The organism is Fulvivirga sp., from assembly GCF_040218215.1.
Taxonomy (GTDB): domain Bacteria; phylum Bacteroidota; class Bacteroidia; order Cytophagales; family Cyclobacteriaceae; genus Fulvivirga.
Window position 1 is genome coordinate 115,343 of sequence record NZ_JAVJQL010000017.1, and the last position, 57,671, is coordinate 173,013.

Genomic DNA, 57,671 nt, shown 5'->3' on the forward strand with positions numbered 1-57,671 from the left:
ACAAGAATTAGGAGGAATGCGCTCACTGACTCAATTGTACTTGAATAATAATTTGTTTAACTCTATCCAAGATTTTAGCTCATCGACCACTGTTACGATATGGAATGTCAAGGTAGAGTACAATTATATTCCGCAAGATCAAATAGGCATCAATCAAAATATTTTCACCTCCTATACCCATAGCCCCCAGCTAGTGATTAACGGAAATGCAATTGATGTTATCGAAATTGCAGCCCTCAAAGACCTCCATGAAAGTACAAACGGAGCTAATTGGACTAATAATACTAATTGGCCTTCTACAACAGCAGAATGGGATGCCATTACATCAATCGATCAGGTAGATAGTTGGCATGGTGTTACCATTTCAGATGGGGACGTTCAGGAAATTAAAATGATTAATAATGGACTTGTGGGTCAGATTCCAGCGAGTATTGGTAATTTCAGTGGATTAAAGTTTTTACGATTACAATCCAATCAGTTGAGTGGCGAGATTCCTGTTACTATAGGTAACTTAGAATCTTTAGAATGGCTTTATCTATCCAACAACAATTTGAATGGGGCCATACCCCAAACGATTGGTAATTTGACTTCATTAGAAAGATTGGTACTGTTTCAGAATCAACTATCAGGGTCAATTCCATCTTCTATAGTCAATCTTACCAATTTGGTTATCTTGGAATTGTATCAAAACACGATTAGTGGAGCTATTCCTAATGAAATTGGTCAACTGACAAATTTGGTAACACTGCATTTATCCAATAATCAATTCTCAGGAAATATCCCAACAACAATTTCACAGCTAAGTAATATTCAAAATTTCTATGCTGCAAATAATTTATTAACAGGGGAAATACCTAAGGGTATAGAAAACTGGACTTATATAAAATATATTTATCTAAATAATAATCAATTGTCAGGTGAAATAGATGTTGAATTTAGCCATCTTACTAACCTTCGTACAATCTTCTTGAACAACAATGAATTAAGTGGAAGTATTCCCAATGGATTGTTGAATGCTCCTTATTTAAATTTTATTAATGCGGGTTATAACAATTTTACTACTTTGCCAGATTTAACCCTGCATTCTAATGTAAGTGGTTTGAAATTATATGTTGGAAGCAATCAACTCACCTTCGATCAAATAGAAAAGAATCTTACAGGACCTGATACTCATCCATTTGCTATTTATACCTATGGTGCTCAAAAAAGCCCGGATAATATAATTCAGCTACCCGCTGGCTATAATCAACTACTGGTAAATGACCGATTTGAAGGAGCAAACAATAGCTTTCAATGGCAGAAGTTGGTTGATGGAAGCTGGCAGGACATTCCTGAAAATGCCAATAATTTGAATTATACAGTTTCTGAGACTTTTCCAGGAGAAAAGTACAGATGCTTGATGACCAATAGTTGGGTTTCTGGGGTTGAGATTTATAGTTCCACTTATGAAATTACAGATTATGTCTCATTTGTCTACTATGCAATTGCAGATGGTAATTGGAATGATCCAGCGATATGGTCTTCAGATGAATCTGGTGAGCCTGCTAATTCGGTCCCTACAGTGCATGATGTGGTGGTTATTAACGACCATGCCATCATTGTCACAGAAAGTGTTGACTGTAAAGAAGTAAATCTAATTTCTACTGGCAAAGGCAACCTCACTGTTTCTGGAGAGGAATCTGTGCTCAGGGTTTTAGGAGAAATGCGTGTCAGAAATAATGCTTCAAACAAAGCAACATTATTCAGGGTGGTTGAAGGTGGTAAAATTGAATGTGAATAAATGAAAAATATACTAACAGTAATTGGTGGCATACTAATCATTTCTGTTTTCAGCGTGGTTTATTCTGATTACAAAAGCAAAAAGATCGGATATGTGAATAGCCAAGAACTGATATATGAATATAGTGGCACAAAGGAGGCCATGGTAAAGTTCAATAAAAAGAAGTCTGATTGGCAAAGTAATGTGGATACTTTGAAAATTGACTTTCAAAGGGCTGTAGATCAGTTTAATAGAGACTTTAAAAACTTGTCAAATGAGGAAAGAAACAAACGTGCAGAAGATTTGACAAGAAGGGAGAATCAGCTGAAATCATATAGCGTGGCCATAAGTGAGAAAATTGAAGTAGAAGATCAAAAATTGATGCAGGAAGTATTGGATCAGGTCAACGTTTTGATAGAAGAGTATGCCAGGAAGAATAATTATGATTTGATATTAGGGACTACCGATGCCGGAAGCATTTTATATGGGGATGATCAATTAGACATAACATCTGATATTCTGGAGGAATTAAATCAAAAATATGCAGGGAATGAGTAGGGTATATATTCTTCTTTTACTGATTTCACTTGGTTGTAAACCATTAAGTGAAGTGAAGTATGATGCTGATGATTATATGCATTGGTTTGCCAATAGCTCTCTGGTAAAGCAAAAACAAACAAAGTATACTAATCTCGAGGCAAGGTTGCTGCCAGTAGAAATTCTAGCCATTCGCGAGCTTGGGTCTGATAAATTGGGTGCTGCAGGTCTTGATTCAGTAATTAAATCATATCAGGATGCCTTATATTTTGAACTCAAAATAAGTTCCACTACTAATATCAATCTTCTGAAATCTGAAACTTCAAATTATGAAGAGTATAAGGAGCGAATCCATTTTCTAAATTTCGAAGCAGGAGATGTTTTTTCACTGAAGGTGGGAGATGATAGCAAGGATAATCTACTCTATCATTTTGAGGGTTTTAGTGAATTGAGTAATACCCTGAACTTTTTAGTTGCCTTCGAGAAACCTGAAAATTTAAGTTCGAATGACAAAATAACCTTGTCATTTGAAGACCCATACTGGCATTCTGGCATCAATAATTTCTCCTTTGAAATTGATGAATATATTAACCATCCAAAATTGATTATCAACTGATGTTTAAAAGAAACAAGCTCCGTAGGAGAACGGCATTCCTATTACTTTTAGTATTGCTTTTTGATATAGTAGGCCCCTCAGTTAGTTATGCATTAACTTCTGGTCCCTCACAGCCTGAGTTCTCCAGTTTCGAGCCTGTGGCTACCACTAATATGGTAAATGAGTTTACAGGAGATTTCACCTATAACCTACCAGTTATTGAAGTGCCAGGCCCACATGGCAGTGGCTATCCACTTTCATTATCGTATCATAGTGGAGCTTCACCAGAGGAGGAAGCTAGCTGGGTGGGGTATGGATGGTCGCTTAATCCAGGGGCTATTAACAGAAGTACTCGAGGTTTTCCAGATGATTACAATGGAGCCGAGGTTAAATACCATAACAAAATGCCTAATAACTGGACTGTTTCTGTGGGTGGATCAATAAACCCTGAAGTCTGGAGTTTGGATATCCCTTTGTCAACGCAAGCATCAATAAGGTATAATAACTATCAGGGATTTGGCTACAATGCAGGAATTGGGGTGGCCTTAGGGAAAGGTATTGTCAACTTAGGTTATAACGTTTCTAATGGTCAATCGAGCTATTCCTTTAACATTAGCCCCGGTGCAATAGTTAGTAATTTGCAATCTGCAGAAAAACGAGCTTTAAAAGAGCTCAATGAAAAGTTTGACTTTTCTGGAGTACATCAAAATGTTAAAGTAAAGGCAAAACTGGAAGTTGGTAGTTATAGTGCTGGTGGAGCCTATGGCTTTGCATCTTTTTCTTCAGTTGAAAGGTCACTTAATTCTCAAAATTATATTGGAACATCAATCAATGGGTCAGTAGGTCTAAATGCAACTCCAACATTTTTAGAAGCGGGATTAACTGGAAATATATTTGGAAATATATCTGTACAGCTGTATAAGGATACGGATAATCTGAACGCATTCGGCTATTTGTATTCTAACAACGCTGGAGAAGAGGATATCATGGATTATTATTATGAGAAGGAATCATCTTATAATAAGCGGGATGTGTTTTTAGGAGTTCCATTTACCAATAAAGATTATTTTGCTGTAAATGGAGAAGGCATTGCCGGAAGTTTTCAGTTTCATGATAAGTCTATTGGTCATTTTAAACCGAATAGAACTGTCAGTGAGACTATAATTGCGAATGTAGGAGGAGAGGCAGAATTAGGGTTCAATTGGGGGGCTGGTGCAGATGTTGGATTAGGTGTCTCTGCCATAACAACCCGCGGTTGGAAAGAAGGTAGAGGAGGTTTTTCCTCTATTGACGATAATAAAAATGATATCTATTTAAAATTTTTAAACGATCCGGGAGGAGAAATAAAACACCAAAGTGAAGATCAACTGGTTATGGCATCATTATCCGGAGGAGGAGTACCTGGAGCTAAGAACTTTAACTATGCCTTGCCTGGTGGGAGTGAAAACATGGATGAAGATGTAGTGGGCAGGTCTTCTTTTATTAATTATAATACTAATGCTGAAATAGATGCATCGAGGGCTTCTGCAAATCATTACAAAAGGTATTCGTTGAGAAGTGATATTTACAATTCAAACCTAGAGTCCAGAAATGTAGATGCTAATAAAGTAGCTGACGGAATAGGAGAAATGGCCATTTTCAATGAGAATGGTCTCAGGTATGTGTATGGCATTCCTGTCTATTCCCGCAATGAAAAAAACTTACAGTATGGTCTGCAAAACATTGCCGAAGGTGCTGTAGAAAATAATTTTTATGTTTTCGATAAAGATGATAAAACTAAGCTGGGAGAAGAAAGACAGTCTTCCTATGCAACCGCTTATTTATTAACCGAAATAACTACACCAGACTATATAGATAGAACATCAAACGGCCCCTCAAAGGACGATTTAGGTGGCTATACGAAATTCAATTATACCAGGCATGCAGGAGGCAGTTCGGAAAACAATTGGTACCGATGGCGATTGCCCTATACCGGGTTGGCTTATTCCAGAAACTCTTTATCTGATCCAAAGGATGATTTGGGAGCCTACAGTGAAGGGCTTAAAGAACTTTATTACCTGCAATCAATAGAAACTCAGACGCATGCTGCCATTTTTGTTACATCAGAGCGGGAAGATGGAAAAGATGCTGCTGCCGATGCCATTCAAAATAAAACTGCAGCAGGTTCGAAATCACTAAAAAAGCTCGATCGTATCGAACTCTATAGTTTGATAGATGTTAAAAGGGTGGGCAATGAATTGCTTCCCAAAGAGAGTGCTAAGCCTATTAAAACAGTACACTTTGATTACGACTATCATTTAAGTCAGAACCTTCCCAATGGCTCCAGCGGTAAGTTGACTTTAAAAAGGTTATGGTTTGACTACGAGGGGATCGCATCAGCCAAAATCAGCCCTTATCGTTTTGATTATGATTATAGCTTTGATAACTACCCTTCAAAGTATCAGGATATTCTGGATGAAGTGTCTGGCTATACAGTTGCCCAACAAAATCCTAATTATGATAAGTTTAATCTTGATGCCTGGGGAAATTATCAGATGGATGGTGCTTCCAGGTACGATGAGATGAAAAAATGGGTCAATCAAAAGAATGAAGTTCAGTTTGACCCGGCTGCATGGCAATTAAAAAAGATTACGCTACCTACAGGAGGAGAAATTCATGTTCAATACGAACAGGATGACTATAGCTATGTGCAAGATCAGGAGGCTCATGCGATGATAAGCCTTAATGAGGGTTCAGGAGGTGTTGCAAACAGATACTACATTGATACGGGTGCTGATTTGGAATTGACCGCTGAGGAACTCTTAACAATGAAAAGGCTGATTAATGAGCGGTATGTAAGAGATGGTAATAAATTGTATTTTAAATTCCTCTACAAACTCATTAATGAAGGCATTCCATCATTGGAGAGTTGTAATGCAGAATATATTACCGGTTATGTTGATGTTACTGATGTTGGCATTGATGAAAACACTGGTCAGTTATATATGAGTCTTTCAGACGATAAATCCAAAACTCCAGAAAAGGTATGTAAGGATTTTGTTAAGACGCAAAGACTGGGAAACCTGAACCCTTCAGGCGACTGTGATGCTTCCAGCAATGGAATAGATCCAAACAGTGATGTGATTTCAACCTTGGAGAAATTAGCCAATATGGCTAAAACCATTGCTGTACCAGATGTTCTTTGTAAAGATGTTGCCTATAATCTTTCATATTTCAGACTTCCACTTCCAATAAGTAAAAAGGGTGGAGGTGTTCGTGTTAAGAGGTTGATGATGTATGATCAGGGGTTGGAGAATAATCCTGTGTTGTATGGTAATGAGTACATCTACGAAAGTTATGATCCTTTGACGCAGTCGGTACGAAGTAGTGGGGTGGCACAAAACGAACCCGTAGCTATCAGAGAAGAGAATATATTAGTGGACTACATTGCCAGAGATAAGCAGGAGTGGTATGACAGGATCATATCAGGTGATGATAAAAAGCAATCTGAAGGGCCACTGGGAGAAAGTATTTTGCCCGGAGCATCTGTAGGATATTCTCAAATTGTTGTGAATAACATTCATAGTGGAAGAACAAATACGGGTTTTAATATCAAAGAATATTATACGGCTAGAGATTACCCATTCAAAGCTGAAAAGACCAATATTGAAGGTAAGACTGATTATTTACCTGCTCCTTTTGGGCTGATTAACATATTTGTTAACAATCATTGGGCGACCCAGGGTTTTGTGTTTAAGCAAAACAGCATGCACGGACAGCCAAAACGTGATGCCAATTACTCAGGTATTTATACACCAGAACTAAATGAAGCTACCGTAGTGAGTGAGCAGGAGTTTGTATATTTTGAGCCTGGAGAAAAGGTTCCAATGATCAATGATCTTGCTGCTGGTATTACCATGGAAAACCCAGGTAAGGAAGTACAGCTGACCTTTGCTGATAAGGCGCTTATAGAAGAACAGTATGACGCCAATTTAGAGGGAGATGCAAGTATTGGAATAATTCCTTTTTTCCCATTCCCAATTTTTGTTCCACAAGCTACTATTGCCCCTAGCCTTACCCATACCAGAATGGAGATGCACACCCATGCTACTACAAAAGTGGTTAGCTATCCTGTGGTAATTAAAGAGGTAATATCACGCCAAAATGGAATAGAACACCGAGAAGTGAATTTGGCCTTTGATAAGAACACGGGTAAACCAGTTTCTGTCAGGTCTTATGATGAGTTTGTGGGCTCCTACCTGAAACAATCGATACCTGCATCATGGCATTATGATAACTTCAACCAGATGGCTACCGAAGAGGGTAAGATTATTGAAGCTGCTATGGAATACACCTCTGATAATGGGGATAGTAGAATTACATTCACCGATGCAGAGTCATGTCTGGTATTACCTCAGTTTACAAAAGGTGATCTTTTACAAATAGGGGAGGATAACTACTACCATGTTCGTGGTTTCGATTACCTGACAGATGAAGTATTACTGACGCCATCTTCTGTAAACAAAACCAATGCGCCAGCTAGCTTTAGTTCAGTAAAAGTATTGCGAAGTGGTAATAACAACCGGTTGAATGACCAGGCTGGGGAAATAACCTTCCATAGTACTAGCGATGATATTGAGCTTCCGGATGCTAATGATGATTCGAGATGGGTGAGCAATGATTTTACTAATGATTTAAATGCTGCCATAGGTGCGAACACCGAATTTACACTAGCAGGGCCATATATAGAAATGAACATGTCATCTTATATAAGTGCTGTACCCATAGGTTGTGAGTTGGATTTAAGAGATGTAACGGTGCGAAATGCTCACTTTGTTTATTTCGACAAAGAAGGAAGTCTTGATTTGTACCTTCTTGAATTTGAAATGTTGTGCGCAGATGGCACCTGGAATAAAATAGATGCCGAATCGATTTAAATTATGAAAACGATGAAATTATACATATCAACCCTGTTATTCATAATAAGTTCGATGAGCATATATGGCCAGGAAGGGAATGTGCCTGACGCTGTAGAGTATCAGGCATTGGTGGATCTATATAATGCAACTGATGGCGCCAATTGGACAGATAATAGTAATTGGCTACAAGGAACTACAAACGTTGATTTTGGAACTTGGCATGGCATCACAGTCGAGAACGGTGATGTGACTAGTATTGACTTATATTTCAATGGTTTAAATGGGGATATATCACTACTTGATTTAGGTACACTTACTGAGTTGCAATTTCTTTTATTAGAAGCAAATAACCTTTCCGGGAACCTTGCTTTTGATTTTTCTAATCTGATACAATTAAAAATTGTTAATGTTCATAATAATGATCTGTCAGGCAGCCTTCCTGAGTCATTGTTTCAATTAAGCTCGATTGAGGAAATAAGATTATCAATTAATCATTTTGAAGGTACTATACCTGATTTTTTTAATTCAACAACTTCCCTCAAAAAATTACTTTTACATTACAACTATACTATAACCGGAGAAATACCAAGTAGTTTTTATCAATGTTCAACCCTTAAGGAAGTTACACTTGGAGGCAATTCAATGTTTGGTGGAGTTTCTTCTGATATAAGTGGAATGACTTCATTATACCACTTTAACATTAATGGTAATAACTTTTCAGGTCCGCTGCCAGAAGAATTAGGGCTACTACCAAATATTGGTGTTTTTACTGCTTCCCAAAACGAATTTACTGGAAATATTCCAGCTAGCTTTGGTACATCAAAATCATTAATAAGATTATATATAGATCAGAATCAACTTAATGGATCAATTATAGATTTTAGAGAAGCTTCCAACCTTCAAATTCTGAATCTATCTGAAAATGACTTTACAGGAACTATAACTAACCAGTTTGAAGGTCTAAGTTCATTACAACGATTATATCTCAATTTCACGAACCAGTCAGGACCAGTTCCAAGTTACATTGCTAGTCTCGAGTCTCTTGAATTTTTATATTTGATAAGTAATCATTTTTCAGAGATACCATCATTTAAGGGATTATCGAATACCTCTGCTTTAAAAATTTATGTTCAAAATAATGAACTGGATTTTGGAAGCCTGGAATCAAATTTTGATGCTATTAATACAAATCCCTTTAATACATTTTACTATTCTCCCCAAGCAGAAATAGGTGAAGAACAAACCCTAAGTTTTGCCAAAGGCGAGCAATTTGAGATACCTTTTTCAACCTCAGGTTCACATAATTCATATCAGTGGCAGAAGAAAGATGTCAATGGAAATTGGCAAAATATTACTGGAGCAACTTCAACTAATTACATGAAGGCAAGTTTTGAGTCTTCTGATATTGGGGAGTATCGTATAGTTGTAAATAATGATTGGGTTACAGACTTAACATTATACAGTAAAACCATAACTATCGAAGAAACTTCTGTATGTAACGGAGGAGTTGTGGATGATGCCTTGGAATACCAGGCGTTAGTAGATTTGTATAATGCTACAAATGGTGAAGGATGGACTGATAATACAAATTGGTTACAGGGTAATTGTTCAGAAGATTTTTCGGCTTGGTATGGTGTGACAGTCGAAAATGGAGATGTGGTTGAGCTTGTTTTAGCCGGCAATAATTTAAATGGTACGTTGCCAAGTTCATTGGTCAACCTAACTCAATTGAGGGTACTTAACCTTAGCAGTTTATTCGAGAAACCAAATGTCCTCGCTGTGCCATTTCCAGTTGACTACATGAGTCTCACTAATTTGGAGTCGCTTTATTTATCTTTCATTGGATTAACCGGCTCGATCCCCTCCGAAATTGGACAACTTGTAAAACTTAAGTACTTATCGCTTAGCCAAAATGCTTTGACAGACACTGTGCCGATAGAGCTATATAATCTATTGGATTTAGAGTTGTTGGATTTAGGGCACAATGATCTAGAAGGAGAAATACATGCAAATATCTCAAATTTGAGCTCGCTTAGAATATTGCAATTACCAAGTAATAAATTCACTGGTACCATTTTAGATAAAATCACCTCTCTTACTTTATTAGAGCATCTTTTTATTCCGTCAAATCAATTCACAGGATCTTTCACAAGTGATTTTGGAAATTTAATAAATCTCGGATACTTCTGGGGGGGTAATAACACTTTTAGTGGTTCCATTCCTCCATCTTTTGGCAACTTAAGTAAACTTTATGAATTGAATCTATATAATAATAATTTCTCTGGTCCACTTCCCGAAGAGTTATCCCAGCTTACAGCAATGAAAAGGTTTTCGATTAATTACAACAACTTCTCAGGTGTTATACCACCTATTTTTGCTGGAATGACGGATTTATATAAACTAAATGTTGAATCTAACGAATTTGAAGGAGCATTTCCAGGGGGTGTCTTGAATTTGGCCAATTTAGATGGAGTATGGTTGCAAAATAACAAATTTACCTCTATTCCAAATTTTAGTGCAGCTCTTAAAGTACCTGACTATGATGTCATTATAAATTATAACCATCTTGATTTCGGCTCTATTGAACCTTTATTTACGGGCGTTGATGAGTATAATTTTGATTTGTTTAGCTATGATCGTCAGGCTGAAATCGGAACTGAACAGACCATATCGCTAGACATTGGGGACATGATGGAGCTTTTTGTACCGACTGGAGGTACTCGAAATATTTATCAATGGCAGAAGAAGTTCTTGACCAGATGGGAAAATATTCCCGGGGCTACGTCTCAAAACTACTCGAAGACTTTTCAAAATGAAGATGCCGGTGAATATCGCTTAGTTGTAAGTAATGAGTGGGCCACGCTTCTAACCCTCTACAGTAAGGTGATTAAAGTTGTGGGTCCAGATGCTTGTGATGTGCTTATCAATCAGCAAGTTATTGACAATTCTTGCGAGAATTCTGTAACAGTCAACCTTTCAAACATTAAAGGTGATTTTTTTGTCACCTTGGTTCATCGCAGCCCAAGTGGTTTTGAGACCAAAGGCTATTATTCAGAGGTTAGATCTACTGATAACCGACAGATTAAATATTTTGTTAACAAAAACTCAGGTGATGGTAATTTCGTTGTATTAGTCCAGCAGGTAGGATGTTCAGTTATTTATAGCGAACCCTTCGAAATTCATAATTTTGATAACGGACTCAAGCTTGAGAGTTTTTGGACTCATCCAGATACTGGTGGTGGTGATGGTTCTATAATTACACAAGTTTCAGGAGGTACTCCTCCTTATAGTTACGCGTGGTCCGGAGGGTTGGGTAACTTTTCTCGTCATGTCAACAATGTGACAGCAGGAAGTTATGATTTGACTGTTACTGATAGTCAGGGGTGTTCAATTCAACTTGATCAGTTTGTTGTAGGTAGCCTGGATTGTAATGATCTCAATCTAAGTACTGTAGTTACTCATAATAGTGACCCCCTTAGAATAGATGTTGAGCTGATTGTTAGTGGTGGATTTCCACCATATAACATTATGCATTTCCCGGCAGGCCTGACATCCTTTAGTCCAACGAGTTATTTTGGTCGTTATAAATTAAGTTATTCAGGTAGTGTAACTGGTATTTTCAAATATATTGTTACTGACTCTCAGGGGTGCTCTGCGATTGACGAATTTTATGAGCCAGGAGATTCTGAATGTCAGTTTAATTCGACTATTGATTATGAAAATTGTTCAGGTCAATCAATACTAACTGTGGATATTCAGTCAGGAGTTGGACCATTTACTTTGGTAGGCATACCAGTAATATCTGAGGCGCCTTTTTTGTTTCAAAGTATTCCGTTAGGTGTATCAACTATACCATTTGATGTTGCACAACATGGAGATCTATTCTTCTTTCAAATAAATGATCAGGGGTGTAACCCGTCCAAGACTCAGCTTTTTAGTGTAGAGCCTATTGACATAACATCTACACTTACACTTGAATACCAAGTTATCCCGGAAACCGGTACTATAGACCTCACTGTCACTGGTGGCACCGCACCCTACACTTATGCATGGTCCGGAGGATTACCTGCTCAGGAAGATCAAACCAATGTTCCCCCAGGTATCTATAATGTTACTGTAACGGACGCTAATGGATGTTCTCAATACCTTGATAACATAGAAATAACAGCAGGTTGCGGGCAGGAGGAATTTACCTGTACTTCAGTCATGGCTATGAGTCAAACTGGAACAGGTCGCTGGACCCAGGTTTCTGGCCCATCGCAGTCATTGATAGCCGAACTTAACAACCCAACTACCGAAGTGACCTTAGGTCGTCCCGGCAGGTACAAACTCAAATGGACATCACCTGATAGTGAATGTGATGGAAATGTGGTTACCATCAACTTTGATCCTGGGTTTGAAGTAAGCATTACACCTACCGATAGAAGAAATATCCAGACACTTTCACATGCTAAATTCTATAGCCCATCAGGCGGTACTGATTCAGGCGTTGACTATCCCAGAGAAGGGGGGGCTTCCTATGATGGCGTATTTTTTGACCAGACATCCAATCATTTATACGTCACTAACTGGTCAGGGGCTATTTGGGTGCTTGATTTAAATACTAATACAGGTAGCAATATAAATGTTAACACTGTAGTGTTGGGGGATAAATATAATTTGACCAGCACTTCTCCACGTAGCATTCATGTAGACACAGACAATCAAATACTTTATGCCGCTGGTTGGCCTGGCAGTGCCGCCAATAAAGGCGGAGCTATGTGGAGGTATGATCTGGTAACGGGAGTAGGGAAAGCATTTTACCCGGGTATGATACCAGAAGGAGGAGGAGACCCATTTCCTAAAGGTATCGGAGATTATATTTCACAATACAAAGACAATATAATTATAAGTCTTACAAGATTTAGATCGTCATTTCCAGATGGTGGAATATATATATATAATGAGACTTCTAAAACGGGTAAGTTTCTTTCTCCTGAAACAACTGCCACAGGAGGAATTTATGAGGTAAATGGCCCTCCAATTATAGAGGAGTCTACACAGACTAATCTCATGTTTGAATTTGATGGTAATGAGTATTTATATGCTGGCTTTACCTATGAGGGAATATGGGTTTATAATGTAACAACCAATACTTCTAAAATTTTGAGTGTTGAAAGTACCTCAAAGGGTGGTGAACATGAAGTTTTAGGAGACCCACTCCAAAATAATGAGAATTATGCATTAACCCGTGTAGGCACTAAGCTGTTTATGAACAGTTGGGAAGGTGGAGCCTGGGTTTATGATTTTGCTTTTAACAGAGGAACACTTCTTTCAAAATCCACTACTGCAGTAGGAGGTACTCATGAAGTTAATGGAGATCCTTTACCGAGTGACTACGGTGCTGGTCTGGCGTATGACTATACAAACAATATTCTTTATTTAGGACAAAGAACATCTTATGGCGTACCTGTAGGAACCATTGGCGGACTGTGGAGGTATGACCTCAGAAAGAATTATGCAGAAAGGTTTGGTATTGCAGATGTTGGAAATGTAATTGATAACAATGCTACCTACCCGGTAGCCTTTGACCCAAGAAGTAACAGGGCCTTTTCTACATCACATGTTCCTTTTACAGGGGGTGGTCTTCTTGTATCTACCTTCACAAAAGGGGTTAAACTATGCACAGGAGGATCTATTACCCTCAAAGCCAATACATTGGGAAGTGGTGTAAGCTACCAGTGGTATGAAGATGGGCAGGCCATTTCAGGAGCAACCTCTTCCACTTATACTACTTCTGCTGAAGGATACTTCACAGTAAAAGTTACCGGTGGAGGCTGTACGGTTGAAAGCGATGCCTTTATTGTGGCAATTGAAGACTTTGAGAACCTTCTTATTACACCTGATGCCAGTCTTTCATTGTGCCAGGGCGAAGAGGCAGTTATTTCTGTCCCATCTGGTTATGCCAGTTATCAGTGGTATAAAGATGGTACACCAATCACCAACACCAATAAAAATGTTTATGCGGTTGAAGCCAGTGGGTTTGGTAGCTATACGGTAGAGGTGATGACTGCAGAAGGTTGTCTGGCAGCGGCTCCAAATAGCGTAGTTGTGACAGGCAATAATTTGGGAGCAACTTATACCACACTTTTTAATGATGCTTTAGGTACAGGTACTATTGACGTAACCGTATCTGGAGGTGTTGAACCTTACAGTTATTCCTGGTCATCGGGTTTAGCCGGTACCCAAGATCAGGTAAACTTGCCTTTTGGAACTTATGATGTTACCATTACTGATGCAGCTGGTTGTTCCATCAGTTTGAATAATATACTAGTAGGATTTTCTGATTGTGCATGGGATGCTGCTATTGATGTAGTTCAGGATGATGGCAGTGGCAACGGTTCGGTTACAATCAATATCACAGGTGCAGGCGGAGCAATCACATACACTTGGTCTGGTGGGTTGCCACCTACAGCTTCTCAATCTGGTTTGAGTGCGGGTGTTTATAGTGTTACTATTTCTGATGCAGGGGGATGTTCAGAAATTTACCATATTAATATTGATGACAATTGCCCTGCCATTAGTGCCTATAGAGTAGCAGATATTGATGTTAGCTGTAACGGTGCCAGTGATGGAGTTATCGCTGCATTTGTTGTAAACGGTAGCGGGCCATTTGATTTTAATCTTTATGATTTTGAAACTGGTGTAGAGGTTGATGTTGAGCCTGAATACTTCCCTCTTTTGCCAGGAGTGGCATATTTCAATCAGTTGTTACCAGGAGAATACTTTATTACCATCGATCAGGCTGAATGTCAGGTGATTGATATAGTGGACTATTTAGGAGTATCAATTCAGGAGCCAGAAGAGCTATCGGCAGCCTTTACAGTTGTTGATGACAGTGGCATTGGTGATGGCAGTATTACACTTGATGTTAGTGGTGGAACAGCTCCTTATACTTTTGTATGGACAGGTGGATTGAGCCCCGTTGAAGATCAGAATAATACTGTTGCAGCCGGTTATTACAATGTTACAATAACAGATAGCCGGGGATGTGATTATTTATTAGATGACATCTGGGTGAATGGCCTGGTCGATTGTGATCCTGAACATCCTCAGAGATTCCTGATGTCACTTGTTTCTACTACAGAGTCTGTTTGTAATAATGGTTTAGATACAGGTGAAATTACTTTTGCCTTGGACTTTATCAATCAGCCTCCATTTGCAGGCGTTACCTACAATTTTAGATTGGTTAGAAAAGATGGGACTTTTAATCCTTTCACTGGTACTGGTTTTTCGGTAGTTGATGAAGTTGCAGGGGTTACAATAGATCAAAAGAACTATCAATACACTTTCACCAATGTAGCCGCATCCTCTTCCCCTTATTCCATATTTGTAATCTCAGAAGGGTTGACACCTCCTCAAGCAGAATTGTGCTCGTATACAACTTTCAATTTTATCTCAAATATCAATATTGAAAGCGTAGAGCTTCCTGACGCTACTTTCAGCATTAATGAACCGTTGGTAAAGGAGGGAGACTTAGTGATTGCGGAGCCAATAAATTTCAATGGAGCAAACCAGTACCAGTATGATTGGGGAGACGGAGCCGTTACCAATACCAAATTTGTAAAAGCAGTGCATAGATATACTGCTGGTGAGTATGATATTGCATTGACTGTTACTACACCGGAAGGGTGCACTTCGCAAAGCATAGAAACGGTACGGGTATTTAATTACGTCTGTGAATCTCCTATCCCCAATAATGGAGGAAGCTTCTATGTAGATGAAAAGACTGGTAAAATTGTGTTTAAGAGGGACAACTGTCCAGGTAATTATGTATTCTCTTGTTTATCGGCAAAAGCAGAGCCAAGCATCTTTGATAGAGCGGTTTCGGCTTCAGCAGTTACTTATTCAGATGAATGGCCCTACGAAAGGGAAGAGAAAAATGGATTAGTGCTTTCAGAAAATTTCAATCAATTTGAAACTGGTGAACAAGGAAGATGGAGAGCAAAAAATTACTATTCCTACAGTACAGATCTTTTTGAAACAGATAAAAATTACAGTAGTGGTACTTTTAAGGTTGAGGACTTCTCCTGGAAATATGAAGACGCCAATAATCCGTCTAAGTGGCTGAAATCAACTACGGTAGAACGTTATTCTCCAAATGGCGAAGCGATTCAGGAAAGAAACATTCTTAATATTCCAAGTGCTGTAAAGTTTGGCTATAATGAGTCATTGCCATACCTCACCATTCAAAATGGCGAGTATCAGGATGGTTATTTTGAAAGCTTCGAAAACAACTACAGTGGGGTTTTAGAAGAATACATTGCCATAGATGGAAATGGTATTACTCTCAGCAACTTATACAGTCATGCTGGTAAAAAATCAGCACTGCTTTCGGGCGATTTTAAACAAGGTAAGATTTTTATCAGTGAGCAACTGATTAACAATGGCCTTATGCTCCGTGCCTGGGTAAGGCCAGACCAACAAGACCAGATTGATAATATTGCATTTAAAATCTTTGACAAAGATGGAGTAACGGTGTCTACATCGGTAGCCACAAGCGTGACAAATGTAGAGGATTGGTACCTGATTGAGTCGGTAATCAATGACTTTGGATCGCTACAAACTGGCGATTTAAGAGAACACTCGGATGTGCTACAAACCGCTATTAGCTACAATGGTGAAGGATCTATAAGAATAGATGATATTAGAATACAGCCGGGTGATGCTCAAATGACTACTTATGTTTATGATTCAAGAAACCTTCGCTTACTTACCATCTTTGATGATCAACACTTCGGCCTGTATTATCAATATGACCGTGAAGGCAAGCTCATAAGAAAGGAGATAGAAACGGAAAGAGGGAAGAAGACAATTCAGGAAACACATTACAACACACCTAAAGTTGGAAGAGATGAGTAGATTGATTTTTGTCTTCCTGTTTTTTAGCACTCAAGTTGTCATGAGTCAATCCTGCAAGCAGGAGTTGCTTAAGGCATATAAGATATACGCTGTAGATAATTATGATCAAGGCTTTCTTCTTGACTATAAGATCGAGATTGACTACAGGGAGTCCATTCCAACTGCCAGTGATGTTGTGAAGACTTATGGTAATAAGCATAAAAGTGTTTTGAGGTCAAATGACTACGTTGTTTTTCAGGATGACAGTCTAGTGGTTTCAGTCATTGAAAAGTCCAAGGCTATCTATATATCAAAGCGAAATGCCCAACCTATGGAAAACACACTTGCTACAGCCATGAACTTGCAGGATTCGCTTATAAAATCTGCTCAATCAGTGACTTGTGAAAATGTGATCAAAGGTGGTAAACAATCCAAATTGTTTAAAGTGATTCCTTCAGAAGAAGTTACAAATCAAACAAAGGTTTCTGAGTTTATATTGTGTTTCGATCCTGAAACCAACGGGTTTTTGAGTTCTGAAATATTTTATAGTGAGGGTGTAATGAACAATATCAGAGTCACTATCAATGAATATCAACTTTCATATAAAGGGGAGGTTTTTAGTGGAAATGCATTGGGGCAGGTAATGAATGCCAAGGAAATAAAGAGTCAATATCGTCAATATAAACTGGTAGATACCAGAAAATATAATAACCAATGAGTTTAATGATAAGAAAAGGAATCTATCTGTTCATCTTATTTATATTAGGCAACCTCAATACGGTATATAGCCAGAGCAAGCCGTGTGAAACGCCCCCGCTTTTTCCAGTGGAAAAGGCATTCATAGCCTCAAAAGCTATTTTAATCGATGGTTCTCAAACATTTTATGTTGGAGAGACCTATCCATTTTGGTTGTTGGTACCAATTAATGACTCAGAGGTTATTGAAGTAGCACATTATCAGTGGCGTATTGACGGACTTGCGATACAGAAAAATAATGGTGAGAGAAACATACTGATAACCATTCCGCCTCTTTCTTCAGGTGAACATTTGTTGAGTGTTGTTCTTTTTAATGAATGCAAAAAAACTAACCCTAATTATGAGCCTATCGAGAGGGTAATTAATATAAGTACCATCTGTGAAGAGGAGGTGGCCCTTGCAAGAGTTGGATCAGGGACCATTTGCCCCAATGCAGGCAGTTATGATTTTGTTTTGGACAATGCCACTGAAACATATAATTGGGAAGTATCTAACGGAGCTACCTTCAATGTAAACACTAATACAATCTCAGTAACCTTTCCTGCCCCTGGGGATTATACAATTACCAGCACAAAATCAGATCATAGCGAATGTACTTATTCGTTATCGGTCAGTGTGGAAGCTCCTGTCACTGATATTGCATCGGTTTCCGGACTCACCAATACATGTGTGGGAAATGTCGAAACCTACATCATTGAAGGCTCGGAAAATGCAACGTATTTTGACTGGGGTACAGCGCCTGCAGGTTTGTCCTATGCATTTAATGATGCGGCCCAGCGTAGTGTAGACATAACTTTTAATGCAGCAGGTAGTTATCCCATTAGTATTTCACCGCAAAACGATTGTGGTAATGGTACAGCATTTTCACTTACACTGTTTGGAGAAGATAGCCAGTCCAGAGTAGATGAAATAGTTTTTGGAAATACAGAGCTTACAGCAGGGAGCCCAATGTTATTGGCCTTCAATACATGTGCTGAACGGTCTTCTGACTGCCGTTCAGAACTCGTTAGCTTTGATTTAAAAGTGGGTTTTGATTTAGGTATTGACTATGATTTCGGTCAATATGAGTTCTCAGGGACTGTTGATTTAAGTATTGAAGGTATAGGAAGTACTGACCCGGAAAATTCCCTATTTACAGAGCAACGAACCTTGAAAATCACTAAAGACAAGCCAGAAACGCTGATTGTACTTACCCCTGATATTGATTTTAGTGATATAAGAACGGTCAGCATTGAAGTCAGCAATTATAGCATTGTTGGGGGAGTAGAGAACGTTGTCCGGTTATGGGCCAAAGTAGAAGACGAACTACTTAATAGTATTGAAGAAGTAGTACTGTCTGGCCAACAGGCAACACCATTAAGTGCTGACAGCTGGGATGTTGATTTTACTTGGAGTTCAAGCTGTAATCTTGTGGATGGCTATCAACTCAGGGTACTCAAAGTTTTTGAAGGAGAGTCTGTTCCCGAAAGTGCCAGTAAGAGATGGGATAATGCTTTACTATTTAATTCTGAAAATTCTGATACAGACGTTGTACTTACCTTAGCAGAAGGCAGTGGTCAGTATGCGTGGCAGGTTAGGCCTGTAGGTAGTGCTGTTGGTGGTTTTAATAACAATAATAATTTTAATGACTGGCCACCAGCGGTGCAAACATTTAATTATGTGCAACCTGATGAGGACAAAAACTTTATTTACAGTAGAACCTTTACTGAAAAAAATAAAATTAGCGAGCAGCTAACATTTGCAGATGGTCTTCAACGGATAAAACAACAGCAGACCCGGCTGAAGTCTACTTCTACTGTAGTGGGTACCCAAACGCTCCAAGATTTTAGCGGCCGTGATGTGTTACAATCATTACCTGTACCTATAAAGGGCAAAGGCGGATTGGGCTATGAAGGTAATTTATTGACCGATGGAACGGATAGCTATAGCCCTGAAAACTTTGACGAAGACACAAACCTAGATAATCCAACTCCGGCCTATCTTGATAAAACAGGGTCAGATTCGGGTTATTATGGTAATGCTGATAATGGCATTAACCAAAATGTTGCAGATGCCAATGGCGTACCCTTTACCCGAACTATTTATACCAATGATGGAACTGGCCGGATCAAGAAACAATCGGGTGTTGGAGCTGAACATGGCATAGGGGGTGAACATACAATACGTTATTATTATGCTGGAGTGGCGCAAGATGAGCTTGACTTTATGTTCGGTAATCAGGCCCCGGTGGCGGATAATACCACCAAATCTATTATTGTAGATGCTAATAATACCGCGAGTATCAATTATCAGGCTAAGGATGGTAAAACGCTGGCTACAGCTCTTGTTATAGGCACTGGAAACGAGAACCTTGATGGTTTAGGAACCAGAGATGAGGCCACAAAAACCGTCACAGAATCAATCACTGAAAAAGCACCTTTTGGCACTAATAGCAGTTCCAGTCGCAAGGATTTTGTTTTTACAGTACCCACAGAACTGAGTGTGAATTATACGCTGAGCCCGGCTACAATAGCAGACATTTGCAGCAGCATCTGTAAAACCTGCGACTATCAAGTGACCTTCATTTTACATGATCTGGAGGATCCTTCTAAAACAAGCACACTTACTGAATATACCATAGCGCCTACCTCTGTGGACTGTGGCGCAGCAGTGCCGTACACTAAAGAATTTTTTCTGGATATTGAAGCAGGTAACTACTCTTTAGAGAAGCGGGTAAGTACTGGTAACCGATCTTCAGATACTGGTAATTTATTTATTGATGATCATCTGGCTGCAGTGGCAGATGACTATAGGGCAGAGTTAGCCGCCATTTTTGGCCCTATTGATACTTACATTCGTAACGGGCAGACAGACCTGGACGCATTGTATGCTCATTTGAGCAGTGAGGGCTACCAGTTAGATGCAAATGAAGAGAATTACTTAATACCACTGAGTTGTGATGGTGAAATTATCAAACTGCCTTACCTTGTTGATACCTGCAATGAAATTATAGACTGTACCACACCTGAAGGACAGGATTTTGTTGGATATTTTATTGACTATTGGCGTAATGACATAGTCAAAAGACCACGTCCTATCAATTCGCCACCGCTAAGATTACCTCTTGATGATATCGACCCTGATGATACCTTTGACTGGTTGGCTTATAAGTACAGTCCTGTGCACGAGCCGATAAACTTTACAGTAGGGGAGTTCAATGGTATGATGCTCAACTTGCTGCAGGAAACTGGTGGCACAGGTACAACCCTCTACGACTGCCAGATAGTATGGGACGTATGGAAGCAACAGGTTCAAAATTATGAGTACCTGAGCAACATGACCACTGACAATGGTGATGTTGAAATTCCTGAGGATTTCCCTGATCAGGCTTATGAATACAACCTGATCGATAACTTTTTTAGAACCCTTGATTTGAAACTCAAGGAAATTGACCTGCTGGCCCAAGGTGAAGATCCTGACATTACCACCGCTATTGGCTTGAGGAAAACAGGCTTTTACACCTCTATACCTACCACTGCACAACTGTCTGAGGCATACAAATTATTCTATTACAATGCCAGTGACGAGCAAATGAACAATTGCATGGAAGGCAGCCTTGACTTTTATGACAGCGAGCAGGGTAATGCAAGCATTGATGGTAATGAAGCTGCTAGGTATGCAGCACTACCACAACTGGAAAAACAGCAAATATACAGCTGTATCAAGTTTGGTGACTATAATAGCGATGGAGATGAAACGCTGGATGACGAAGTATTGCTTCCATTAGTAGGCCTGTGCGAAGAAACTTGTGAGAGTAAGCGCGATGCTTTCCGACAGGCGGTAATTAACGATATTCATGGTCAAGAACTGTACGTAGAAGGTGATGCCAGAGCATTGGAGCAAGACCCGTTTACAGGCATATACCTTTCTATAGGTGCCCCACGCGATCCTGCAGTATTTGATTTTGACCTTTGCCAAATAGAGGCCATGACTGAAGCGCTGGTAGAAAACTGTAAAGGCTACTGCCAGATAGAGTTTATTACTGATGACAATGGTAATAAAGTAGGGATTGGCACCGCAGAAAATATTGCCAATATCCAAAAGGTAATGACGTCTACTTTTGAGGTGAATGTAAAGCAAAATGGTGGTGGATCTTGCCCTGATGAAGATGGATGGGACTTTTTAGATTATACATCTTTTCCGGTTGAAGAAGGAATTGAGGTTATTCCAATGCAAAGACAAAGTGCCAGCTTCGCTTCAAATAGTTATAAAAATAATGAGTTCAATGAACTTGAATTGCAATATTTAGAACAATTAAGAATTGAAGACTCGATTAGGTATGCAGAAGAGTATAATGCATATATTAAAGAGAGAGAGAGTACATTAAAAAACAATTTTGCTCAAAGAAGTGCAACTGGAGCGCCATCTTCCTTCAATATGGTTCCTGATGATCTTGAGTATATGGCACTTCGTGCTATTTTTGAAAGTGCTGGAGGAATAAATTGGTATACTATGGAAGGGTGGGATTATCCCAATTGGAAGGACCCTACAACAGTTACATACCAAGACTTTACCGGTTGGGCTGGTGTTCGTGTTGCAAATGGTGATGTTGTAGGATTGTTCAGAAGTGCTCCTATTAGAATTTCAGGTACTGTACCTGAGGAACTCTCCTTATTATCAGAGCTAGTAGAATTGCATCTTTGGGCGGCTAATGGAGAAACAGTCTTAATTCCATCTGAAATAGCTTTTTTATCGAAGCTTGAAGAATTAAAGCTTAGTGGAATGACTGGAATACTTCCTGATTTAACCAATATGTCAAACTCTTTAGAACAATTGGAGATTTGGAATTGTGACTTGACTAATAGTACAATTCCTACATGGCTTGATGATTCATTTGTTAATTTAACAGATTTAAGTTTTATTAATTCCTTTCAGAGCTCCATTCCTAAAGAGCTAGGCGAAATCCCTAATATTTTATCAATATATATATATGAACCAGAAGTATCTGGTGCAATTCCTCCGGAGCTCTTAAATCATTTAGCTTTAGAAACTTTGATTATGAGTGGTTGTGACTTCAATTCGCCATTACCCATAATTACTATAGATAATTCTCCCTTAGAGTTCTTACAAATTGCCAATAGCAAAATCACTGGAAACATCCCTCAATCCTTTAATAAATTAACTTCATTGGAAACACTTAACCTTGCTAGTAACCTAATTGAAGGAAATATACCCGATATTTTTAGCGGTATGACAGAGCTACTAAGGCTTAATTTATCGGAGAATCGTTTGGAGGGAGATCTTCCATCCTCTTTGGGTAGTTTGACTAAACTAACAAGCCTTACGCTAAATTCCATTTATAATGGAGATTATCAATTTACATCTTTTCCTTCCTCTTTGACTAATCTAGAGAATCTAGAAACTCTGGAAATGAATTACAATAATTTCCAACAAGAATTACCGGCTAATCTAGGCGAAATGATAAGTTTGAAACACATAGCTTTTTATCAATCAGGCCTAATTGGCAACTTACCGGAATCTCTTGGGGAGTTAATTGATCTTGAATTTATTGTGTTATCAAGCGGAAATGAAGAAGTATTTAATGCAAATCATCTTAATGGAGATTTTCCTACTACTCTTTCTGGTTTAACTAAACTGAAACGTTTATTATTAAGAAATAATAATTTGACAGGATACATTCCGGAAGAAATATTCTCTTTTGAGAACTTGGATTATTTATACGTCAGTGGCAATGAGCTTTCAGGATACATTCCCAACCAGTTTTCAAACGGCATAAGTATTGATTTAAATTATAACAACTATAATTTCGGTGAATTAGAAAACTTATTTGATCAGTCAGGAACAAAACTAGTCAATGTAGCCTACGGTGCTCAAAAAACCATACTAGGTACGCCTCAAGAATTTACCTTCACACTAGGTCAATCATTCACCCTTCCTTTTACCACCCCTGGCATCAACAATCGCTATCAGTGGGAGAAATTTGATGGTGAAATCTGGAATCCCGTTGGATTAGTAAGTAGTAGTAGCGACCTAGTTCTAGCGTCAACCACAGAAGATGATGCCGGTATATATCGTTGTAAAGTAACCAATACTGTCGTAACAGGCTTAACACTCTACAGCCACGAACAAACCCTTGTTGCCGAGGTAAACAACACCTGCTTCACCGCCTCCCTCTGCTTCCGTTTTGATGAGCCAGCTCAGGAAATCGAGGTGCCTATTGGGCTGGAAGATTACGTCTACACCGGTATTCCTTACACCTGTGAAGAGTTGAGTGCCAATAGTATTATTTCTGCTATCGATTATCAGAAAGCAGAATACGTTAATAAGTACACCACAGCTTTTGAAGCTGCCTATGAAACCAATTGCTCACCTACGGCTGTCAATGACGACTTCACCCTAACCTATAACCTGGGGTACCATCACTACACGCTGTACTATTATGACAGGGCGGGCAACCTGATGCGCACCGTGCCTCCTGTTGGTTTTAACACTAGCAATGCTGATGATCACCAAATGGTGACCAAATACCACTACAACAGCCTTGGTCAGTTGGTCAGTCAGGAAAGTCCTGATGGGGGTGAAACCCAGTTTTACTACAACACCATTGGGCAGCTGCGCTATTCTCAAAATGCAAAACAAAAGGCAGACGGCACCTATAGCTATACCAAATATGATCCCCTTGGGCGTATTGTAGAAGTAGGCCAAAGCAATGAAAATACCAACACCATCGGTGTTACCAAGGTGATCAACGATCCTGCTTTACCTGAAGTAGGCGCACAGATTACCAGAACGGTATATACTACCCCTTTTGAGGGTATTATAGAAAGCGGAAGGGCACAGGAACCATACCTGCGCAACAGGGTGTCTTATTCCTATCTGGATGAAGACGGCTCGGATGCCACAACCACAGACAGGACCTATACCATTTACAATTACGACCCGCATGGCAATGTCAGCTGGTTGGTACAAGACGTGCCCGGCCTTGGTCAGAAAACCATTGAATACGCCTATGACTTGTTGAGTGGTAATGTACTGCAGGTGAGTTACAACCCTGGTGAGGTCGATGAGTATTACCATCGCTATGATTATGATGCCGATAATCGTATTGTAAAAGTAGAAACCTCTAAAGACGGCTTCCTTTGGGATACTGATGCCTCTTATGAATACTATGCCCACGGCCCTTTAAAATCCGCTGTGATTGGTGAAGACAAAGTGCAGCAACTAGACTATATCTATACCATCCATGGTTGGTTAAAGGCCATCAACAATACAGCCGATGGTGAAAACCAAAGTAATGTTGGTGCTGATGCTTTTGCCATGGCACTGAATTATTACAGTGGCGACTATAGCAGCGCTACTGGCAGCTACGGACTGCTGGCAGCGGCTCCACAGCGCGATCTTTATAATGGCAACATCAGCGCATGGGAGGTAGCCACCAAAGCGTCTGATGAAAGCTGGATGCGTACCGGCTTCCAGTACCAGTATGACGAGCTGAACCGGATAAAAGATAGCCGCTTTAATGTTTACCGAAAAGATGATGGCGGTAATGAAACTTTCTACGACCGTGGTGGTTTTGGTGCCCAATTCACATTAGATGCCAATGGCAACTTAGAAACATTGAGCCGTAATGATATCGATGCAGTCAACTTTGATGCATTGACTTATCACCTACAGTCAGGTAATAACCGTCTCGACTTTGTAGATGATGACATAACAGATGAAAGCATCCATAACAAAGACATAGAAGATCAGGATAATGCTAATTATACCTATGACGAAATAGGCAACCTTACCCGTGATGAGCAGGAGGCCATGGCCATAGACTGGACGGTATATGGCAAAGTAGACGCCATCAATAAAGACAATGGTGCAGGTACCAAATTTATCTATGATGCTGCTGGTAACAGGGTAGCCAAGAAAACGCTTGACGAGTTTGGTAACCAGTACAATACCTTTTATGTGCGCGATGCTTCGGGCAATATTATGGCCACCTACCGTGGTTCTGCTATAGAGGGTGCTGTAGAAGACCCTAAACTGATAGAAATGCCAATATACGGCAGTGACCGATTGGGTGTTTACACCCCGGAAGGAGCTACGGAAAATAACCAGGATGGTAAAGCTACAATTGATGCCGATCAGGCGGTAGATGCTTATGAGGGTGTAAACTATGAGTTGGAACAAGGGGTAGTGCTCACCTTGCAGCCCGACTTTAGCTTTGAGCAGGGGGTAGATGGTGATTTCTTTGAAATAGCTGCTGCCAGTGGACCAGAAGATGCTGCAGCAGCCAATGTGTACACCCGTGTGTTGGACAGAAAGCAATATGAGCTAAAAGACCATTTGGGCAACGTTAGGGCAGTTGTGACCGACCGTAAGTTAAGCACGATTGATGGCAGTACCCCATCAGATTTTAAACCAAATATTGTCAGTGCTTCGGCTTATTACCCTTATGGTATGGACTTGCCAACCGTGCGTTGGGAGCCCGATACCGTATTGGCCACCATGGAGCCGGGCAATATCCTTAATGAGATAGATCAATTTGACAATTATGCTGATCAGACCATAATCAATGATGTAAACTACAATCACACTGATGCTGTAGATGCAAGCTATTCATTTGTGCTTAATGGGGTTGACTATGGTGAAACGTTTGAAGACGGAGGCCTGTCAATACCAGGAAGTGGTATTATTGGCCTGGCCAAGAGTTATAAGGTACAGGCAGGGGATAAGGTGAGTGCTGAGGTTTATGGCAAATACTTTGTGCCTGAGAACAATAATGCCACAGACATAGCGGCTTCCCTTACCGATGCATTTATTGATGCCTTTACTATACCGGGTGGTACAGAAGGGCAGGCCATTACTGATTTTGTGAGTGATGTGCTGGCACAAGGACTTGTTCTTGCCAAAACAGATGACCCTAATAGTCCGGAGTTGATGGCAGGTATTAATTTTCTACATTTTGACAATAACTACAATTTTGTTGACGGTGGGTTTAAACTGCTGAGCCCGACTGCTGAAAACAACTTTGAACAGTTACAAACCGAATACATAGCTTCAGAAGACGGCTACATCTTCGTTTATACCTCCAACGAGAGCGACTTAGTAAGGGACGTGTATTTTGACGATATGATGGTGATCCACGAGAAGCTGGTACCCGATGCCCCTTACAACCCGGATTTAGTGGCTTACCGTTATGGCTTTAACGGTAAGGAGAAAGACCAGACAGGAGAATGGGGCTTAAATGCCTATGATTATGGCTTCCGTATTTACAACCCCGCGCTGGGGAGGTTCTTGAGTGTGGATCCTTTGGCAGCCTCATATCCATGGTACACTCCTTATCAATTTGCAGGGAACACACCAATACAGGCAATTGATTTAGATGGATTGGAAGAATATAAAATACATTCTAAATGGTTGAGTGATTTATTTTACTCTACTAAAAGGACAATGGATAACTATGATGTTTCATTTGAAACACAAAAATCCGTTTTAACCGCCATGTTAAAAAGGTGGGAAAATAGAAAGCCAGAAAATCCAGAAGCACTTCGACAATATGGATATGTTGATAAACTAGTGACGGTTAGTGATCCTAATGCTTTCTTTAGTGTAAAAGGACCTCTTACAGGTCAGGATAATCTACTTCTTGTTGATGAAGAACTTGTTCTTAGAGTAGCTGACATTGGGCGAAGAATTGAAGAGAGTAAAGAAAGAACAATTAGTCATTTAAAGAATATGCATAAAATATTGGTTGAGCAGGATAAGGTTGAGAGGCAAGCAAAAACTTCTATTGCCGTTGTGACGATCGTGGCTAGTGGGGGGTCTTTTGTGATAGGAGCTGCAGGAGCAAGTGCTCTTTCGTTAACTGTGTCTTTTATTGCAGATGGGTCAACAATAATTTTTTCTGCTGATGATATTGTGGCAATTAACAGCTCAGACAGTAAAGGATTTCTTGAGTCAAGATTTACTAAAGAACAGATAGAAGCGGCAAAATTTATTGGAGGTATTTTGGATTTAAGAACTAAAAAAGATATGTTAAACCCAAGATTTAAGTTTAATGACAAGATTCCTGAGATACAAAAAGCTATTGAAGCTTTGGATGCAGTATTTGATTTGCAAACAGTAAACGATACAAAAGATAGCTTACCCGAAAAGGAAAAAATGAAATAAATGAAGCCATTGTTCAAAAATCCACCCAATTATGATTTTGTTATTTTTGCAATAATCACGTACTCGCTTTTTCTATATGCTGTTATAGGGTGGTTCTTTCTAGTCCCTTTTGTTTACACTCTATTAGTAATTATTGTAGTAATTATAATTTTTTTGCAATTTTCATTATATGAAACGAGTATTTTTAAAAATGGTATAAGTCAAAGATTTTTACTACGATTTTATTCTAAGTCCATAAACATTAGTGATATTTCGATCCAAAAAATTGAATTTAGATCTACAACCGGAGGAACTGGATATTTTCATATTTATTATATGAAGCAAGGAAATGAAAGATTATATAAAAAATCTATTCTGGCTAAAAATGTTATTTCTAAGAAGAAAAGTAGGGAAATCGTAAATGTATTGCAGAAAAATGGGATTGAGATAGATGGATTAAAAGTTTAATCCCTCCGTTGCCGCCATGTTGTACATGGTGGTATGTTAAAGAAGGATAGGCCTGTCTGGGTATTTTGTTTGTAGGAGCTTTCTTTATGCTACCAATATGTTACAAAAGTGTACTATAAGTGGCAAAAATGTATTGCTTAAAAAAGTATTAATTTAGAATGAGTCCCCGTTCCCGCCATGCTTTGCATGGTGGTGAGGTAAATAAAGTATAGTGAAGTATATATGGAATAACAATGCCACCATGCACAGCATGTCGGCAACCCCACCTAGGCGTAGTTTAAAAAAGTAACACTAGGCATAGGTTTCAGCTATGCCTTTGTTATCATGTTGTTATCGTAGCAACATTGCAAATAATCTATTAGAGATAGACCTAGCTGGCCCTAACTGGCGCACGCGTTTCGCGTGTGTCCCTATCCCGTCCTATCCATCAGAAAACATAAGCGTGTCCATAAGTTACTAGAAAAACATATCTTAGATATGTGAGTCGCAAGTATAAATTTCATGACAAAGAGGGTTTATATTTTGTAAGTTTTGCAGCAGTTTACTGGCTAGATATACTGGTCAGGGAAGCGTATTTTTCCATTGTAGTTGAGAGTCTTGACTATTGTAGAAAAAACAAGGGACTGGAAATTTATTGTTGGTGTATTATGCCAAGCCATGTTCATATGATTTTTAGGGCCAAAGACGGAAATCCTGAAAATGTGCTTGGGAGGTTTAAAGAATTTACCTCGAAACAACTACAAGCAGCCATAAAAAACAATAATCAGGAAAGCAGAAAAGAATGGCTGTTATGGATGTTGAAAAAAGCAGGTGAAAAAAGCAGCAATGTAACGGGTAGTCAGCTATGGCAGCATAATAATAAACCAATAGCACTATGGAGTAGTGATGTGATAGACCAAAAGGTGAACTACATTCACAATAATCCAGTGGTATCAGGCTTTGTCATAGAACCATGGCATTGGAAATACAGTAGTGCAATTGATTATTGTGGAGGGAAAGGAATAATAGAAATTGATTATGTTAATGGTTGAGTGTAAAGGACACGCGACACGCGTGCGCCAGCCGTGGTGAGAGCATGGCTGGAACAATGGCTAGTAAATAGTAAGCACTCGTTGCAAACGAGCGCTAGTAAAAGGGAAAGGATTGATAAACATAAGCTTGATAGAATAATTTATGTTCGAGGTCCAAGTCGCAAACTTGAACCAACTCAGTAAATTTAAATACACAACAAGAAATATATTGCCGATTTTATCTCCATCAATACAAAATGCTGCTTTTTTGAATATAAATCGGTAATATATTCCCTAAATAGATTAAATATTGAATAAAAATTACTACTATTGCCAGTAATGGGTAATATATTTCCGATATGAATTTAGTTGAGCTAGGTGAGCGCATAAAACAAAGGCGTAAGTTTCTTAAAATCAGTCAGCAAGAACTGGCCGATATGGCCCGTATTTCTGACCGTACACTGCGTGCTATAGAACAAGGCAAGGCCAATCCTGAGATAGAAACCTTGTCCCAGCTTTGTGAGGTGTTGGGGTTACAGATTAGCATTGACCTTAAGCAATAACAAATGCAACGAGCAGCAGTATATATGGGGCAGCAACTGTGTGGTTATTTAACCAAAGATAATGGCAGGTATACTTTTCAATATACCGCAGAGCATTTAAATGATAATAACACCTACGCCATTAGCCTGACCTTGCCCAAGCAGGCAGAGGCTTTTAATGCAGATCATTTGTTTCCTTTTTTCTTCGGCCTGCTGGCAGAAGGGGTCAATAAAAAAACACAATGCCGAATGCTCAGGATAGATGAAAATGACCATTTTAAGCTTTTATTAAAAACAGCTGGCGCTGACACCATAGGAGCCATAACCATTAAAGAGTTGTAACCATGCCGTGCCTGTCATGTCTTAAAGAAAACATTGATGGCTACTGTTTAAAATGCAGGAAGGAGCTATTTGGAGGTATAAAAATAAGCCCACAGCTCACTTTTAACTCACCTTACTCGGTAGACAATCAGGTTTATAATACCCATACACAGCATATTTCAATTTCCGGTGTGCAAATAAAATATTCACTAAAGCTGGTTGAAGGTCAACTGCAATTAACAGACGAAGGGGGAGAGTACATACTAAAACCAATACCTACCGGTACCTTTCAGCAGCTTGATCAGGCACCCGCTAATGAGCACCTCACTATGCAGTTAGCAAGGCAAGTGTACGGCTTAAATGTTCCGCCTAACGCAATTGTATACTTTACTGATAATACGCCAGCCTACCTGGTTAAACGATTCGATCGTAAAGCAGATGGTACCAAGTGTTTGCAGGAAGACTTTGCCCAAATCGCCCAAATGACATCAGAGTCTCATGGCGAGAATTATAAATATGACTTATCATATCAGGAAATGGCAGAACTCATAAAACGGTATATTCCGGCCTATCCCATAGCCCTGGAAGCATTTTTCAGAATGATATTGTTCAATTATTTGTTTTCTAATGGTGATGCGCATGTGAAAAACTTCTCTGCCATCCGCTCAGAAATGGGCGATTATCAGCTTACCCCGGCTTATGATCTGCTCTGTACAAAGCTGCATTCACCATCAGAATCAGACCTTGCTTTAAACTTGCTTGCAGAGGGTTATCCTCAAAAGTTTTTAGAGGTGGGTTTTCATACTTATAATGATTTTATGGAGTTCGGTGTGCTGATAGGTATTTTGCCCAGGCGTATGGAGAAAATTTTAGGGGAGTATAGGTTGGAAAAGAACAAGGTGAAGAGTTTGCTTGATAACTCACTATTGTCATCAGAGGCTCAATTGACATTTTACAATTATTATAAAGATAAGCTGGGTAGGTTGAATTTGTAATTGGCCTTATTGATCAGCAAATGAGAGCTATTTAATTATAGATAAAGACGGATTTCGATATGAGGTAAGGCTACCGGTAATCAAAGCGTGTCAACTCCATTTTAATTACATAAAAACAGCATAATTTTTCTTCAAATCCTTACAACTAATATATAAAGCCGTATATTGTTTTTACCTTTACGGGCTAATTCTTTTTATGCGTCTATTCATCCTGTCTTTACTGCTTTGTTGGCTTAGTGTTCAAAATGCCTGGGCACAATTACCAGATTCAATCACCACTTCATTGGATACCTTGGTGGTAGACAAGAAGGATTCCATTCAGATTGACATTTCTAATGGCATAAACAACCCTCAAGATTCTGTAAAGGCTAACATTGCAGAGGTAAAAGATAGTTTAAATAGCATAGCTGTAGTAAAACAAAATGTGTCAGACTCAGTAAACGCTGTCAATAATAAGTTAAATGCTATAGTTAACAAACCGAATGACGTTGTTAACAAAATGAACACAAAAACGGATAGTGTAACGAATGCTCTTACTGGCAAACTTGCACTACCACAGCCTAAGCAGAATACCAAGCTGGATAGTTTAAAGCAGAATACAACTTCGAAATATGATAGTATTCAAGACAAAGTAGATGTCTCCAAAAAAATAGATGCACTCAACACCAAACTGGAGACCAAACAGCAACAGATTATAGATACATTAAAACAAAAGGTTGAAGATAAATTTGCTGTTAAACAAAAAACTGACAGCGTTAAGCAGAAAGCCAATGCCAAGATAGAAAATGTGCAGCGCAAGGTTGATGATAAGCTATCTGAGGGCCAACTACCTACTGATAAACTTCCCGGAGACTTGCCCAATGACGGCCTTCCTGATGTAGCACCTGATTTAGAAGATGCTGTTGATTTACCACAAACAGGTTTGGGCGGTGAATCTCCACTACAGGATACCGGAATACCTGATGTTACTGATGAATTTAATGTTAAAGATAATATGCCTTCAGTTGGTGATGAAGTCAGAGACCTTAAAGATGGACTCAAAGAGGATTTGTCAGTGGAGGGAGTTACTGATTTTAATCTTAAAGAGGAAATTGAAAAACCTGTTGGGGATGTGAAAAAGGAGATAGAGGCACCTGTGGCTGATATAAAGAGCGAGATTGAAAAACCAGTGGCTGATATTAAAGAAGAGATTAATGAACCCATTAATAACTTGAAAAATGCTGGTGAAGTACAAGATTTGAAAGAGCATGCAGGCAAGGTAAAAGAGGTGAGCAACGAAGTGGGAGAGTACAGTGAAGAGATCTCCAAAGTACAGTCGGGTGATACCTCAGGTCTTGAAGATAGACTGGCTTCTGAGGATTTGGCTGGTGATAATATAAAATATATAAGCGATCAGAAAGCTTTAATAGAAAGTCAGAAGGGGGTATATGAAGCGCAGCTTAAAGGAGCGAGGGAGTTGCAGGATGCTGAGATTTTCAAGGAAAAGCTGGAAGAGAAGTTAACAAATGAAGCTTTGCCGCTAATGACAGGAAATACAGAAGTAGTAGCAAGTGCTCAGAAAAACCTTTTTGCATATAAAAGAAAATACCGTGAAGTATCCAGTATTAAGAAACTAGAGGAAAAGGGAGTGAAGGCAGAGACTAAAAAGCAACACGGATTTATAGATAGGTTCTTCTTAGGGTTGGACTTTGAGATCATCAGAGGTGATGAAAATTTTGTCGATGTAATTCCATATTTAGGTTATAAACCTATGAAGCGGCTTGAGCTTAAGTTTGGATACTCTGAAAGGATTGGGATTTCTAAAGACGAACAATTTATAGATAAGGCCACGCGGGCCTATCGAGGATATGCGATGTATGAGTTCTTTAAAGGGTTCTATGCATCGGCAGGTTATGAGCATTTTTTAAGCGTCTCAGAAGAGGTGTTAGGCAGTTTGGAAGATGAAAGGGCTCAAATGTTACTGGTTGGAATAAGGAAGAAATATAAGATCTACAAAAGGTTTTATGGAGCAGGTCAGGTTTACTATAACTTTGCCTTATCAGGAGACTCGCCATATAATAACAGAATAAACCTTCGTTTCGGCTTTCTAGTTGATTTTAGAAGGAAATAGATGTCTAACCTCCAACCTTTTATTAGAATTTATAGATGATCATAGATTATGTTCGGTTTTGTTTTACCCTAAATTTTACTTTTTCTGTTTTAAATCCTACACCAGATATTCAACTTTTTATTTAGTGATAATGTCAATGGGCATGTATTGATGGTGTTGACTGTTTCATGCAGGACAAGCGTTCTTTAAAGTGACTCTATTGACCTTTGTCCTTGCACCTCTGATTTTTATTAACTGACTTATTGATAGGTCTGGCGCTTGGCTTATCGACTTTGAGGATTTTTATATTGCATCTATCATTTTATTCGTATTTGATTTCACCCAGATAAGCCAAACAGGATGCTACTGATATAAAGTGCCAAACAGTTACAAAAATGAAGGTTATTGAATGTGGGTAGTGACTATTGACCTCGTATTGGGTAGATAATTCCACACTAATTTAGAATGGGTAGCCAATTGCTATATTGAGTAATAAATTGTCCCTGCGCCAACTGCTTGACAGTGGGTCTATCTCATCAACCACCCAATTTACTCCGGTGGGTTGTGGTTTCTTTAGCGGAAACGCTAGGTCAAACCTTAGAATAAAGAAGCTGAAATTGAGCCTTAAGCCAGCGCCAGTGCCCATGGCTAGCTCATTAATAAAATCAGAACTGAACTGACCACCTGGCTTTTCATCTGGGCCTTGCTGATCCCAAAGCCACACATTACCAGCATCAACGAATAAAGCTCCTTCCAATACTCCAATAAAAGGATATCGATATTCAATACTGCCTTCTATTTTTATGTCTCCCGTGTTATCAACCAAAGCAGCTCCTTCATCAGTGTCTAGAAATACACCTGGGCCTAATGATCTGGCTCTAAATGCTCTTACACTATTGGAACCACCAGCTGAAAATTGTTTTATAAAGGGAACTTGAGTGGCATTTCCATAGGCTGTAGTCCCACCAATCAATAGCCTTGTAGCCAGTTCTTTTTTAGAACTTAGTTTTCTGTAATACCTAAAATCGAGCTGCACTTTTGTGTATTGTGAGTATGTGATTCCGGTGTTATCGAGCATCTCATTATCGCCTAGTGTATTTTCGGCCAGGTTGATCAAATTTCCGGAGGCATCCAGCATACCTGAAAAGTAAAAGTGGTTTCTTTTGTTATTGGCATCTTCGGCATTTTTGGTGTTTAAAGTATAATCGTATAAGATCCCTGCAATAAATTGATCTTCTAAGCTATTGTCCAGGTTCGGGTCTAACCTTAGCCGCTCTTCAAATTCTTTTGAGCTTTGAGCTAACTGAACAAAGGAGAAGTTGATAGGGAATAGGCGATGTTTTTTAGTAAGGCTTTCTTGCCATTGATAGCCAAATTTTGCCTCAAAGGAATTGATTTGAAAAACACTGATTCTTCTCTGGAGGCGAACCCCTAAGCTCATAATTGTGCTTGGTATAAAACGCGCGCTTCTATAGTTGAAATTAAAAGGGGAGATCAGACGTGGTATGGTAAGGCTTCCTTCTAAATTTAGCTCATAGGCAGTTAACGGTGTATCGCTTTGACCGCCAATCTGTACCTCATAAGAGGTATTTAATTTCAGTTGAAACAACTCAGCACCTCGGAAGGAGTTCCTGTTTTGATAAGATGCTGAAAAAGCAGGTCCAACAAAGTTGTTGGACTTAGATATTGCCTGCAAGTCTAGTCTCAAGGACTTTTTTGGTAGTGGTGTAAGAAAAATTTGAGAGTTGAGTCTGGCTGAATCAGCCCATTTATACTTGAGGTTAACAAATTTATAAATGCCCAATGCCATAAGGCGTTCCCGGGTTCTGGACATGGCTATTTCAGAGTAGGTGTCACTGGGCTCAAACACTATGGTTTTGGTCAAAACATCCGGCTTGATATATCCATTGTCATTGATAAACAGGTAATTGTCATAATACTTTTGCTCAGCTTTTGTTTTTAGGGTGTCATTTGAAATAGAATAATCAGGATTGACTTCTACTTCGTTTAAAGTAAATATTTCTTTTGCTCTTTGCGGGGTATCTTTTGACAGCGTAAGCCTTAAATCCACTTCATAATTACCAGCACTGCTATCAGCTTTGTAGAGCAGGTAGTTGTCATCAAAATAATAGAAACCCTTGTTTTCAAGGTAATTCTCAATCCTTTTTTGCTCTTTTTGTAATTTGTCTAGCTGGTATCGATCCCCCTTTTTCAACATGCTTTCAGCAATCAGTTCGTTTATCACTTGAGTGTATGTGCTGTCTGATTGTGGATAGTTTATATCCCTTAATTTATAGGCAGGACCTGTCTTTATAATGTACTCTACTTTTGCTGATTTCTTGCGTTTCTTGACGTTTTGGTCAACTTCCGATCGGAAATAACCATCATTAATTAAATAGTTTGTGAGCCTATTGGACATTGCTTTGACATCAACATCTGATAGATAAACGGGTTTTTTACCAAGTTTATATTTTACCCAATATTTAAATCCTTTCTTCTTTTTGGGTTCTCCGGTGATATGATAAAACCATACTGCAGGGCGCGATCCAAAAACTTTCCCATTGGCCTTTGGCTCCAATATTTCCTCCAGTGACATTTCTAAATTTTTCTTCTCCACTTTAACAGTGTCCTTTAAGAATTTAAACTGAGCACCTTCATAGTACCTTTCTCCTTCCGGAAGATACCTGCTACCAGTACAGCCTGCCAGTAAGCATCCAATACAAAACCATATAGAATTGGCTACATTACTCTTCCTCATCACTTTTTCTAAATAATTCTCTAAATGTATTGTAGTCCCTTACATAAATAACACCTGCACCTGTCTCCACAATTTCTCCACTAATAACGTCAAAGTCGCTTCTTCTAAAACCGGTTATTCTCAAGCGACCGTCATCTGTAACTTTATACTCCAAAGCCAAATCACCTACATAATCGCTGAAATTCTTTTGTTCTTCACCCTCCAGGTTCACATTACCAGAAACTTTAACCTCTAGCTGATCATTGAAAAGTGATTTTGAGAGACCTAATTCTAATTTTGTGGTGCCCGATGTAGTACCCTCTCCGTAGTTTTGGTAAGACTGCAGGTCAAAATTGATTTTGACAGCATCAATGTTATTGGTTAACCTGTTCAGTTGATCGGATAATAATCGACTAACACTTCTTCGTGTTTTATCCTCCACGTCATAGCCTCCTTCGCTTTTTAGTGGATTCTCAGAGATAAACCTTTGAAGCATAAGTAATGCAAATACTTGCTTGTTAAGATCTGATTCTCTGGTGTTCAAGTCCAGTAGTCTTGCATATACACTCCCACCCAGAACATTCTGCTTGTCTTGCGGCATATCAAGCTTAAATGTTATCTCAGGCTTGGCCAGCACACCATCAATATTAAGATAGACTAAAATTGGCAGCAGTTGTCTGTATTTTTGTAGATCAGCGTTGGTCGCATTGTTGATTTGGTTGATCATCAAATCAATGGGTGGGGCTTCAACTTTATTGTATGCGCTGATATCCAATATGGCTTCAAATGGATCACCCGTCCAGGTGATAGTACTGCCCTTGTCTATTTCAAATTCCCGCTTGATCAATTTGTAAAAGCTGAAATTATACTGACCTTGCTCAACGGTATACTTACCGCTCAGCTGAATATCGCCTTTTCTATCAATATCAAGATTTAAAGTGGCCGCTCCTTGAACTTTAAGTTGGTCTTGGGTTATTGGATCAATGACAACATTTAGAACAGCAGCTTTATCGATTTCAAGCTTGGCCGATAGTTCTAGTCCCAAAAACTTGACGCTATCATCAAGAATGTTGGCCTGTTGCTGAACTTCCTCATTGGGATTCACAAATTCCACAATATTCTCTGAGCTGGCCATATAATATTCCGTATCCGGTACTATATAAGTGATGTTGCTCTCTTCAAGTAATTTAAGGTTTGCTGAAATTTCAGGCCTCGAGGTTGACCCTTTTATTGTCACCTTGCCATCTGTTTTCAAAACACCATAAAAGAGCTCATTGTCTTCTCTTGTTGTATTGAGGAGCATAAAATTTTTAGCAGTAAGACTTAAATCAAGGTTGTAAAAGGAGAGGTTAACCATCTCAATCTGGCCATCAATAATGGCACTATTGCCTTTTTCATCTTCCAGTTTGAATTGACTTAACATTATTTTGGAGTCTTTAAATTTTATGGTCTCTTTTTCAACTTTCAGGTTATTATTAAGTGATGAAGGATTGACAGACAGCTTGTTAAGTGTAAGGCTTCCGTTAATGATTGGCGTGGTAAATCCATTTTTGAGGTCTAACTTTCCTTGTAATGTGCCTTCCAATTTTTTTGCACTATTTTTTACAATTGGCGCAATTGTGGTTAGGTCAAACTTTTCAATATTGGCTTTCAGGCTAATATTTTCGGTCTGCTTTAAATTATACTCACTTGTAATTGATAGTATATTCAATGATGATTTTAAGTCTACTTTAGCTAAGTAATTACCATTATTAATAGGGGAGATATTTAATTTGAAATCACCCCATTCTTTGCTCATTATCCTGAGGTTATCAATATCCAGATCGGCAATAAACCCGACCTCATCAGATTTAAATAAAACATCAATATTTCCATTGAGCTTCCCATTGAGCAGGTCTTCTTGCTTCTTTAAAGCAGCTCCGATTGTGCTCAGTGCAAAATTGCTGAAACCTATTTGCAGTGTTGAGTCTGACGGTGAGGTTTGAAAGGTAATAGCCTGAGTGCCCTTTAATAGTTTTAGCGCAGTAGGCTGTTTTGTACTACTATTTCCTATAATAAGAGGTTTGTTTTGTTCGACTGTCCATGCGTCATAGTTTAATATTAACCGACTGTCATCGAGTCTCAGCTGATAGGAACTGTCCACGCTATGAACCACGGCCCCTATATAATATTTCCTTTGTCCTATAGAGTCATTAACAAAGAGTGACGTTACTAATTCATTATTCTCAAGAATGGCTTCAATATTAAAATTCTTTATCTGAGCATTTGAGGAAGAAATCTGTTCAATAATCAGATTTGAGATTAATTTTTGATTAGAAGAGGAGGTCTTAAGTTTGAAATTATCAATAACGATGTCTGAATATTTTAAATGATGAATGTCAAAATCAACATCCAATTTGTTGGCAGTACTGTTGAAGGCAGCTTTGAAATGCCCTGGCTCAAACTCTTGTAAACCAGGAAAAATTATTTCTGTCAGTAGGTCTGTATTTTTAAAGTCTAAGTCGAAAGTGAAATTAATATCTGTTAGACTGTCATTTGCTACATTACTTGAGTCATAGTAACTATTAACATGCTGCTTCAGGCTCTTTCCAACAGTGAACAAGTCAATATTTCCCTTAAATTCACCTTGCATAATATCCGAATCAATGGTGATATTAGTCAATTCATCTTGTTCAATACTGGCTACTAAAAGTGAGTCTACAGTGTAAATATCAATATCATTATCGGCACTAAAGTCACGAACGGCTATGCGGCCATTAAATTTTTTAAAGTCCTTGGTTTCAAAATCTGAGATTAATTTTCCTCTTAGTACAAGTGGCGTGAGTGAGAAATTAAGGGCTTGAAAGTCTGCTTTTTCGAGATTTAAAGTGATATGATTCTTATGTAATTCAGAACTTATATCTACATCTCCCTTCAAATCGAGGCTTAAATTATCATCACTTACATTTAGAGTTCCATCAATTAATCGCTCACTAATTTTCGCATCCAGAGTAATTGAGCCGTATGTATAATCGTTGTAATGAATATTGGAAATGACACCTTTGGCAGATGACTTTAATGTGCTCAGTTCCATGCCAAAGCCGTTAATTTTTAAATCGAAATGCAAACTGTCCAGATTGCCATTCTGCTGCTTAAATGCTTGACCAATTGAAATGCCTTTTGAATTTAATGACATGGCGTAATGAGGTATACTGTCTTTCAGATACAGAGAGTCAATATTTAGTTTTAGATCTCCATAAGAAGAATTTAAAATTAAATGGCCTTGAAAACTTGTTATACTACCCTTGCCATCTGCTTTGATTCTGAATGCTTCAGGAAGTGCCAATTGAGCTCTGAGACTATCAGGAAGGTAGGGTAGGAGCTCATCTGCAGAGCTTTTTACTTCTAGCCTCTTGATGTCATAACTCAGGTTTTCTGTTCTGGTGAGCGATTTAAGATTACCGGTAAGGGCTAGTTCAGAATGAGGGGTAGTCATCTTCAGCTCGGATATATTTAGATCGCCTACTAAACCAGTAAACTGGCCTTCAATATTGATATGGTCAGGTAATTTAGTTTGTGATAAGGTCGGTACAAAATATTCTAAATCGTTAGAATAGATAGTTGAATTACTGATAGTAAGATCGACTTTAGTTAACGGGTCTACAAGGTGGTTTAAACTATCATAATTTAATTTAGCGTTGATGTTGATATTACCTTTGCCAAGCTGAACTAACCCATCTGAAAATAACATGTCCGACTTATGCATGGTGAAGCTCCCCTTAACTTTTAAAGGCATTTCATCTGATATAAAGGCCAGGTTTTCAATTTCTGTGTAAGTTGAATCTGCTGAATACCATGTGTTAGAAATAGAGGCACCCAGCTTACTGATGTTGATGTATTTTGGATCGAAACTATCAGGAGAAACTTCAGCAGTATCGATTTGAAATTCTACTTTGTTATTTGAAAATTCAACATTTGAAGCGCTTATCTGCCATTTGTTTTGGGTGGGAGTAGTGCTGGATGAAGTTGAATCTGAGGACGAAGTTGATGATATTTTAATTTGTGAATTCTCTAGTAATAAGTTGTTCACTGCTATCCGCTGCTCTGGTAAGCTCATTTCATCTAACTCAAGATTGAGCGTACTCACTTTTACTGATAGATTCTGCCCTGGCGTTTTATAGTCAAAATTTGAATTAGATACATTGAGCTCATTTAGACTGAAGTCAAAAATGGAAGCATTATTTTCTTTAGGCCCGTTCTTGTCAATATTTGATTTGGTCTGATCTTGAATATAACTAATGTTGGCTCCTACCAGATCAATGTTATCTATTGCCAAAGAAGGACTCTCGAGGTTTAAGTCATCAACATCAATCTCTAAGTCTTTTAAGGACGCATTTAATTTTATGCCAGCCACCTCATCATTCATTACAAAACGAATGGCCGACAAGTTAATGTTGTGAATTTTGAATTTCCAGGGCTTTGTGGTAGTCTGCGGGGTGGTATCTGTGGTTGAAAAGGCATCAATAATAAATTGATAATTAAACTCTTTAGTCAATGAGTCCCTGTTGATTTTTCCTGTAGTGTTCTTTAGATCAAGCGAGTTGATTTGTATTTCATTATCTAACAAAGCCCACAAGTCTGTATCAACCTCTAAAGAATTGAAATACAAAAGCGTATCGCCTTTAAGGTCTTCTAAATAAAGGGATGATAGCTCAATTGATTTAGGGAAATTAAGGTAAGCACCACCTATCGTCACTTTCGTACTTAATTTTGTTTCAAGAAAACCTTCAGCTTCGCCTACGAGCTTACTCTGAACATAAGGTGTCCTGATCGAAAGTATTATTATAATTAACAGGGTTAAAAGGATTGTCAATGTCCACCCTAAAACTTTAATAATAGCCTTAAATATCTTTCCTACACCTGGTTTTATCATCTCTGCTACTATGTTAAAGATTATGCCAGTTTCATAAGCCGTTAATTGGAGTTTTTAATTTAAGACTATGAATGACATACACAATAATTGTGTAGAGTAATTTCTACACTTATTCGCATTTCAAATATCAAAATACTTGCTTAAAGGCCCCTTTAAGCAAGTATTTTGATGTGATTATTTCCTTTCATGAGTGATATTAAAAAGCTTATGGATTTATCATCTCATAAAATGCTTTACACATTAGCTTGTGCCGCAGCTTTACTAATCCTCATGTGCCTTGGTGGTATTAATGTCACTGACTATGGCATTATTCCTTTCTTTCATTCTTTATACGGTGGTTCAAAAATTGGATCATTGAAGTCGCCACGAGCAACTGCTGCAATACTCACGCTAATGATTATTGTAATCAATAAAGTGGGTGTTTTTTTAATTATCGGTACAGATCATGTCTTCTTCTTTGGCTTTTTGACTGGTTTGTCGGCCATAATACCATATGTAGGCACCACAATATGAGCAGGAATTCCTGTATTATTTATGCCATGACTTATGATGATTATCTCGCGCCTCTTAAATCAGGTTAGCTTTCTTAGAGGTAGCAATAGTGCACAGCACGCTGATGTGTGAATGAATAACCTTCTTTTTAGAAGTGTAAAATCACCTTCCCTTAATTGTTTTAATAAGAAGAATCGGGCATTATTCCTTACAATGCCAAGGCACCCCCCGTTTTATCTTCAGAAAACCGATTGTTAATTAGTTATAATACGATATCATTGGACTACTTTAATGACATTCTTAAATTTCCACATATGTACAGACCCAGGTTTTTCTGGTTGGAGATTAAAGAATAATTATTAAGAGAATTTTTAACAATACAAATTATATGCAACTAGAATTAAAGAGCACTGAGCGTCACGATATATTTCAGGAAATAGCCGAATATCTTAAATCATTAAAAATTAATGTGGTGTCACAGGATTTCAACAGACCCTGGGGTGGCTTTTTTGTGATAGACGAAGATCAGGCACAGCAGTTTGCTGAATTGTTTTTTCCGGGTATAGAATTGTCCTCGTTGCGTATAAGCGGTAAGCTCAGCCCTAAAATTTTGGTGGTGGAGCCTGGCAAAAGACTGTCGTGGCAGTACCATAACAGGCGTGCAGAGATTTGGCGCAGCCTTTCTAATAATGTGGGCGTAATCACCAGCTCTACAGATGAAGAAGATGAAGTAAAAACACTAAAGGTCGGAGATGAAATACGATTAGCTCAGGGTGAGAGGCACAGATTGGTTGGCTTGTCCAGTTGGGGAGTATTGGCAGAAATCTGGCAGCATACTGATGAAAATCAGCCTTCTGATGAGGACGACATTATCAGGGTACAGGATGATTTTGGGAGGTAAATGATTAGGTCGATTTTCAATAATATCGATATGCCAATTTTGAGGGAGACGCTTGCATCAAATAATTGAACAATTAATCAATCATCATATTTTTAGCAATGATCCAAAACAAATCCACAGCTTGAGTTGGTCTGTCGGCAAGCTCTGAAAAGACTATAATGTTACTGAGAAAAGAATTTTCAGCACTAGTATCACTATTGAATTCTTGAAAGGCCATGCTCCAACCTGAGAACATTCTTTCTTTTTTACCACCTTCAGTTAAAAGGTTGACATTTGAATGCCTTTTATCCCTTTTTATAGAGAGATATAAATCCTGAACGACCTTCTTATCACCTTCAAGTATTTGTAGAAATTGGTTATTATGATAAAGCAGACATCCGGTGATACTGTTTTTTGAGTTAAAGTCCCTGGAAGTATTTAGGATATTGGTTATGTCTTCTGCAGTTAAGTTTGGGTTGGCAATGGAATTGTAAACTAGTTCAAACATGTTAATGGTAATTACTCATAATGATCCTCCCCTGTTAGAAGCGTTATAGAACCTTTTGATCACATAGCTAATTTAGCAAAATTAAAACTCAACTAGTTAGCAAAACTACCTTCTACTTAGAGTCAATTAATCTGGATAATCACCATTTTTATAGCTGGCAAGTCAAAAAAAGTAAGACAGAAGATAAATACTCAATAGCAAAAGCAGTTTTTAATTATAATTCATTATCAATGTCTGTGTTAAAAGAATAAGAATCAATTTGTGGTATTATAAAAATAAATCTCATGTTTAATTTTTTGTACCTTTGTTTTTCTTTAAGGCGACAAAGAATCAGGCCCCTTTTTATATCCTATACCAGTCGTTTGATAATTGGCTATCAATCAGAACATTAAATAATATAAGACATCCTTTGCAGCATCTGAAGCAATTCAACCGCTGGCTGAGATGGGCTAATTCATTCCTGATTTCGGCTCTTAACTCAATTAGGTAAAAACAACTAATTTGATAGGTGTTTTTACCTAATATAGCTTGTTGGAATTCTATTATTTACATAATTATATTGACCGGATAGAAATAATTATATTTTTATTTGAAATAATTAATTCTTACCTTAATCTAACAATTTTGATGAACACAAGGGCTGGGGTGATTTGTCATAATTTAAAGTCTCATCAAGATTTATTTTAAGATTAGTTGAAAGCTAGTCGTCCATTTGAGGTTTTTCCTTAAATGATTTAGAAAGGGAGGGTTCAATTTTGTTGTCCCACATAATTTGCTAAAATGAAACTATGACACCTTATGTTCACGAGGCTTTTTTACATTACACTGCTCGTTTTGATTGCTATAAACTGTTGGGGACAACTGGATTCAAAAGCTATAATTTGTAGTACCAATCAACAGGTAGAGGCACCACTAACAGCTGATGTATTCAATTATGATGAAGCAAGCCAATTAGGCTCTAAAATCGTAAATCCTGCCATTGATGAAAATAATAGCCTTTTTAATATCCTTGATACCAGCCTATGGCCGGCAAGATGGAACTGTGGCATTTGGACGCCAGCACATGGTTGGCTTTATATATCCTCTGATTTGGCTATATGGTTGGCCTACTTTACGATGCCATTTATTTTGGCCTACTTCTATTATCGCAGACAAAGTGAAATACCATTTAAAACAGTATTCATCCTTTTTATTGGTTTTATAGTAGCATGTGGGCTTACTCATCTTATAGATGCGATCATTTTTTGGTGGCCTGCTTATAAGTTAAGTGCAATGCTGCGTTTCGGAACGGCCCTAATTTCATGGACTACGGTTATTGCCCTTGTAAAGGTTTTGCCAGAGGCTATGGAATTTAAAAGCCCCAGGTACCTTCAAGATCAGGTGGATATCAGGACATCTGAGTTAAAAATAGCCAATGCAAAGCTTCAAGAACGGATAGAGGCCGAAGTGAAACTGAAAAAGATGAATACCGAATTATTGGAAAAAATATCCAAGCAAAATGAAGAGTTGATTGCCAAAAACAAAAATCTGGCACAGTTGCACGAACTTTTTGAATCGGTACAATCTGCAGCTGAAATGGGTGTATGGGAAGTCAATCTGGATGATAATTCTGTTTATTTGTCAGATGTAATCTATAAAATTCATGAACTGGAAATTGGTGCACCTTTTTCATTGGAAGAAGGATTTAAATTTTATCACCCGGATTATAGAAATATTATTGAACAGGCTGTAAATAAGGCCATAAACGATGGTACAGGCTGGGATTTGGAATTAATATTGATAACAAGTTCGGGAAATGAAATCTGGGTTAGGGCAATTGGAATGCCTGTTGTAGCCGAAGGCAAAACAATTTTACTGAGAGGATTATTTCAGGACATTACCGATAAAATACTTATTGATAAAAAGAAACAAGAGATCAATAAATTGCTGGAAAAGAAGGTTAAACAGCGCACCATTGAACTGGAATCCATCAACAAAGAGCTTAACGCCTTCAGTTACAGCGTTTCACACGATTTGCGATCCCCATTGCGCAGTATTAGTGGATTTAGCCAGGCATTAAAAGAAGATTACTTCGATCAACTGGATGCTAGCGGAAAAAATTATCTTGAAAGGATTTCCAATGCAGCCATTCGCATGGGTAAACTTATTGATGATCTTTTGAACCTCTCACGTATATCAAGATCAGATGTGGTTAAAGAACAAATCAACCTTACCAAGCTTTGCAAGAAAATAATCAATGAAACACTTCCTGATCCTAAGTATAAATTTAAAATAGGTGCAAACCTCACCGTTACAGGTGATATTAAATTGATTAAAATCATGATGGAGAACCTTATAGGAAATGCCATTAAGTACTCATCCAAAGTTGATCAACCGCTGATTGAAATTGGCGAGCAAGTAGTGGAGAACAAGGGAGAAACCTTTTTTATAAAGGACAACGGAGCAGGATTTGATCATGAGTATTCAGGTAAGTTATTTGGCGCATTTCAAAGGTTGCATTCGGCAGAGGAGTTTGAAGGAACAGGTATTGGTCTGGCAACAGTTAAGAGAATAGTCAATATGCATGGGGGGTCTATTTGGGCAGAAGGCAGCATCAACAATGGAGCAACTTTTTATTTCAACCTAAACGATTAAATATGCTATCGGGAAAAATATTACTTGTTGAAGATAATGAAGATGACGTTTTGTTGACGTTAAGGGCGTTCAAACAAAATAAGATAGCAAATGAGGTAGTGGTGGTCACAGATGGTTTACAGGCTTTGGATATGTTGTTTGGCACTGAAAACAAAAAGCCTTTTAAACCCGCCCTTATATTGTTGGATTTAAAACTTCCGAAACTTGGTGGCTTGGAGGTACTTAAGAAGATAAATGAAAATAAAGCGACCAAAGGCACTCCCGTGGTGATACTTACAACTTCAAATGAGGAGGATGATGTGGTGAAAAGTTATGAGTTTGGAGCCAATAGTTATATAAGAAAGCCAGTAGACTTTGACCGTTTTGTGGAGGCTGTAGGACAAATGGGCCTTTATTGGCTTGTGTTAAATGAACCCATGAGGTCTTACAAAACACGGACGTAATCAATGCATGAACCTCTAAAAATATTGTTTATTGAAGACGCAGTTGATGACTTTGACTTGGTGCTTTTGGAACTGAAAAGGGCATCCTTAAATGTTGTGCCAACAAGGGTGGAAACAGAGGACAAAATCAAAAGCGAGCTTAGTGCGTCAAATTATAATTTAGTAATTAGCGATAACCAATTACCAACGCTGAATGCTAAAAAATCATTGGAGATTGTAAGAAACATGAACTCCGATATACCATTTGTTTTGGTCTCAGGATCTATTGGTGAAGAGTATGCTGTTGAACTTATGAAATTAGGTGTAAGTGACTACATTCTAAAGTCAAACTTAAGCCGTCTGGCACCGGTGGTTTTGAGAGAGTGTCAGGAGTATAGCGCCAGAATCAGGGAAAAGAACAATAGCCGTAAATTGATTTTAAGTGAACTTAGGTTTCAAAATCTTACCGAAAGTATAGCAGACGTGTTTTTTGCATTGGATGCACACTTAAATGTCATCTTTTGGAACAGTGTGGCAGAAAAAGAATTTGATAAAAAGGTACTGCCGGGATCTAAACTCTTTGCGCTGTTTCCTAAATGGACCAATGATCAGATTGGCCATGCCATTAGCAGCACTATGGAAAACTTTGAGCCTAGTACTTTTAAGCTACAGCATAAAAACGGTGAGACCGCTCAATATTTCGAAGGTACAGTATCAAAATCTGGTCAGGGGGTTTCGGTGCTGTTAAGAAAAGTGACCGAAACGTATTTGAACCGTCAAAGACTTGAATTGCTTAATACGGAGCTGGAAACCTTACTCTATAGAATTGGACATGATTTGAAAGGCCCAATATCCTCAGTACTTGGGTTACTCAACATTATGAAAATTTCCGAGAAAATCGAAAAAACGGAATTTATTGAAATGATGGAGACCAGAATGAATAATCTGGAATCTATTTTGAAAGTTTTGAAAGATGTGGCCCAGATAAAATATTCCAGTCCTAATGCTCAGCTTTTGAATTTAAAGGATTGTCTATCAGCTATTTGTGATGCGATAGTTTCTGAAGAAATGTATGATAATGTCAATATTAAGCTAAACGAGGGAGAAGAGATTAATTGTTGGGGAGAGCTGGCTTTATTTAAAAGTATTATCCAAAACCTTATTGAGAATGGCATTAAATATGGTGAAAACAAGCACGGAAAAGTTGAGATAGACATTGATTATAAGAAGGTTGATGATAAAGTGGTTATATCAATTTCAGATTATGGCAGGGGCATACCTGAAGATATGCACTCTAAAATATTTGAAATGTTTTATCGGGGTAATGAAAAGTCGCAGGGTTCCGGTATGGGGCTCTATATTGTTAGGCACGCACTTGGACGTATGGGTGGAACAATCCTTATCGACAAGGAATATAAGCAAGGGGCATGTTTCAAAATTATTATGCCCATTTTGAAAAAAAAGGAAGGCAACGGACAATGACAGAGAGGTATGGGAAAAAGAACTGAAAGTGAAGTGATGGAATTGAAAGTCCTTTTTGTTGAAGACTCAGTTGATGACTATGAGTTAATAGTTAACAAGATGGTAAAGGCAGGCCTAATTGTAGTCAGCAAGAGGGTAGAAACACCTGAGGATTTTGAATATGAATTGACCAATGAGGAGTGGAACCTGATAATAAGCGATAACAGCCTGCCCAGATTTGACTCGCAAAAGGCTTTGAAGATAACCCGAAGCCTCAGGCCGGAGATTCCATTTATAATTGTTTCCGGAACCATTGGTGAGGAGAATGCCGTCAAAGTCATGAAAATGGGTGCGGATGATTTTATATTGAAGGATAACCTTTCAAGGCTTATTCCTGCTATTAGAAGGGAATGGGCTGATTTTCAAAATCAAATGGAAATGGAGCGCACCCAAAAACTTCTGGAAAAAAGCAAGGAGTATTACCAGATTCTTGCTCAGAATGTCCAGGACTTAGTGTGCATACATGATAATGAAGGTGCATATTCCTGGGTCAGCCCTTCATCAGAAAAACTATTGGGCTATACCCCAGAAGAATTATTAAAAATGCATCCATTTTCAATAATACATCCTGATGATAAGTATGCAGTGCAAGAGGAAATTTTCAGGCCAATGATTTCTGGAAAAAGCAGAAGCTTAAAGCGGTACCGGTGCAGAAGGATGAGAAAGGATGGGGTGTATATGCACTTTGAAACCCTTGCTGAGCCCATTTATGTCAATGGCAAACTAAGCCGGATAGTCAGCACCACAAGGGACATTACCGAGCAAGTACTGGCAACTTATTTATTGGAAGAGAATGAGGCAAAATATGAGAGCGTGCTTCAATGCATGTCTGAGGGTATAGTGCTATTGGACCGTGATAAAAGGGTGATGAGCTTTAATACAAGTGCCAAGGAACTTCTTTTAATGGAAGATGTAAACGGTAAATCATTTTCAAATTTAGTATTTGATAAATTTTCCATTTATGATGAAGAGAACAATAAATTAAAGGAGGATGATTTTCTGTGGAGGAAAATGTTATTCAACGATCAGTCCCAGAATAATATCATATACAGGCTCAAAAGTGAACATGATGAGAAATGGTTTTCTTTCAACAGGGTGCCTTATGTTGTTCAGGGTAAAAAGGAGGGGTATGTTATTTCCTTTCTGGACATTACCGAATCATATAAAAGCAAAGATAAACTTGACCTGTTAGCAAAGGAGTTAATATACCTGATCGAAACAGCCAATGCCCCAATCTTTGGGATTGATGCACAGGGAAATATTACCGAATGGAACAACTTTTCTAAGGGGATCACCGGTTATTCAAAGTCAGAGGCCATTGGCAAAAATTTCTTAAAGGATTTGATCTTTTCCAATGACCAGGAAAAAGCAGCTAAATTTATTGCCGAGATATTGAGTGAAAATGTGTCTACCAATTGCGAGCTGTCATTGGTTACCAAAAAAGATAGAACAGTAACCTTGTTAATGAGCGGTAGTGTTAGAAGAGATTTTAATGGCGAAATTTTTGGGATACTCTGTGTTTGTCAGGATATAACTGAGCTGATTGACTATAGACGGCACCTCGAATTTAAGGTAGAAGAACGTACAAAGGAGCTGAAATTGGCCCTTGAAAAACAGAAGGAACTGGTTCAATTAAAATCCAAATTTGTATCCATGGCTTCCCATGAGTTTAGAACGCCTCTTTCTACCATAAAATTTGCCTGCGATTTTATTAAAAAATATTTTGGACAGATTGACCAGGCAAAAGTCAATACAAAGCTGGACAAAATTGATCAGCAGGTCACTCATATGACATACTTGCTTGATGATGTTTTGATTATCGGCAAAGGCGAGTCTGGTAAGATCAAGGTTGAGCAGCAATCGATCGACCTGAAATTATTTTGCGAAGAATTGAAACTGGAAATTGAAAATCACTTCGAAAGATCACACGAAATAGTTTTTACCTTCTCTTCATCTCAAAAATTCATTGTCACAGATGCGAAATTGATGCGAAACATTTTCACCAATTTATTGAGCAATGCCATCAAGTTCAGCCCTGAAAGGGATATCGTAAAATTTAATGTGACAAATGATAATGACCTTTTGACCGTGGTTGTTGAAGACAGGGGCATGGGAATACCTATAGAGGAGCAAACACAGGTTTTTGACGCTTTTCATAGAAGTGTCCGTGTATCTGGCATTCAGGGTACAGGCCTTGGCCTATCAATTACAAAGAGGGCTGTGGAGCTTTTAGGTGGCATGATTGAACTCACAAGTGAGATAAATAAAGGAACTAAATTCACTATTAAAATCCCAACCAATCGTGAAGAAGATATTGTTGATTGATGATACTGTACAAATCCTGGAAGAGCTTAAGGATATTCTTGAGATGGAGAATTATGAAATTGTTACCTCCAGTAGTGCCGAGGAAGGGTTGAGTCAAATCGTATTGGAAATACCTGATCTTATCATAACTGATATTCAAATGTCAGGTATTTCAGGGTTAGAGTTGGTGAGAAACTTAAGGAGTTATGATGGGTATAAAGATATACCAGTAGTGATTTTAACGGCCAATGTGTCTAGGGCCAATGTTAAAGAGGCAAAGTCCCTCAATATGCAGGGTTTTTTGAAAAAGCCATGTTCGATAGAAGAATTATTAACCATGGTTGACAGAGCAATTAATTAAATCATGAATAAAATAAAAATACTGTTAGTAGATGATCATCAGTTGTTGCTGGAAGGAATTGCCGCCTTACTTGATGATATCGAATTTATTAGAATAGTTGGTAAAGTGTCGAGCGGTGAGTCAGCTATTAATGAAGTATCTTCTTCCAAGCCAGACATAATACTAATGGATATTATGATGAAGGGTATGAGTGGTATTGAGGCGGCTAAATGGATAAAGGATAGCAACCAGGAAGTTAAAATCATTTTGATTTCCAGTGATGTAACAGAGGAACTGGTTCATTTGGCCATTCAGGCCGGAGTAGATGGGTACTTGCCCAAGAAGGTAGATAAAGAGACCCTGGTAGAGGCAATAAGGACTGTAAATGCGGGAGAGCGCTACTTCTCTAAAGATATAACAGATATTGTAATGGATACCATGTTTAAGGCTAAAGGGAACATAAAGGCAGCTCCAAGCTCTGATGGTAAACTTTCCAAAAGGGAGTTTGAAGTGTTTCAACAAATAGCATTGGGCAAGACCAATCAGGAAGTGGCAGATGAATTATTTATTAGTATCAAAACAGTAGAAACACATAAGACCAACATTATGTCAAAACTTGATTTAAAGAATACTGTAGAACTAGTGAAATACGCCATAAAAGAAAAGATTATTGATTTATAGTTGCTTGAATTAATGACCATCTAAGTAGATTCCTGATATTCATAATTCAGAATTTCCCTGAAGGAATCCGTTGCTATTGACTCCATATTTGTATCAAATTAATATAAAGTATATGGAAGTGTCGACTTGGGAGGAAACGGAAAATATGAAAAGCAAGGATGAAATTGAAAACAACAAAGATTACCTCTTCATCTCTTTTAAAAAGAACGGGCTGGAACACAGGTTAAAGCAAAAGGGGTTCAATCAAATTGATTTAAGGGAAGTTCTTTCCACAGCTATTAACAATAATAAGAAATATATTGCCTCTATAAAGGTTGACATCTCTTATAGTATTCAGATTACCGGGAAGTTTTATTCTAACCCAAATTATATTCAATTCATTTTTGATCAGCTCATTCAGAATGCCATAGGCACCATGGATATCAGCAAATCAACTCCGTTTATTCATATAGAACTAGTTGCAGACTCTAAATCACTGAAGCTGGAAATATTGGACAATGGTAATGGCTTAACGCCAAACAAGTTAAATGATGATATCAATATTACAGCACTTAGTGCATCTACAGACTACGACATTGGGCTTTACCTGATAGAGCAATTTATCCATAGGTTATCTGGTAAAATTTATTTTGATTCTGCATTAAAGACCGGCACCCTTATCCAGGTTGAAATACCTAATATTTAAAATAAACGTTTGCTTAATTGCTTAAGAAAGCCCGGCCTTCCAAGTGGAGGGCCGGGCTTTTTTAAGGTATCTCTTACCATGTCTAGGGAATTTCCCTACCTCTGGCTGGCTGTTTTTATTAGGCCTTGTCTAAGTGCCTGATTTCACACCCTCAATATGTGGTTAAATGCACCTAATTGACTTATTTAAGGCCTTTTTAGTAAGGTAAACACCCGTTTTTCAGATTCAGTACTTCCCTGATTTATAGGGGTGTTTAATCCATGATATTTGACCTATCAAAACAAAAATAAAAACCATGAAAGCATTAGGCCAACTATCCTCAGCACTTATAATCTTCACATTAATGATTGTAAATGCCAACGCACAGGATGCTCACTTTTCCCAGTTCTATTCTAACCCTGCCTACCTTAACCCATCACATGTTGGTATGTCTGGCGCTAATAGGATAGTAGCGGCACATAGGCAGCAAGGGTCAGAATCTTATGGATACGCCAGTTCTATTTTCTCTTTAGATGCGCCAATGGGCAGCAATTCCGGATGGGGTATCCAAATGGTCAATGATAATCAAATGAATCAGGTACTGACTTCTACTTCATATGCTGCTTCTTTAGGACACAGGGTGCAATTGAATAAAAATTCAAAACTTGGTTTTGGTGTGCAGGTAGGAGTATATCAAAAGAAGCTTGACTGGGGGTCATTGACTTTTGAAGATCAAATTGATCAAAGAAATGGCGTTGTTACAAATACCCAGGAAAGGTTTGGCAATAACAACATCACGCAGGCAGATGTCAATGTTGGTGTGTCTTATTCTTCTCAGCTAATTTTTGGTGGGGTTAAAATAAGTCATATCAATAAGCCTCGTGAAAATTTCGCCATAGAATCTGAGACAACCATTCCTTTGAAGACCACCATTCATTTTGGTGCGCTTTTGCCAGTGGTTAATTTCAGAAGAGAAGACCATTATCTTTCACCCAACATCATTTACGAACAACAAGGAAGCTTTAGTTACCTGCACTTAGGCGTTTATTATGGTAGTGATATTTGGACAGTAGGTATGTGGTACCGGGTTGACGATGCAATTGTTGCTTCGCTGGGTATGAATGTTTCCAAATTCAGAATAGGGTATAGTTATGATTATGGCATTAGTCAATTCAAAACCATGTCTGATAATGCACATGAGCTCTCTATAGGATACCAGTTTGAGTTTCCAAGAAAGCATAAGATAAAGAACACTTATAAAGGCAAGTGTCCAAAATTCCAGAGAAACCTGTTTTAAGCGTTGGGCAAATAAGACTAATAATACTATGAAAAATATACAAAAAATTATTATATTGTTGATATGGTTGGCGCCTATGGTCACAAAAGCTCAGCAATATGAAAATCAATCTATTAACTACAGAATTGTTGCAGTAAGCAGTGAAAATAACGCAATTGAGAGTGTTTCAAATGAGGTGAAATTATACCTGCCAATGAAAATTTACTTGCCTACTGCATTCACCCCAAATGGAGATGGCCTTAATGATACATTCGGTGCGGTTGGAGAAGGTATAGAAAAGTACAAATTAGTTGTCTATAACCGATGGGGGGAGTCCATTTTTGCAACGCAAAATGTCGAAGAAAAATGGGATGGCATGCACAAAGGAAAACCTGTTCCATTTGGAAACTATAACTACAAATTAGTGGCCTACGGAAAGGAATTTGGAGAAGTAAATAAAACAGGAACGTTAACTGTGCTCAATTAAAAAGCCCTTTATGAAAAAATGTATAATATTATACCTCTTATTAGGCTTTGCTTTAAATAAGATTAATGCCGCGGATATTACCGCTACAAAATCAAGTGGCTGCGTCCCTTTCAGCTCAAAATTTTCCTACGGAGAAGCAGGCATAGTTTCTTACTACTGGGAGTTTGGAAATGGACAAACCTCTACTGTAGCCTCACCTACCATTTTGTTTAGCAATCCAGGGTTATTCAGTGTTAAACTGACCATCTCTAAAACTAATGGCACTTCTACAACAGTGTTTTATGATAAGAATATTGAGGCAATAGCAGATCCGATACCTGCTTTTGAAACTGATGCTACGTTGCTATGCATCAAAAACACTGTCCATTTTATCAATTTATCAACAGGATCAACCAACTTTCTTTGGGATTTTGGAGATGGTAACACTTCTACGCAATTGAATCCTGACCATATATTTGAATCATCAGGGAATTATACTGTTACATTAATTGCTTACAATGATGCGAACTGTTCCGAGATCTTATCAAAGCCTAACGTCATTACGGTGTTGGAAGTTGAAGAGATCGGGATAATAGCGAATAAACAAGCTGCATGTTTGAGTGACGCTAATATTATTTTTAGCACATCTGCATCATATCACACTTATTTGTGGGACTTTGGCGATGGTTCTACTTCTGCCTTACCGTTACCTGCTCATAAGTATTCTGAATCTGGAACCTATACTATCTCACTTAATGTAACCAATGCAAATGGCTGTTCAGAGGTGAAAACAATGGCTGATTTTATTACCGTTCATGATTTACCGGCACACAATATTGTTATTAGTGACTCACTTATTTGTGAGGGAGGCACTATTACTTTTGGAGGCGATTTCAGTGCAAAGGAATCTGTGGAATGGATTTTTAGTGATGGTTTCACATCAAATGAAAAATCATTTGAGAAGGCTTTTCTTAAGAGTGGTGAATACAACTTTACCGTAAAAGTTACCAATGAGTTGGGGTGCGAAAATACGATTGATGGCTTGAGCCCTTTAAAGGTTATTTCAACAGCAGCAACAAATATCAACTTTGGTGAAACGGAAGGGTGTGTGCCTTTTACTGTTCATATTGAAAACAATACTTCGGGTGTAGATAGCTATCAATGGGAGCTGGATGGTAAAATTTTAACAGGCAAGATGCTGGACTATACGTTTGTAAAAGAAGGAAAGTATACTTTGAAAGCATTGATGAAGCACCAGACAGGGTGCAGCAATGTAGTCACGTTTGATTCTTTATTTATTGTTAAGGATTCAAAAAACAGCATTATTGCTTCCTCATTGAAGGAGTGTAGCCCGGCAACAATTTCATTTGGCCTGGCCAATAAAAATGCTACTAATATTAAATGGAACATTGGTGGGGTTATTATTAATAATGAAATGGCACCATCGGTAGTACTTACCGACCCTGGTGAGTATAATGTTGAGGTTTCTTTTAACAACGAATTTGGTTGTCCGCAGACATTGGAATTGCCCAAAGCAATAACGGTTTTTTCAAATGAAATAAGTTATAAAAAACCTGACCCAATAGTGACATGCCAATCGTCAGAAGTCTATTTTAATGGTGGCATTGGTAAAGATTTCTGGCACTGGAATTTTGGTGATGGATCTTCATCAGAGGATAAAAATCCATCTCATTTTTATAAAGCACCAGGCACCTATAGTATATCACTGAAAACGAATAATGCAAATGGATGCGAAGTGTTTATAGAGGACTATAATCGCATTATCGTTTCTAACATACAAGCCTCATTTTCTTCGGTAGTTGCAGATACTACACTTGGATGTCCTAATTTCACTATGAACTTTGAGAGTGTTACACCAAATGCCACTTCCTATTTCTGGGATTTTGGCAATGGTATAACGTCAACATTGGAAAACCCGTCTCTTGACTTTTCAACTAATGGCCAATTTCCTGTCAGCCTTACTGTTATTGACGAAAAGGGTTGTTCGAATACTGCCATTGAATTGGTTTCTTCCCCCTGGCTTTATTGTGTTCAAGATGATTTGTTGGATGGGCAGAGCCCAATCCCGGATTCTATTTTTTATAGAAAACATGTGGTACGCATGTGCAGTAGCCCGGCTGAAGTGCAATTTGCTAATCCACGATTACAAGCCAAATCATGGTTTTGGGATTTTGGAGACAGTACTCAATCAACTGAAATCCAACCCAAGCATACGTATTTGGAAAATGGCATTTATTATGTTGATTTAATCTCGTTTTATGAGGATGGCTCAATTGATACACTTGATAATTTTACTGAAGTAATTATTGAAGAACCAGATGCCAACTTCGAGTATTCGCAGGAATATATTTGTACAGGATATGAAGTTGCTTTCCAAAGTATAAGTCAACATGTGCTTTCTTATCAGTGGAAATTTGGTGATGGGACCTCATCAACAACTATTGAACCTACACATGTGTACACTGATCCGGGCGTGTATCAGGTTGCACTAATGGCTCAGGACTCTGCGGGTTGTCAGAAGAAAGTCATTAAAAATATTATTGTGGGTAACGGTTTTATTCAATACGACTATCAATCAAATCTATGTGAAGGAGACACCCTATCAATAACCCACAATATTCAGGGTTATGATAATTTTCTTTGGGATTTTGGCGATGGAAACACCAGTACAGACACTTTCCCCAAACACTTATTCTCAGACAGCGGTGAACATGAGGTAAAGTTAGAGACCTCATCCAGTGTGGGAGGGTGCAAAGAAAATTTTGTCTTGCCAGAAATGGTCGTTCTTAATCAACCCAAGGCTGATTTTGGTGTGGTAAATAATAAAATAGGTTGTAATTCCTTATCTGTTACTTTTGATAACAGGTCTAGTGGTGCCAACAATTTTTCATGGGATTTTGGTAACTCAGTTACTTCCGATCAGTTTGAGCCGACTACTACATATAATTCAGGAGTTTATGATGTTTCGTTAGTATCCTCAATAAATGGGTGCCAGGATACTATGCTTTTAAAGGAGATTATTAAGGTAGACTCTTTGATGGCCGATTTTTCATTTACACTTGAAGACATATGCCTTCCCTTGCGTGTAAATTTCTCAGATAGAAGTGTAAATGCTGTTTCCTGGTCGTGGGATTTTGGGGATGGGGGTTTATCATCATCCCAAAATGTAGAACACACTTATAATACTTACCCGACTAAGCCTGTAACGTTAAAGGTTACTAATGCTGAAGGGTGCAGTTTGACCAAATCTAAAACATTAGACCCTTTGCTTAAAGTGGATTTTGACATCAGTGCCAAAAACAGTTGTTTAAATGAAGAAATATCCTTCAATAATAAATCATCTAATTCCACTTCCTGGACATGGGATTTTGGAGACGGCAATACGTCTGAAGAGAAGTCCCCGGTTCATCACTATTCCACCTCTGGTGTATACACCGTAAGCCTGATATCAAGAAGCGCAGGTGGGTGTGAAATGCGTATGGCTAAGGAAAGCTTGATTACAGTCCATGATGTTAAAGCCAATTTTTCGACCCAAATAGATGAGTCCACTTGTGCTCCATTATTGGTAAAATTTATCAATAACTCTGAAAATGCCGATAGTTATCTGTGGTTGTTTGGTGATGGATCTACATCAACTAATAAAGACCCAATTCATATTTATAATGAGCCGGATCAATATAATGTTAGTTTAATTGTCAAAAACGAATTTAACTGCTCAGATACTTTATTTATTGAAAATAGTGTTACTGTGACAGGCCCCAGGTCTAAAATCATTTTGTCTGATTCTGTAGTTTGCCATCCTGATAGCATCCAGTTTGATGATAAGTCAAATACAGCAGTAAATTGGGAATGGTTGTTTGGAGACGGTAATACTTCCACAATTAGAAACCCTAAATATCAATATTCCGCACCTGGCATATACAATGTGTCACTATTATCTACTGATATTGAAGGATGTCAACAACTGGTTCAATATGACTCGTTGGTCATTATCCCAACACCGGAGGCGGCAATCAATGTGCAGGATTACAATTATTGTTTGCCTGTTAGTATCAACCTCGTTAATGAAAGTAGTGAACTACAGAATGCAACATATCAATGGTCATTTGGTGATGGGACTACCTCTAATCAGTTTGAGCCCTCTCATGTATTTAACAATCCTGGCGAATATCAAATATCATTATTGGTGACAAATGAAGGGCTTTGTAGCCAAAGTGTGGATCTAAATAAACCTATCATGGCGTACGATACTACCAGGTTAATTCAGCCCCAGGTATTCAAACTCTCGGTTTTTAATGAAAACGCTATTGAAATGGATTGCGGCCCCTACACTTCAAATAATTTTAAATATAATGTGGTATACAGAAAAAGTGACTTAGCCAATAACTATGAGCCTTTTGACACGCTGAAATCTGTAGACTTTATGAGCTATCGTGATTTCGAGGTTAATACAAGCGAAACTTCATATTTCTATAAACTGCAATCACATGTATACTGCCAGGAGCCTGCCGGACTGGATGCCCTTACACAGTATAAATCAATATATGTTGAAGGAAGTATTATTGATGGTGATATTCAACTAAGCTGGGAGCATTATCAGGGACATACCTTTGACTCGTACGCGATTTTTAGAAAAAGCAGTACGGATGATTGGAAAGAGATATACCGAATTGACAGTAAATCAAGTCAGTTTCGTGAGTCTGAGGATTTATGCCCCGGAGAATATCACTATAAAATAATGGCAGTCAATTTAAATGGTAAGGACTATTTTTCAGAAAGTAATTCTACCAAAGTGGAACTACTTAAGAATGTTTTTCTGG

The 57,671-nt window shown here is 38.3% G+C and carries 28 protein-coding genes (2 of these 28 running past the window's edge); 25 read left to right on the top strand and 3 right to left on the bottom strand.

Annotated features, from left to right (window positions below; all coding sequences use genetic code 11):
* The 13 genes from RIB54_RS13385 to RIB54_RS13445 form a co-directional block, all read left to right on the top strand.
* Window positions 1-1,780 carry the final stretch of a leucine-rich repeat domain-containing protein gene (locus RIB54_RS13385; RefSeq protein ID WP_350101380.1) on the top strand. It extends 4,862 nt beyond the left edge of the window, so the window shows 1,780 of its 6,642 coding nt (coding positions 4,863-6,642); its start codon lies off the left edge, out of view; its stop codon occupies window positions 1,778-1,780.
* Complete coding sequence (locus tag RIB54_RS13390; protein ID WP_350101382.1) at window positions 1,781-2,317, top strand: OmpH/Skp family outer membrane protein; 537 nt, start codon at window positions 1,781-1,783, stop codon at window positions 2,315-2,317.
* Window positions 2,310-2,912, top strand: a complete 603-nt coding sequence (locus RIB54_RS13395) for a hypothetical protein (RefSeq protein ID WP_350101383.1) — start codon at window positions 2,310-2,312, stop codon at window positions 2,910-2,912. The genes RIB54_RS13390 and RIB54_RS13395 overlap by 8 nt, the downstream gene beginning before the upstream one ends.
* Window positions 2,912-7,807, top strand: coding sequence for a hypothetical protein (locus tag RIB54_RS13400; protein ID WP_350101384.1), 4,896 nt, complete (start codon window positions 2,912-2,914; stop codon window positions 7,805-7,807). Before RIB54_RS13395 ends, RIB54_RS13400 begins: the two co-directional genes overlap by 1 nt.
* Window positions 7,808-7,819: 12 nt before the next feature.
* Entirely contained in the window at window positions 7,820-16,690 is an 8,871-nt protein-coding gene (locus RIB54_RS13405; RefSeq protein ID WP_350101386.1) for a hypothetical protein, read from the top strand.
* Window positions 16,683-17,387: a hypothetical protein gene (locus RIB54_RS13410; RefSeq protein WP_350101387.1), complete on the top strand. Its 705-nt coding sequence runs from the start codon at window positions 16,683-16,685 to the stop codon at window positions 17,385-17,387. Before RIB54_RS13405 ends, RIB54_RS13410 begins: the two co-directional genes overlap by 8 nt.
* A gap of 5 nt (window positions 17,388-17,392) precedes the next feature.
* Window positions 17,393-27,589 (top strand): leucine-rich repeat domain-containing protein, encoded by a 10,197-nt coding sequence (locus RIB54_RS13415; RefSeq protein ID WP_350101388.1) that lies wholly within the window; start codon window positions 17,393-17,395, stop codon window positions 27,587-27,589.
* A 315-nt stretch (window positions 27,590-27,904) separates the two neighbouring features.
* The gene (locus tag RIB54_RS13420) at window positions 27,905-28,036 is read left to right on the top strand and encodes a hypothetical protein (RefSeq protein ID WP_350101389.1); all 132 of its coding nucleotides are present in this window, start codon (window positions 27,905-27,907) and stop codon (window positions 28,034-28,036) included.
* A 479-nt stretch (window positions 28,037-28,515) separates the two neighbouring features.
* Complete coding sequence (locus RIB54_RS13425) at window positions 28,516-29,067, top strand: REP-associated tyrosine transposase (RefSeq protein WP_350101390.1); 552 nt, start codon at window positions 28,516-28,518, stop codon at window positions 29,065-29,067.
* Window positions 29,068-29,405: 338 nt separating this feature from the next.
* Window positions 29,406-29,609, top strand: coding sequence for a helix-turn-helix domain-containing protein (locus RIB54_RS13430; protein ID WP_350101391.1), 204 nt, complete (start codon window positions 29,406-29,408; stop codon window positions 29,607-29,609).
* 3 nt (window positions 29,610-29,612) lie between these two features.
* On the top strand, window positions 29,613-29,930 hold the full coding sequence (locus tag RIB54_RS13435) for a HipA N-terminal domain-containing protein (RefSeq protein ID WP_350101392.1): 318 nt from the start codon (window positions 29,613-29,615) through the stop codon (window positions 29,928-29,930).
* Window positions 29,931-29,932: 2 nt separating this feature from the next.
* Window positions 29,933-30,904 carry a HipA domain-containing protein gene (locus tag RIB54_RS13440; protein WP_350101393.1) on the top strand — a complete coding sequence of 324 codons (972 nt, stop codon included), beginning with the start codon at window positions 29,933-29,935 and terminating at the stop codon, window positions 30,902-30,904.
* Between the two features lie 196 nt (window positions 30,905-31,100).
* On the top strand, window positions 31,101-33,014 hold the full coding sequence (locus tag RIB54_RS13445; protein ID WP_350101394.1) for a hypothetical protein: 1,914 nt from the start codon (window positions 31,101-31,103) through the stop codon (window positions 33,012-33,014).
* A 439-nt stretch (window positions 33,015-33,453) separates the two neighbouring features.
* On the opposite strand, the gene tamL is transcribed toward RIB54_RS13445, so the two are convergent.
* Together tamL and RIB54_RS13455 are read right to left on the bottom strand one after the other, a co-directional pair.
* Entirely contained in the window at window positions 33,454-35,751 is a 2,298-nt protein-coding gene (gene tamL, locus RIB54_RS13450) for a translocation and assembly module lipoprotein TamL (RefSeq protein ID WP_350101395.1), read from the bottom strand.
* Window positions 35,738-40,642: a translocation/assembly module TamB domain-containing protein gene (locus RIB54_RS13455; RefSeq protein ID WP_350101396.1), complete on the bottom strand. Its 4,905-nt coding sequence runs from the start codon at window positions 40,640-40,642 to the stop codon at window positions 35,738-35,740. Before RIB54_RS13455 ends, tamL begins: the two co-directional genes overlap by 14 nt.
* Before the next feature lie 186 nt (window positions 40,643-40,828).
* Here RIB54_RS13455 and RIB54_RS13460 point away from each other — a divergent pair, with 186 nt between their 5' ends.
* Both RIB54_RS13460 and RIB54_RS13465 read left to right on the top strand, forming a co-directional pair.
* The gene (locus RIB54_RS13460; protein ID WP_350101397.1) at window positions 40,829-41,155 is read left to right on the top strand and encodes a hypothetical protein; all 327 of its coding nucleotides are present in this window, start codon (window positions 40,829-40,831) and stop codon (window positions 41,153-41,155) included.
* Window positions 41,156-41,522: 367 nt separating this feature from the next.
* The gene (locus RIB54_RS13465; protein ID WP_350101399.1) at window positions 41,523-42,035 is read left to right on the top strand and encodes a cupin domain-containing protein; all 513 of its coding nucleotides are present in this window, start codon (window positions 41,523-41,525) and stop codon (window positions 42,033-42,035) included.
* A 73-nt stretch (window positions 42,036-42,108) separates the two neighbouring features.
* Here RIB54_RS13465 and RIB54_RS13470 read toward each other — a convergent pair whose 3' ends face one another.
* Window positions 42,109-42,522 carry a BLUF domain-containing protein gene (locus RIB54_RS13470; protein WP_350101400.1) on the bottom strand — a complete coding sequence of 138 codons (414 nt, stop codon included), beginning with the start codon at window positions 42,520-42,522 and terminating at the stop codon, window positions 42,109-42,111.
* A gap of 798 nt (window positions 42,523-43,320) precedes the next feature.
* Here RIB54_RS13470 and RIB54_RS13475 point away from each other — a divergent pair.
* The 10 genes from RIB54_RS13475 to RIB54_RS13520 form a co-directional block, all read left to right on the top strand.
* On the top strand, window positions 43,321-45,156 hold the full coding sequence (locus RIB54_RS13475; protein WP_350101401.1) for a sensor histidine kinase: 1,836 nt from the start codon (window positions 43,321-43,323) through the stop codon (window positions 45,154-45,156).
* 2 nt (window positions 45,157-45,158) lie between these two features.
* Window positions 45,159-45,599: a response regulator gene (locus tag RIB54_RS13480; protein ID WP_350101402.1), complete on the top strand. Its 441-nt coding sequence runs from the start codon at window positions 45,159-45,161 to the stop codon at window positions 45,597-45,599.
* Window positions 45,600-45,602: 3 nt separating this feature from the next.
* A complete protein-coding gene (locus RIB54_RS13485) occupies window positions 45,603-47,060 on the top strand; it encodes a hybrid sensor histidine kinase/response regulator (protein WP_350101403.1) in 1,458 nt (485 codons plus the stop codon).
* Between the two features lie 9 nt (window positions 47,061-47,069).
* A complete protein-coding gene (locus RIB54_RS13490; protein WP_350101404.1) occupies window positions 47,070-49,424 on the top strand; it encodes a hybrid sensor histidine kinase/response regulator in 2,355 nt (784 codons plus the stop codon).
* Complete coding sequence (locus RIB54_RS13495) at window positions 49,402-49,764, top strand: response regulator (protein ID WP_350101405.1); 363 nt, start codon at window positions 49,402-49,404, stop codon at window positions 49,762-49,764. Before RIB54_RS13490 ends, RIB54_RS13495 begins: the two co-directional genes overlap by 23 nt.
* A gap of 3 nt (window positions 49,765-49,767) precedes the next feature.
* The gene (locus tag RIB54_RS13500) at window positions 49,768-50,424 is read left to right on the top strand and encodes a response regulator (protein WP_350068369.1); all 657 of its coding nucleotides are present in this window, start codon (window positions 49,768-49,770) and stop codon (window positions 50,422-50,424) included.
* Window positions 50,425-50,536: 112 nt separating this feature from the next.
* Window positions 50,537-51,109, top strand: coding sequence for an ATP-binding protein (locus RIB54_RS13505; RefSeq protein WP_350101406.1), 573 nt, complete (start codon window positions 50,537-50,539; stop codon window positions 51,107-51,109).
* A gap of 295 nt (window positions 51,110-51,404) precedes the next feature.
* Window positions 51,405-52,385, top strand: a complete 981-nt coding sequence (locus RIB54_RS13510) for a PorP/SprF family type IX secretion system membrane protein (protein WP_350101407.1) — start codon at window positions 51,405-51,407, stop codon at window positions 52,383-52,385.
* Window positions 52,386-52,413: 28 nt separating this feature from the next.
* Entirely contained in the window at window positions 52,414-52,851 is a 438-nt protein-coding gene (locus RIB54_RS13515) for a T9SS type B sorting domain-containing protein (protein ID WP_350068363.1), read from the top strand.
* A gap of 10 nt (window positions 52,852-52,861) precedes the next feature.
* Window positions 52,862-57,671, top strand: the 5' portion of a protein-coding gene (locus tag RIB54_RS13520; RefSeq protein ID WP_350101409.1) for a PKD domain-containing protein. It continues 458 nt past the right edge of the window; the window shows 4,810 of its 5,268 coding nt (coding positions 1-4,810); the start codon lies at window positions 52,862-52,864; its stop codon lies off the right edge, out of view.

Excerpts from the sequence above, each read along its gene's own strand:
- RIB54_RS13490 (WP_350101404.1), top strand. The coding sequence starts at position 47,070 with ATGGGAAAAAGAACTGAAAGTGAAGTGATGGAATTGAAAGTCCTTTTT.
- RIB54_RS13485 (WP_350101403.1), top strand. The coding sequence starts at position 45,603 with ATGCATGAACCTCTAAAAATATTGTTTATTGAAGACGCAGTTGATGAC.
- RIB54_RS13390 (WP_350101382.1), top strand. The coding sequence starts at position 1,781 with ATGAAAAATATACTAACAGTAATTGGTGGCATACTAATCATTTCTGTT.
- RIB54_RS13395 (WP_350101383.1), top strand. The coding sequence starts at position 2,310 with ATGAGTAGGGTATATATTCTTCTTTTACTGATTTCACTTGGTTGTAAA.
- RIB54_RS13510 (WP_350101407.1), top strand. The coding sequence starts at position 51,405 with ATGAAAGCATTAGGCCAACTATCCTCAGCACTTATAATCTTCACATTA.
- RIB54_RS13500 (WP_350068369.1), top strand. The coding sequence starts at position 49,768 with ATGAATAAAATAAAAATACTGTTAGTAGATGATCATCAGTTGTTGCTG.
- RIB54_RS13460 (WP_350101397.1), top strand. The coding sequence starts at position 40,829 with ATGAGTGATATTAAAAAGCTTATGGATTTATCATCTCATAAAATGCTT.
- RIB54_RS13420 (WP_350101389.1), top strand. The coding sequence starts at position 27,905 with ATGAAGCAAGGAAATGAAAGATTATATAAAAAATCTATTCTGGCTAAA.
- RIB54_RS13455 (WP_350101396.1), bottom strand. The coding sequence starts at position 40,642 with ATGATAAAACCAGGTGTAGGAAAGATATTTAAGGCTATTATTAAAGTT.
- RIB54_RS13445 (WP_350101394.1), top strand. The coding sequence starts at position 31,101 with ATGCGTCTATTCATCCTGTCTTTACTGCTTTGTTGGCTTAGTGTTCAA.
- RIB54_RS13440 (WP_350101393.1), top strand. The coding sequence starts at position 29,933 with ATGCCGTGCCTGTCATGTCTTAAAGAAAACATTGATGGCTACTGTTTA.
- tamL (WP_350101395.1), bottom strand. The coding sequence starts at position 35,751 with ATGAGGAAGAGTAATGTAGCCAATTCTATATGGTTTTGTATTGGATGC.
- RIB54_RS13415 (WP_350101388.1), top strand. The coding sequence starts at position 17,393 with ATGATAAGAAAAGGAATCTATCTGTTCATCTTATTTATATTAGGCAAC.
- RIB54_RS13465 (WP_350101399.1), top strand. The coding sequence starts at position 41,523 with ATGCAACTAGAATTAAAGAGCACTGAGCGTCACGATATATTTCAGGAA.
- RIB54_RS13430 (WP_350101391.1), top strand. The coding sequence starts at position 29,406 with ATGAATTTAGTTGAGCTAGGTGAGCGCATAAAACAAAGGCGTAAGTTT.
- RIB54_RS13470 (WP_350101400.1), bottom strand. The coding sequence starts at position 42,522 with ATGTTTGAACTAGTTTACAATTCCATTGCCAACCCAAACTTAACTGCA.
- RIB54_RS13410 (WP_350101387.1), top strand. The coding sequence starts at position 16,683 with ATGAGTAGATTGATTTTTGTCTTCCTGTTTTTTAGCACTCAAGTTGTC.
- RIB54_RS13505 (WP_350101406.1), top strand. The coding sequence starts at position 50,537 with ATGGAAGTGTCGACTTGGGAGGAAACGGAAAATATGAAAAGCAAGGAT.
- RIB54_RS13405 (WP_350101386.1), top strand. The coding sequence starts at position 7,820 with ATGAAATTATACATATCAACCCTGTTATTCATAATAAGTTCGATGAGC.
- RIB54_RS13475 (WP_350101401.1), top strand. The coding sequence starts at position 43,321 with ATGTTCACGAGGCTTTTTTACATTACACTGCTCGTTTTGATTGCTATA.
- RIB54_RS13435 (WP_350101392.1), top strand. The coding sequence starts at position 29,613 with ATGCAACGAGCAGCAGTATATATGGGGCAGCAACTGTGTGGTTATTTA.
- RIB54_RS13400 (WP_350101384.1), top strand. The coding sequence starts at position 2,912 with ATGTTTAAAAGAAACAAGCTCCGTAGGAGAACGGCATTCCTATTACTT.
- RIB54_RS13515 (WP_350068363.1), top strand. The coding sequence starts at position 52,414 with ATGAAAAATATACAAAAAATTATTATATTGTTGATATGGTTGGCGCCT.
- RIB54_RS13480 (WP_350101402.1), top strand. The coding sequence starts at position 45,159 with ATGCTATCGGGAAAAATATTACTTGTTGAAGATAATGAAGATGACGTT.